Here is a 57,671-nt window from a genome sequence, read left to right as displayed (position 1 = left end):
CCTCGTCGCCGCCATGCTTGCGCCAGGAGCCGGCATGCAGCTCGTAGATCGAAATTGGCGCCGTCGGCGCGTGCCGGCCGGGTCTTTCGTCCATCCAGGTCTGGTCGTGCCAGGCAAACGGCGTCGAGTCGGCCACCACCGACGCCGTCAGGGGCGGCGGCTCGGTGGAGAGCGCGACCGGATCGGCCTTGAGCAGGCGCTCGCCATTGATGTCGATCAAGGCGTACTTGTAGCGCTCGCCGACCCCGATTCCGGGGATGAATATCTCCCACACCCCGGAGGGATAGCGGCAGCGCATGCCGTGACGGCGCGAGTCCCAGCCATTGAAGTCGCCGACCACCGCCACCCGCTGTGCGTTGGGCGCCCATACCGCGAAACGCACGCCCTCGACGTCCTCCACCGTCATCACGCGTGCCCCGAGGCATTCACCGAGGCGCCGATGGTTCCCCTCCCCGATCAGGTAGAGGTCGGTCTCCCCCAGCAACAGGGGAAAGGCGTAGGGGTCGGCAACGATCTGCTCACCCTCCGGCCAGCGGATATGCAGTCGGTAGGCGCACGGACTTGCCATCTCACCGACGAAAAATCCATCGATGGCACCGAGCACGCACTCCCCCAGTAAGCGGTCACTGTCGCGCGCCACCAGCGATACCGCCTGCGCGCCCGGCAGGTAGGCGCTGACTTCCAGCCTGCCGTCGGCGCGCACGTGGGGTCCCAGCACGGCGAACGGATTGGCGTGCGTCGCCTGCGCGAGCGACTCCAGATCCGCCACGCCCAGGCGGGAAGCCGTGACCCGGGGCATGCCGGTCGGCCAGGCATCCGAGCGATCCGCGCCGCTCTCCCCGGATTCACTGCGAGAACGAGTTCGCGTCATGAGCCACCTGCCAGCCGCCGGAAGTCGGGATATCGATCAATCATGTGACGCCTCCTCTTCGATCAGCTCGAACAGCGAGAGGCTGCGCGACCTGACCCGATAGCCGCTCTCCATGGGGCAGCGCACGTCTCCGGCTGCCGGATCGAAGGTTTCGACGCGCCTCAGCCACTCGCTCCCCCCCGGCACGTCCGGCAACACGAAGTCGACATCCCCATCGGAGGCGTTGAGAGCCAGGAACACCGTGACGTCCGAGCCGAAGCGGCAAATGCCGGTGGGCTGGGCATGACCGTTGAGCACCACGCCAATCGCCTTGGCCTCCTCGTCGTGCCAGTGCTCCACCTCCATCTCCTCCGCGGCCGGCGTGAGCCAGGTGACATCCTTGATGCCGAGGTTCTCGTTCAGCTCACCGGTCATGAAACGCCCGCGTTCGAGAATCGGATACTGTCGCCGCAGCCGAATCAGCTGGCGGGTAAAGGCCAGCAGGCCGCGCCCCTCGTCGGAGAGGTTCCAGTCGACCCAGCCGATGTCCCCGTCCTGGCAGTAGGCGTTGTTGTTACCGCCCTGCGTGCGAGCGAACTCGTCCCCCGCCAGCAGCATCGGCGTGCCCTGGGAAAGCATCAACGTCGCCAGCAGGTTGCGCATCTGGCGCATGCGCAGCGCACGGATCCCGGGATCTTCGGTGTCGCCCTCGACGCCGTGGTTCCAGGAGACGTTGTCGTCGTGCCCGTCCTGGTTGTCTTCGCCATTGGCCGCGTTGTGCTTGGCGTTGTAGCTCACCAGGTCGCGCAGCGTGAAGCCGTCGTGAGCGGTGATGAAATTGATCGACGAGAACGCCTTGCGGCCGCGATGGTTGAACAGGTCGGCCGAAGCGGTCAGACGATTGGCGAAGGCGGGCAGGCGGCCCTCGTCTCCCCGCCAGAACGCCCGCATGTCGTCGCGGAAGCGATCGTTCCACTCCGCCCAGCCGGGCGGAAACTTGCCGACCTGGTAACCGCCGGGGCCGCAGTCCCAGGGTTCGGCGATCAGCTTGCACTGCGACAGCAGCGGGTCCTGGCGACAGGAATCGAGGAAGCCGCCACCCTCGTCGAAGCCATCGGCCTCGCGCCCCAGGATCGTGGCCAGGTCGAAGCGGAAGCCATCGACACGCATCTCGTCGGCCCAGTAACGCAGCGAGTCCGTCACCATCTGCAGGACCCGGGGGTGGGAAAGGTTCAGTGTATTGCCGGTGCCGGTGTCATTGATGTAGAACCGCGGCTTGTCCGGCATCAGCCGATAATAGGAGGCGTTGTCGATGCCCTTGAACGACAGCGTCGGCCCCATCTCGTTGCCTTCCGCCGTGTGGTTGTAGACCACGTCGAGCAGCACCTCGATGCCGGCGGCGTGGTAGCGCGCCACCATCTGCTTGAATTCACTGACCGACTCGGTCGACATGTAGTTCGGGTGCGGCGCGAAGAACGCCAGAGTGTTGTAACCCCAGTAGTTGTGCAGCCCCTTCTCCTGCAGGTGCCGGTCGTCGGCGAAGGCGTGGATCGGCATCAGCTCTAGGGAGGAGATGCCCAGATCGACGAGGTAATCGATCACTTCCGGCACGGCGAGCCCCGAGAATGTGCCGCGCAGCGCTTCCGGTACCGACGGATGACGCATGGTGTAGCCGCGCACATGGGTCTCGTAGATGACGGTATCGCTCCACGGCACCCGAATTTCGGTGGAGCGCCCCCAGGTGAACGCCGGGTCGATGACGCGGCAACGGGGCATGAACGGTGCACTGTCCCGCTCGTCGAAGCTGAGATCGCCATCCTCGTGACCGATGGTGTAACCGTAGAGGGCGTCGTCCCAGATCAGCTTACCGACCAGTTGCTTGGCGTAGGGATCGATCAGCAGCTTGTGATGATTGAAGCGATGGCCAGCCTCCGGATCGTAGGGGCCATGCACTCGATAGCCATAGAGCTGGCCGGGACGGGCATCCGGCAGGTAACCGTGCCAGATCTCGTCGGTATACTCCGGCAGCACCACCCGCTCCAGCTCTTCCTGTCCACTTTCGTCGAAGAGGCAGAGTTCGACTCGGGTCGCGTTGGCGGAGAACAGCGAGAAGTTGACCCCGAGCCCATCCCACGTCGCCCCCAGAGGGTAGGGAAGCCCCTCCCGAATCCGCGACTGCAGCAATCCCGCTTCCTGAACGACGCATCCCATCGTTTCATCCCGTCCCCAACGCATATCGGTCATCGACTACCCTCCGGGCGAGCCAGGTCCATCCTGTCGCCCTGTGATGCCCAGTGTGGGCCGGTCACTCGCTCTTGCCGTCGTTCGTGCCGCGAGGTTTGCGCGGCTTGGTCGCCGGCTTCTTGTCGGCGCCCCCGGAAACCTTCGTCGTGCCGCGCTTGCGCGCCGGCGAAGTGCCCTCGCCGCTGCTCGCCGCCTTGCGCCGAGCCGGAGAGCCGGTTCGAGGCTGCGGGGAACTGACATCGACGCCCGTATCCTGCTCCTTGCGCGCTTCGGTCTCGGGATCGTCCAGCGGCAGGCGCGGCTCGTCGATACCGATTTCGTCGGGCTCCGCGGTCGGCTCCTCGCCCTCCAGCGGGGAGGGTTCGTCGGACACCGCGCGCCACTCCTGCTCCTCCTCGCGGGCGTTCTCGGCCTCGACGATGCGTTCGGCCATTTCCCAATGGCGCGCTTCCTGGCCGTCGGGTCGCCCTTCCGACTCCCATATGCGGTAAGCCAGCATTCGTATGCGTTGTTCACGACCGGTCATCATGATGCGCTCCTTCCTGTACTCGTGGCTTGACGGGGCATCCCTGCCCCACCGGTTTCGTTCGGCACCGACAAGGCCGGTGCTTCACGCTCAAGATAGCGGGTTCAAGGTGCCCACACCCAAACCCCGCAGGGAAAATCCGACAAATGTCGATGTAGCGGTAGCGTGCCGTCGGCCGCCACCGGCGTCGGCGTCAGCCAGCCCTGCCCGACGCCGTTCACTCCCAACGCCTCGAGGGGCAGTGCCGTGTCCGACCACTGGAGCCGCCCCTCGAAGGTATCGTCCATCAGCACCGCAGAGAGCCGGGTGACGACCACCAGCAACGTCACGCCCTGCGCTCTACGTGCAAAGGCAATGACGCGATCGGCATTCGGCCCACTCGCCTGCAGAGGCAGGTAGTCCCCGTCATCGAAAAGTCGCGGATGGTCACGCCGCAAATTCAACAAGCGCTGAATCACGACCTGCTTGACGGCACCGTCCCGCCAGTGGCGCCAGGCCGCCACCGGCGTTTCGAGGTGGTCCAGGGCCTCCCGGCGCGTCGCCATGTCGACCGGACGGCGATTGTCGGGATCGACCAGCGAGAGGTCCCAGAACTCGGTACCCTGGTAGAGATCCGGGATGCCCGGCGAGCAGAGCCTGAGTACCGCCTGCGCCAGGCCATTGACCGCTCCGGGCATGTCGAGCATCGCCGCGGCCGATGCCAGCTCGTGGGTCAGCGCATCGCCGGTCAAGGCGCGGCGTATGGCGTCCTCGCCCGCCTGTTCGTACGTCTCGTCGGGCGCCAGCCAGTGGCTCGCGAGCTTGGCCTCGCGCATCGCCTTGCGCTGCCAGGCGACGAGCCGATCGGCGTACTCGCGCAACGCCTCCCGATCGCGGGAAGCGGACTCTTCGTTCCGCGTTGGCCCTGGCGTCAACGCCAGTGGCCACGCCGCCAGCAGCACCTGGAGCATCATCAGTCGATCGCCGCCGCCGGGGGCCGAATGACTGTCGTGGAGACGCGAATCCCGGGCCCAGTCACGCATCTTCGGCGCCAGCACGTCGACCCGTTCGCTCAGGGCCGCCAGACGCGCCCGGACGTCCTCGCCACGTTTGTGATCGTGTGTCGCGGTCGTCAGCATGGCCTGGGGAAAGGTCTCCAGACGCTGCCGGTTAGCCTGGTGGAAGCGCTGGACCGGGTAGGCGAAATGGGCGCCCTCGCAACCGACGTCGTTGCGCGACAGCAGGACGGCCGAGCGATAGCCGGCGGTGTCCTCCACGGACTTCGCCGCGAGTGGCGATGTCAGCTGTTGAAAGCGCGTCATCGCACTCAAGCGCAGCCCGCGCTCAGGCTCCTCGAACGCCTCGGGCGCCTCGCCGCCGAACCAGTTATCCAGCAACGGCAGCCAGGGCGCATCGGCGGCGGACAGGCGCGATCGCGCGGCCTGCATGGCACGAGCGAACGCATCGGCATCCATCTCGGGACGACCGTGTCGATCGGCATAGCTGCGGTAGACCGGATACCCGATCGCCAGTGCGCCCACCACGCGCCGGATCGCGGGCAGGCTGAATTCGCGGGTGGCGGGGCTGGCACCGGCCAGGGCCCGCGTCGCCAGGACGCAACGCTCGAACTCGGCAGTCAGCGGCCCGTACAGCATCTCCTGGCGTGCGGCCTCGACCTCGGCGGTGAAATCCGCGCTGCGTTCGCTGATCTCCTGCCACAGCCGAGCCAACGGCTCTTGCCCTGCCGGGTCGTGCTGGATGCCCGAGACCAGATCGAGAAATTCATAGCCGGTGGTGCCATCCACGCCCCAGTCGGTGTGGAGGCGTTCGTCGTCGCCCAGGATCTTCTCGACGTAGATCGGCAGCCGCGGGCTCGCGACGGACGCCCGCTCCTGCCGCCCGCAGATCGCGTCGAGACGGCCGCGCAGTCGCAATGCGTATTCGCGCGGATCGGCCAGGCCATCGATATGGTCGATACGCAGCCCGTCGATCCAGCCGCGCTCCACCAGCGAGAGGAGGTAAGCGTGAGAGAGATCGAACACGCTCTCGTCCTCGACCCGCACCCCCGCCAGCTCGGTGATGTCGAAGAATCGACGCCAGTTGAGCGCATCGTTGGCGGTGCGCCAGTGGACGAGCCGATAGGCCTGACGCTCCAGCAGCGCGTGCAGGCGCGAGCGCCCAGCCGGACTCCTGGCATCATGGTCCGCGATCACCGCCGCGACCAGCGGGTCGTCCCCGGCCAGTTCCTCCCTCGGTGGGAGTGCGTCTTCCCGTCGAGCGTCGGATGACGGGGCCGCCAGCAGCGCCTCGGTCTGGTCGGGGTCGATCGGAAACCGATGCTCGTGATAGGCGACGAAAAAAGCGCTGTGGGCGTCGTCCCAGGCCAGTACCAGTTCGCCGTCTTCCAGTACCCGCACGTAGCGATCGCCCAGAAACGGCAGCAGGATCTTGCCATCGGCGCCGGGCTGCTCCCAGTCGATATCGAAGCAGCGGGCAAAGTCACTGGACCGGCCCTTCGCCAGCACGTCCTGCCACCAGAGATTCTCGGCGCCCACCGCCAGATGATTGGGCACGATGTCGGCCACGATGCCCATTTCCGCGGCGTGCAGTGTCTCGACCAGGCGCGCAAGGCCGGCTTCGCCGCCCAGCTCCGGATCGATACGGGTCGGGTCGACGCCATCGTAGCCGTGGGTCGACCCCCTCCTCGAGGCCAGAATGGGCGACAGATAGAAGTGGCTGACGCCGAGAGCGGCGTAGTAGTCGACCTGCCGCCTGGCGTCGTCGAACGTGAAACCGGCGTGCAGCTGCAACCTGACGGTGGCCCGAATGGGTCTCATGATCGGCGCCCCCGGCGGATGCGGTCGATCCGCGTCAGCCGTTGCCGCACCGTTCTTGCCTCGAGTGCCTGCGGCGCCGGGACCGGTAGGCGGCGCCGCCAGTTGGGATGCTCATCGACGGTGCCCGGCAGATTGGCTTGCTCTTCCAGTCCCATCAGGTCCTCCAGCGGAAACAGCGCCAACGGCGTCGGCGTCGATGCGACATGCCCCAGCGCCGCATCGATGAGGTCGTCGACATCCACGCGATCACCGGCGATACCATCGTCGGCGGCGACTTCCCCAAGGCCGCAGACGAGGGCCAGACGGCGACGATCCTCGCGCCGCTGCTCGCTGAGGTGCGCATGGGATTCGCTCCCCTCGAGCCACCCCAGCCGCTCTCGCCAGCGCAGATCATTCTCGCGCCACCAGCCAGCCACCGTGGGCAGATCGTGGGTGCTGGTGGTAGCCAGCGTGTGTTCGCGCCATGCGTCGGCCGGCAGGAAGGCGCCTCCCTCGCGCTCGAACCACATCACGCTCATGCCCAGTATCCCTTTCGCGGCCAGTCGCTCTCGAAAACCGGCCTCGACGGTTCCCAGATCCTCGCCGATGACGATGGCCCGGTGACGCCAGGACTCCAGCGCTACCAGACGCAGGAGATCGTCCAGCGGGTAGCGAAGATAGGCACCCCGTTGCGGCGACTCTCCCTCCGGCACCAGCCAGAGACGCGACAACCCCAGGATATGGTCGATTCGCAGCCCGCCGGCATGGGCAAGACCGGCCCGCAGCATGGCGAGAAACCCGCGATAGCCGGAATCGACCAGGCCCTCCGGCGAGAAGGCCGCCACGCCCCAGCCCTGCCCTTGGGCATTGAAGGCGTCCGGCGGCGAGCCAACCGTGAGACCTTGAAACAGTTCGTGAGGATCGCTCCAGGCCTGACTGCCGGCGGGATCGACGCCAACGGCCAGGTCGGCGATCAGCCCCACCGCCATGCCGGCCCGGCGAGCGTTGTGCTGCACGCGATCCAGTCCGGCGGCCATCAGCCACTGCAGGAAGACGGCGAAGGTGATCGCTTCCCGGTGCTGCTCGGCGAACGCCTCGACCGCATCGCTGCCGGGATCCCGCCATGCCTCGGACCACTGACGCCAGTCACTGCACTTGGCCTGGGCCTGGAGCACTTCGAAACGGCAGTGGCGTTCCAGGCTGTCGCCGCCATCACGCCGGAAGGCGACCAGTTGGGAGCGCCACGCCAGCGCACTCTCGTCACGCTGCACATGCAGGAACAGGCGCTCGAGCATCGACAGCTTGAGGCGAGCGCTGGCCGGCCAGTCGATCAGCGCCAGTGCCGACTGCTGCTCCATGGCCTCGCTGAAAGGCGCCCGGGCCCAGGCCAATGTCTCGTCGTCGAACAGGCATTCGGGCGAGGCATGCCAGACGTTGTAGAAGAGCCGGCTCGACGGGGAGTAGGGGCTGTAGCGCTCCGGGTGCGCGGCAAACAGCGCGTGCAGCGGGCTGATGGCGACCGCGTCGGCGCCAGCGCGAGCCACCGTGTCGCAGAGGTCGTCGAGAGCCACCAGGTCGCCGATGCCTCCATCGCCGTCACGCCGAAGCCCGTAGAGCTGTGCCGCCACCCCCCAATAGCTCGCCCGGGCATCCCGTCTCTCGCGGGCGATGTCATCCAGCGTGAAGCAGCGCGATGGCGCCACGGCCAAAATCCGGGTCACGCTCTCGTCGCCCGTTGGTGTCAGGAAACTCACGCTGTGGTAACCCGTTTCCCCCATCGGCGGCAGATGTCCCGCGGCATCGAGGCGGCCCTCCAGCAGCTCCCCGCTCTCGAACCTGACGGTGAAGGCACTACCGCCAGCCTCGGCGACAGGAACCGGGGCCGACTGCCCCTGATCGGCCAGCAGCATCGGCGGGAGTCGCCCGAACGAACCAGGTCGCTGGCGCGATCGCCAGCGGGCCAGGCTGGCGGCTACCTCCTCGTCGTCACCGGCCGGCCAGCCCAGCCGGGTCAGCATTGCCCGTTGGCGATCCGCGGGCAACGTCTGGCGTTGGTCGTTGCTGCCGACCCACTCCAGCAGCAAGCCGACCGCTGCCGCCAGTTGGTGCAACATGTCACCGGATTCGGAGCCGGGTGTCGGGGCGGCGCTCATGTCGTCGTCTCCGCGGTGCCATGCTCCACCGGCTGCAACCAGACGGCACTCGACAGTGCGGGCAACTGACCGCGACCGACGAGATCGACGCACGCTTCCCGGGAACAGGCCAGGGGTGCCTCGGCGCGGCCCAGCGCCACCGCTTGCGCGGAAAGGTTGATGGCGATGGTCATGGTCCGGTCGTCGCCCAGCCGCCACCGGCCCTGGACCGCCTTGTCGCCGAGTGTGCGAGTCTCGATCGCGTGGCAGGAACCCAGCCGGGGAACGACGTGGCGATGGCGCAACGCCAACCACTGCCGATACCTTTCGCGACAGCGGCGATGTTCGGGCGCGTCGGCCTCGGCGTCGTCGAGGCAGGAGGCCTCGAAAGTCTCGCGCGCGTTGGGATCGGGAATCCGCTCGCGCTGCGCCGGGTCCTCGAAGGCGCTGAACTCGGCAAATTCCCGGCGACGTCCTTCCCGAACCGCGTCCGCCAGCGCGTCGCGATGATCGGTGAAAAACAGAAACGGCCTCGTCGACCCCCACTCTTCACCCATGAACAACAGCGGAATGGCAGGCGACAGCAGCAACAGCAGCGTCGCCGCGTCGAGCGCCTCGGGCTGGGTCAGCAGAGGCAGCCGATCCCCCAGCGCCCGATTGCCGACCTGATCGTGGTTCTGCAGGAAATCGATGAACGTCGTGGGCGGCAGGTGCCTGCTGGGCTCTCCCCGAGCCTCGCCCTTGCGCGTGGACTGGCCCTGATAGATGAACCCCTCGGCCATCGCCGTCGACAACTTCTCCGTGGCGTTCTCGACGAAATCGGCGTAGTAGCCTTCGTGTTCGCCGGTCAGCAGCACATGCATCACGTTGTGCCAGTCGTCGGCCCACTGCGCATCGAACAGACCCGGCGCCAGCAGGCTGGCCTGATTGTTCTCGTTCTCCAGGATCAGATGGCAATGGCGAGCCGGACCGACCCGCTCGCGCAGGGTGCGCCCCAACTCGACCAGGAAATCCCGCTCGCCAATGGCGTGAACGGCGTCGAACCGGAGCCCGTCGAAGCGGTACTCGAGCAACCACATCAGCGCGTTGTCGATGAAGAAACGCCGCACCTGAGGACGGCGAAAGTCGATGGCGCCGCCCCAGGGCGTCTGCAGGTCGTCGCGAAAGAACGGCTTGGCGTAGTGAGGCAGGAAATTGCCGTCCGGCCCGAAGTGGTTGTAGACCACATCGAGAAAGATCATCAGCCCATGCCCGTGAACCTCGTCCACCAGCGCTTTCAGCGCTTCCGGCGAGCCGTAATAGGAAGCGACAGCATAGGGCTGGACGCCATCGTAGCCCCAATTGCGCTGACCGGGGCATTCGGCGACCGGCATCAGCTCGATGGCGGTGATCCCCAGTTCGGCCAGCGCCGGCAGTCGTTGGCGCAGGCCCTCGATGCCGCCGCAGGCGCCCAGGTGGACCTCGTAGATCACCGTCTCTTCCCATGGCCGGCCCGTCCAGTCGTCGTGGCGCCAGGCGTGGCGGCGGGGGTCGACCAGCAGCGATGCCCCCTCGACGCCACCGCGCAGCGCTCTCGAGGCGGGATCGGGCACCGGCATCCCCTCCTGGTCATCCCCGACGAAGACGCGATAGCGGTAGGCCGCTTGCGGGGGACACTCGAGTTCGAGTTCGAATCCGCCTTCGGCAATCGGTTCCATCGGCCGCGGTTCCAGCCCCTCGCACTCCAGCACCACGCGCCGGGCACTGGGCGCCCACAGCCGAAAGCGCGTACGACCGTCGGCCAGCGGCGTCGCCCCGTAGAACGGCGCCCAGGGCGTTCGCGCCCCGCCACACGACCCATCGGCTCCGGCGGACGGGCTCATGGCATCTCCTCGAACCAGGTCTCGTGGCGCAGATACAGCGCGGCCATGGGCGGTACCGTCACCGCAAGCGACTGGGCGTGACCGTGGCTGGGGATCGCTTCGGTCGTCGCGCCATGGCCATTGCCCACGTTGCTGCCGCCGTAGAAGACGCTGTCGCTGTTGAATATCTCCCGCCACCGCCCCGCCCCGGTAACGCCAAAGCGATAACGGTAGTGCACGCACGCCTGGAAGTTGCAGAGGCAGATCATGCTGGCGTGCCCGCTCTCGGTATGGCGGGCAAACACGATGACGCCGTTGTCGCTGTCGTCGTCGACCAGCCATTCGAACCCGAGTGAATCATCGGTACGAATCTGCATCGCCGGCTCGTTGACGTACAGCCGGTTGAGATCGGCCACGAGGCGCAGCATTCCGGCGTGCCGGCTCTCGAACAACAGCGGCCAATGCAGCGGCGACTCCCAGGGGCCGGCCAGCACCTGGCCCAGCTCGACGCCCATCGCCACCTGCTTGTCGCCGGGCAGCGCCCACATCAGCGCCAGACATGCCCTGAAGGCCGCGAAACGCTGCCACTCGTCGCCATGAACCCTTTGTCGCCACTCTCCCAGCGCCGACCGCTCGTCCGGCACCTGCTCCAGCAGCCCCCGGGAGCACTCACTCGGGGTCAACGCCTCGATCCAGTCGCGGTGTCGTCGGGAGCGACCGGCGGGACTCAGGGCCAGATAGTCGGCGCTGGCGACCTGCCATTGCGGTCGACGATGCAACGTCAGCGTCGCGCCGACGGTCTCGCCTCGGAACAACCGGCAGCCGCCACCGGCTTCGCGCCCGCCCTCGTCGACACCGTCGAGATGACAGCGCTGACACCACGCGAGGAATTCGGATTCTGGCATCGACAGGGACGACGCCGGCCACTGGACCACGACGCCCACGCCTGCAACATGACAGGTCTCGACGAACTGGCAAACCACCGCATAGGGCGCTGCGACCAGCCCGTCATCGACGACGATATGGGTAAATCCCAGATCGGCGACGTAGGGCACCAACTCCTGCGCAAGACGATTCCAGTTCATCGGCAGCGGAAAACGGGAGACGTACCAGTCGGCCGCGCAGAGCCGATAGAGCGACAGCGGCATGTCGCCGCCATGGCGACCGGCTCTCGCCCCCATCCAGTCACCGTCGTCCCAGGACCAGCTTTCCTCTTCCCCCCCGCCACCGGGCTCTCCAATACTTGGCAACGCGCCGAGATCGTTCACTCGGGCGGCTGACACCCCGTGCCCCGTTCGTGACGGCGAGTCCAGCCCCGCGACCGGGCCCGCGGCTTCCGCAGGGCGCTTCATCGTCTCGTCACTCCCTGGTCGAGATGCGCAACCGTCTCGGTCAGCAGATCGGCATAGAGCCGCCGGTAGGGGATCACGGCCTGCCGCCAGTGCAGTCGCCCCGCCATCGCCGCGCGTCGCATGGCATAGAACAGGTCGGTCGCCCGGAAAAGATCGAAGGCGCGCAGTACCGTGGCGCGATAGCTGTCCAGGCTCATGTCGTCGAATAGCAGGCCATTGATCCCGTCCTGGATCGTATCCGCCAGCCCCCCGGTTCGATGCGCGATCGGCAGCGAACCGAAGCGTTGGGCGTAGAGCTGGCTCAAGCCACAGGGCTCGAAACGAGACGGCATCAGCAGGAAATCGCTGCCCGCGTAGATCTGACGCGCCTCGCCCTCGTCGAACCCGATGTTGACGCCCACCTGGCCCGGGTAGAGCGCCGCCATCTCCACCAGCGCCTGCTCGATGGCGTACTCGCCGCGGCCGATCACCACCAGCTGCCCGCCGGCCCGCACGATCGAGTCCGCGACCTGGATGGTGAGGTCCAGCCCCTTCTGTGCCACCAGTCGCGAGACGACGGCGAACAGCGGGCCGCTGCTCGGCCCCAGTCCGAACATGCGCCGCACGCGCTGAATGTTGGCGCGCTTGCCGTGCCAGTCGTTGATGCCGAAATTCGGCGCCAGATGGGGATCGGTGCGAGGATCCCAGCGATCGTCGATGCCGTTGAGCAGGCCGCTGAGCCGGCCCTCCAGTGCCCGTTTCTTGAGCAGCCCCTCCAATCCGCATCCCAGGGCGGGCGTGGTGATCTCCTGGGCGTAGTTGCTGCTGACCGTGGTGACGTGGGAGGCGTAGGAGAGACCCGCTTTCATGAACGAGAGTTGGCCATGAAACTCGACGCCATCGATGTGAAAGGCGGACGCCGGGACTCCCAGTGCGGGCATTCGCTCGATCGGAAACACGCCCTGATAGGCAAGATTGTGAATGGTGTAGACGGAGGGAACGTAGCGCTTGCCGAGCCAGCGCACGTAGCCCGCCGCCAATCCCGTCGCCCAGTCGTTGAGATGGAGCAGCTCCACCTGCCAGTCGAGCAACGTCGCGTCGTTGACGATCTCGGCCGCCGCCATCGCCAGTCGCGCAAAGCGGATATCGTTGTCCGGCCAGCCCACGCCCAGTTCGTCTCCGTAGGCGTTGCCGTCCCGGTCGTAGAGCTCGGGACAGAGCACGACGTAGACGATCAGCCCGTCTTCGCAGAGGAGGCGTCCGATTTCGCAGGCTGGCAGATCGTGCGAGGCGGGAAGATTGGCCACGTGAACGATGGGGCGACCGGAAGTCAGCAACTGCCGATAGCCGGGCATCAGGACCCGCACGTCATAATTGGGTTTCAGCGCCCGGGGCAGTGCCGCGGAAACGTCGCCCAGACCACCGGCCTTGATGAAGTCGGCGATCTCGGTGGTGACGAACAGTACGCGTCGATGGCGAATCGGTGGAGCGGGAAGCGGACGAGACAGCGCCCCGGCCAGGGCCTTGGACGAGGATCGACCGGATGGCGGCGTGGACCAGCGGGGATCCTCCCCATACCTTGCAGCCGTCTGACTCTGCCTCCCACGAACTGCGGCCTGCGTCATGTTCAGCCTCCCTGAACATTGGGTCCACCAGTCAAGATTAACCAGCGTCGACACATCATCCTGCGCCTCGACAGCCTGCCGCAGCCATAACCGACGTTAATGAAGAGGACCGACGGTCGGTCGCTGGTGACGAAACGCCGGATATGATTCGCGGGCGTGATCGGGTCGGGAGCGTCGCTCGGTGGCGTCGCCCACCCCACTTACATATATGCCACCGGTCGGGTAGCGTCAAAGCCTGTTTGACTCGCCGCCCGGGCCGTCGAAACGGCGGCCATTAAAAAAGGCAACCCCCGTGGGAGGTTGCCTCTATAAGGCCGATTTCTCGGCTGCATCGACACTACCTGCTAGTGACTTTCGTCCGGCGTCGGCTGGCCATCGTTGCGCCGCTTGCCACTGCCGACTTTCGACTGCAACCAGTGGGTGACCTTCATGATCAGCACGTAGGTCGCCGGCACGAAGACCGTCGCCAACAGGGTGATGGAGATCATGCCACCCACCACCGGCGTTCCGATCTGGTTACGACTGGCCGCGCTGGCACCGGATGCCAGGGCCAGCGGCAAGGTACCGCCGATGAAAGCCAGCGAGGTCATCACGATGGGACGGAACCGCTGGCGAGCCGCCACCTTGGCCGCGTCGACCACCGACAACCCGGCATGCTTGCGCTGCTGCTCGGCGAATTCGACGATCAGGATGGCGTTCTTGGCGGCCAGGCCGACCACCACCAGCAGACCTACCTGCAGATAGACACTCGTGCTCAATCCGGCCAGGTAGACGGCCAGGATCGCGCCGATGAACGCAAACGGAACGGCGGAGACGACGGCCAGCGGCAAGGTCCAGCTCTCGTACTGCGCCGCCAGGATCAGGAACATCATGATCACGCCGAAGGAGAGCGCCAAGGTCGCCGCCGTGCCGACGTTGACCTGCTGATAGGCCTCGCCACTCCAGCCCATACCGTAATTGGAGCCCAACGTATTGGTGACGACTTCCTGCATCGCCTGCACCGCCTGCCCGGAGCTGTAGCCCGGCGCCGGACCGCCCGAGAACTGAGCGGCGGAGTAGGTGTTGTAACGCTGCAGTACCGTGGGCGCCTTGTCACGCGTGAGCGTGACCAGCTCGGAAAGCGGTATACGCTGTCCATCACCGCCACGCACGTAGACCTTGCTCAGGTCACTCGGATTGCGGCGGAAGTCGTCTTCCGACTGCAGGTACACCTGGAAGTTACGGCCAGAGTTGGTGAAGTAGTTGACGAACGAACTGCCGAAGGTGCTCGCCATGGTGGTATTCAGATCGGCGATATCGACGCCCAGGCTGCGCGCCTTCTCCGTATCGACGTCGGCCCGGTAGGAGGGCACGTTGACATCGAGTGACGTGAACACCCCCGCCAGCTCCGGGCGCTTGGCCGCCGCTTGCATGACTTTACCCGCGGCCTCCGCCAGCTGCTGCGACGTATCACCGCCGTAGGACTGCAGATAGCCGGTGAAGCCGCCGGTCGGCGACAATCCCTGGATCGGGGGCAGGTTGAACGCCACGGTCTGGCCACCCTGGATCTGGGCGCCGATCTGCATGATCTTCTGGGTCAACTGGTCGACGGTGATATCGCGATCTTCCCACGGCTTCATGGTGACGAAGACCGTACCCTTGGCGGTATTGGGCGAACTCGACAGGATATCGAAGCCGGGTATGCCGGTGACGAAGTTGATCCCGGGCACCTCGTCGCGCAGACGCTGGCTGAGTTCCTGCACGTAGGCATCGGTTCGCGCCACCGAGGAACCCGCGGGCAGGTTGACGGCAGCCAGGGCCACGCCCTGATCCTCGGAAGGCAGCAGCGCCGCCGGCAACTGGGCGAAGATCATCCAGGAGATGATGCCCGCGGCAGCCAGACCGACGATCACCAACCACAGCTGGTGGATGATGAAGTTGGTGATCGCCATGAAGAAGTCGGTGATCTTGTCGAAGACCTTGTTGAACCAGTCGAACGGCTTGCGGATGACGCGCACGAAGCCGGACTGCTTGAGACGATCCTGGTGCTTCAGGAAGATCGCGCTCATGGCCGGCGTGAACGACAGCGCCACGATGGCCGAGATCGCCACCGAGATCGCGATGGTGATCGCGAACTGCTGGTACATCTGCCCGGTCAGGCCGCTCATGAAACCGACCGGCACGAACACCGCGGCCATGATGAAGGCGGTGGCGATGACCGCGCCCGACACCTCCTTCATTGCCTCGAGCGCGGCGCTGAACGGTGTCGCTTCCTCGTCCTCTTCCATGATGCGTTCGACGTTCTCGATGACCACGATGGCGTCATCCACCACGATCCCGATCGCCAGTATCATGCCGAACAGCGACAGCAGGTTGATCGAGAAATCGAGCAGGTACATCCCGGCAAAGGTTCCCACCACCGAAATCGGCACCACCGACATCGCCACCAGGGTGGAACGCCAGCTCTGCAGGAACAGGAACACGATCACCGCCACCAGCAGCAGGGCCTCGATGAAGGTGTGCTCCACCGACTGCACGGAGGCATCGATGAACAGCGTGGTGTCGTAGGGTATGTCGAAGTCCAGTCCCGGCGGGAAACGCGTCTTTAGGTCCGCCATCGACTGCTTCACTTCGTTGGCCACGTCCAGCGCGTTGGCGCCCGGCTGCAGGTAGATGGCGATCGGCGCAATCGGCTTGTTGTTGACGTAGGCCTGAATGCCGTAGCTGTTCTTCCCCAGTTCGATACGGGCCACGTCGCTCAGGCGCAGCGACGAACCGTCCGGGTTGGTTCGCAGCACGATCTCGCGAAACTGGTCGACGCTCTCGTAACGTCCCTGGGTGGTAATGGTATAGGTGTAGGGCGTGGGATCGCTCTGCGGCTCGGCACCGAGCTTGCCGCCGGCAACGACCGCGTTCTGCGCCTGGATCGCGGACGAGACCTCGGCGGGCGTCAGATCGTACTGGGCCAGCTTGTCCGGGTTGAGCCAGACGCGCATCGCGAACTCCTGGCTACCCAGCACTTCGGCCTGCCCCACGCCAGGAAGGCGTGAGAGCTCATCGGTCACGTTGATGTTGGCGTAGTTGGTCAGATACAGGGAGTCGTAGGCGTCGGAGTCCGAGGTGATACCGACGAACAGCAGGATGCTCGACGACCGCTGCTCGACCGTGACCCCCTGGGACTGCACTTCGCTGGGCAGCTGCGACAGCGCCCGCTGGACCCGGTTGTTGACGTTGATCGTCGCCGTCTGTGGATCGGTGCCGATGTTGAAATAGACGCTCATGGACATCTGACCGCTATCCGAACTGCTCGAGGTCAGATAGATCATGTCCTCGGTGCCGTTGATCTCCTGGGCGATCACCGAGGCGACCGTGTCGGAGACCGTCTGAGCGCTGGCGCCGGGATAGGTCGCGGAGACGCTGATCGTCGGCGGCACGACGGGCGGATACTGCTCGATGGGCAGCGTCCGCATTGCCATCAACCCGATCAGCGTGATGATGACCGAGAGGACGGTAGCGAAGATCGGGCGTCTGATGAAAACGCTGGAAAAGTTCATCAATTGGCCCCGTTCTGTCCGTCTTTCGCCTCTTGCGCATCGCGATGGGCGCCCTCGACACCCTCACCACCCTGGGCGTCGGCCTCCTGGGAGGGATTTTCGCCGGCGTTGTTCTGCGGTTGCGGCACCTTGCCATTGAATGGCTGCGCGTCGATCTGGTCGCCGGCGGAGACGCTACCGATGCCCGACACAACGACACGGTCGCCCGGGTTCAACCCCTCGGTGATGATCTGCCAGTCTCCCGCGATCTCACCCAGCGACACGAAACGGGTCTCGGCCTTGCCCTCGCCGTTGACGACGAAGACCTGGGGTCCCTTGAGTCCCTCGGTGACGGCGATGGCCGGTACGGCATAGACGTCGTAGCGCATCACGTTGGGCAGCTTGACCCGCACGAACTGCCCCGGCAGGAAGAGCTGGTCGTCGTTCTGGAATACGGCTTCGGCCTGGACCGTGCTGGTGGATTCGTCGACCCTCGATCCGAGAAAGTCGAGCTTGCCCTGCAACTGGAGCGCCTCGCGACTGGCACTTTCGGTGCCCGGCGCGGTCAGAACGGCTACGTCGGCTCGTTCGGCATCGCCCTGCTGGCGCTGCTGGCGGAGCGAGAAAGCGTCATCGGCGGGCAATGAAAAGCGCACTTCGATCGGGTTCAGCGGCGTGATGGTCGCCAGTTCCTGAGGCGGCTGCACCAGGTTGCCGACGTTGATCTGGCTGAGACTGATCATGCCGCTGACCGGCGCGTTGACCTCCGTGTAGCTGAGGTCGATCTTGGCGCTGTCCAGCGCCGCCTTGGCCTGGGCCTCGGCGGCTTGCGCGGTGCGCAGATCCGCCTGGGCCTGATCGCGCTGCTGCTGACTGACGGAGTTCTGATTGTAGAGCCGCTGGTAGCGCTCGGCGTCGCGCTGGGCGCGATACACCTCCGCCTGCGCGCTCTGCACGTCGGCCTGGTTCTGCGCGACCGTCGCTTCGTAGGGTGCCTGCTCGATGGTGAAGAGCTTGTCGCCCTTCTCGACCATGCTTCCCTCGCGATAGTGGCGGGCTTCGAGAATCCCCTCCACGCGGCCCATCACCGTGACTTCGCGATTACTGCGAATCTGGGCGGGATACTCCTTGGAGAGCGAGACATCATGGGCCTCGACCTCCATCACTTCCGCCTTGGCGGGCGGTTTCTGCGGTTGCCCCCCACCTTGCTGAGCGCTTTGCTTATCGTCTCCGCCACAGGCGGCCAATGCCAACGACAGCAACAACGCCCCACCGAAACCGAGGGTGCCATTCATGAAATTAGGGCGCATGAGTCTCCGTCCTGGAAAAGGGGTGCCTGAAGAATGTAGCGAGCTTACAGGCATACATACATGAATGTAAACTTGCTGATAATTCGCTATGCTGCACGCTGACGACTTTAATCAGCACATAAGAAAAGCCATTCGCCCTGACTCACTCACGCTTGCGACGACATCACCATGCCCAAACGCACCAAGGCTGAGGCCGAAGCCACACGAGAGGCCCTGCTCGACGCCGCCGAAGTCATCTTTCTCGAACGCGGCGTGTCGAGAACCTCTCTCGAGCAGATCGCTCGCCAGGCGGGCATGACCCGCGGGGCCGTCTACTGGCATTTCAAGAACAAGTCCGACCTGTTCCACGCCATGCTGGATCGCGTCAAGATGCCGCTTCGCCAGTTACTGGATGATGTCGAGGACCCCGAGCGTCCGCGTGCACCGCTGGAGAGTCTCCAGTTGGCCGCCATGCATGCGCTGGAGCGGCTGCAGAGTCCGCGTTCCCGGCGGGTGCACACCATCCTGTTTCACTGCTGCGAGGCATCCAGCGACGTCGACATTCTCGAGTTGCACCAGCGGCTCGCCGACGACTGCTACGACACCATGCTGGAGCGCTTCGAGGAAGCGAATCGCACCGGCACGATGATAGCGAGCATCGAGCCGGAAATCGCCTGTCGTATGCTGATGTCGATGTTCGGCGGCCTGATGCACGACTGGCTGCGCGATCCGACACGCTACGATATCGGCGACATCGGCCCGCGCATGATCGACACCTTTTTCGAGCGCATCGCGCCGTGCACGCCCCACTGCTCCTCGCCGAGCCAGCCTCCCTCCTGAAGCAAGCCGCGCGCCCGGGCGGCCCCCGATCCGTCCGCCCGTCTTCGGCGCCGGAACACGACTTTCGTCGCAAAGACACTGCCGTCCCGACGCTCGACACTGGGCGGTCTTTGCGCCGAAGGATTTCATCATGCCCCACCCAGACTGGCTCGTGGCCGAGGACGACCGCTTCTCCTCGCTGGTCTTGCCCAACGCCCAGCTCGATCGACTCTGGCAAGCCGGCCGCTGGTGCGAAGGACCGGCCTATTTCGCCGCCGGGCGCTACCTAGTCTGGTCGGACATTCCCAACGATCGTATCCTGCGTTACGACGAAAACGACGGCCATGTCTCCGTCTTTCGTCAACCCGCTGCCTTCAGCAACGGCCAGACGCTGGATCGGGAAGGCCGCCTCGTCACCTGCGAACACGGCAGCCGCAGCGTCACTCGCACCGAGCACAACGGGCGTATCACCACCTTGGCGGATGCCTTCGAGGGGCTCCGGCTCAACTCGCCCAACGACGTCGCCGTCAAGTCCGACGGTTCGATCTGGTTCACCGACCCCAGCTACGGCATCGACAGCGATTACGAGGGCGGCAAGCGCCGCTCCGAGCTCGACTGCCACGTCTACTGCCTCACCCCCGACGGCGAACTGCGCCGTGTGGTCGACGATGTCGAAAACCCAACGGCCTCGCCTTCTCCCCCGACGAATCCTGGCTCTACGTGTCCGATACCGGTGCGACGCACCGAGCCGACGGACCACAACATATCCGGCGATTTCGTGTCGGACAGGATCATCGCCTGAGCGGCGGCGACGTGTTCGCGACGTCGGACTGCGGTCTCTTCGACGGTTTCCGCCTGGATATCGCGGGCAACCTCTGGACCAGCGCCGGCGACGGTGTCCACTGCTACGCTCCGGATGGCACGCGTCTCGGTCGCATCCTGATTCCGGAGACCGTGGCCAACGTCTGCTTCGGCGGCATCAGCCGCAATCGGCTCTACGTCTGCGCGACCACGTCGCTCTACGCGGTGACGCTCAATACCCGAGGTCATCACGTCATCGGCGAGGCCATTGCCCCTTCCGACATTCGCGCACCTGCACGCACCTGATCGGCGAGTGCCATCAGCCGGCCAGAATGCGATCCACCGCTCGCGCCACGCCGTGGCGATAGGTCCCGCCGAACAGATAGAGATGGTTGAGCAGCGGGTAGAGCTGGAACAGCGCTTCCCGCCGCTCCCAGTCCGGGGGTCGTGCGCCGTTCCAGTAGGCTTCGAAGAAGGCATCGCCCGGCCCGCCGAAGAGCGTAAGCATGGCCAAATCCACTTCCGGGTAGTGCCGGTAGACGGCGGGGTCGATGATGGCCGGCCCCTGTGGCGTGAACATCACGTTGCCGGACCAGAGGTCGCCATGCACCAGCGATGGCGGGGTAGCGGGCAGCCAGCGCTCCAGGGAGTCGGCGACACGCTCGATGCGCTCTGCCAGCGCGGCGTCGAGCAAGCCCTGTTCGCGACACAGCCTCGTCAACGGCAGCAGCCGGCGTTCGCGCTGGAAGACCCGGCCATCCCGTAGCGACGCATTGGGCTGGGGCGTCGACCCGCAAGCGTTGTCCCGCGGCCAGCCATGATCGGCCCCCGCCTCCCGCGAATCCCGATGCAGCTGTCGCAGCCCCTCGCCGAGCGCGGCACCATCGCGTGGGCCGCTGCCGTCCAGCGCCTGCATGACCAGCAGGTCACCGTCCTCTGCCAGCACGGCGGGCACGATGAGATCGCGACAGGCGTCGCCCAGCGCCCTGAGACCGTCGGCCTCGCCGGCGACACGCTGTGGCGAATCCTGTTTGACGATACAGGGCGTCGTACCATCGACCCGCCATAGCCCTGCACCGCTGTCGCCACCGGAAAGCGGCGTGATGGCACCGACATCAACGGGCGTTTCCAGGGCTGCGAGCCGCCGTCTCAGCGTCTGCGTCATCACCTATCTCCTCGTTTGCGTCGTCGCTGTCGTTGGCGGCCGCGCCCTCGTCCCGCGCGCTCTCCTTGCCGCGCCCACGGTTGAGCTCCTGCTGAAACAGAGACTTCAGCTCTGCCATGGCCGCCTTCTCGGTCGCCATCAAGCGCTCGTTGTCATTGCGGTGGGCGTAGGTGTCCTTGAGCAGCTGGTTGTCGAAGTCGCGGAAAGTCCGCACCGCATTGATGGCGTTCGAACTGGGATAGCCCAGCCCCTTGAGCACCTCGACGCTCATCTCCATGCTCGAGGCGAACGTCTCCCGCACCACACCGTCGACGCCGATCTCCATCAGTTGCCAGGCATGATGGCGGTTGCGCGCACGGGCATAGACGGAAAGATTCGGAAAATGGGTCTTGGCCAGCCGGGCGATGGTCAGCGCGGCGCTCTCGCTGTCGACGGCGATGACCAGCAGGCGGGCCTTGTCGATGCCCGCCGCACGCAGCAGGTCGAGACGCGTGGCATCGGCGTAGAAGATGCGGGAGCCGAAGCGGCGAATGAATTCGACCTGGGTGATGTTGGGATCCAGTGCGGTGAAGTTGATGCCCTGCATCTTCAGCATGCGCCCCACCATCTGCCCGAAGCGTCCGAGTCCGGCAATGATCACCGGCGGCGTGTCGTCGCCGAAGTCCGTGTCGTAAGGGCGGCTCTCCTTGAGCCGGTTGCCGAGCTTTTCGCCCAGCTGATACAGGAACGGCGTGGCGGCCATGCTGAGGGTAACCGCGGCGATGCAGAGGCTGGCGATGCGCTGGTCGATGACACCGGCGGCCACGGCGGCGGTCAGCAGCACGAAGTCGAACTCCCCGCCCTGGGAGATGATCGTCGCCAGCCTGGGAATTTCCGTGCGAGGCAATCGGGTCAGCCAGCCGATGACCGCCAGCACCACGGTCTTGGCCAGCGTCATGGCGATGGCGAGTCCCATGACCAGCCAGATGTTGCCCAGCACCAGCGCCAGATCGACCGACATGCCGACGGCGATGAAGAAAAGCCCCAGCAGCAGCCCCTTGAACGGCTCGATATTGGCTTCGAGCTCATGCCGGTAGGGAGTGTCGGCCAGCATGACGCCGCCCAGGAAGGCCCCCAACGCCATCGACAGCCCCGCCCACTGCATGGCCAGCGCCATGGCCAGCACCAGAAACAGCGCCGCGGCGGTGAAGATTTCATGCACGTCGCTCCGCGCGATCAGCGCCAGCACGCGGGGAAAGACCAGACGCCCGAAAGCGATGGCGGCGATCACCACGCCGACACTCCGCGCTATGACCCAGCCGTCGTCCGGCGCCGCGTCCGCGCGGCCGGCCAGGAACGGCAGCAGCGCCAGCAGAGGTATCACTGCCAGGTCCTGGAACAGCAGCATGGCGAAGGCGCTCTGGCCATGCGGCGTGGCCAGTTGGCGGCGCTCGTTGAGCACCTGCAGGGCGAAGGCGGTCGACGACAGCGCCAGCGTCAGGCCAAGGAAGATGGCGATGCTCGGCGGGAGATCGAGCAGCAGTCCGATCGGCATCAACAGGGCGGCGCAGCCGGCCATCTGCAGCGATCCCAAGCCCAGCAAGCGCTTGCGCATCGACCATAATCGCCTGGGTTCCAGCTCCAGGCCGATGATGAACAGCAGCATCACCACGCCGAACTCGGAGAAATGCAGCACGGACTCCGGCTCGGATACGAAGCCGCTCACCGAGGGGCCGGCCAGCAACCCGATGCAGAGATAGCCCAGAATCGACCCCAGTCCCAGGCGCTGGAACAGGGGCACCGCGATGATGGCCGCCCCCAGCAGAACGGCCGCCTCATTGAGAAAGTCCATCTACCTTGTATCCTCGTCGCGACGGGCACGCCGCCCAATTGGGTCAGAAGTCCGCAAGCAGAGTATCACTATCCGACGACGCGACAGGGCGCAGCCGGCACGACCCCCGACCTATGCCGGCGGATCCTTGAAAGGGAGACGCCGCCGGCTCTGCTCGAAATAGGCGTGGACGTAGGCCCGCTCCTCGCGACAGAAATCGGCGACCGCTTCGCGAAACCCCTCATGCTCGAGATAATGCAGCGATCGGCTGATGACCGGCGCGAATCCCCGGGTCAGCTTGTGCTCCCCTTGCGTTCCCGGGTCGAACCTTGCCAGGCCGCGCTCGAGACAGTGTTCGATCCCCTGGTAGTAGCAGGTCTCGAAGTGCAGGAAGTCCGCCTCCACCTCGCTGCCCCAGTATCGTCCATAGAGGGTGTCGTCTCCCTGGAGACAGAGCGCGGCGGCCACCGCCCGCCCCGCCACGCTGGCACGCACCAGCATCAGGCAGTCGGCCATGCCATCACGCAGCCGGGTGAAGAACTCGAGCGTCAGATAGGGGCGCTGCCCCCGCTCGAGATAGGTCATGCAGTAGCAGCGATAGAACTGCTCCAGCGCCTCGTCATCGATCCGGTTCCCCGTCAGACGCTCGAACACGAACCCCTGATCGGACAACTTGCGCCGTTCTCGCCGTATCTCCTTGCGCTTGCGCGAGCTCATTCGCGCCAGAAAGCCGTCGAAGTCGCCAAAGCCGTCATCCCGCCAGGCGAACTGCACCGCCTGGCGCTCCAGCAGGGGTGAGCCGAGCGCGGCCTGCCAATCATCCACCTCGTCGCCATCGGCGAACAGCAGGTGCCAGCTCTGCAGGCCGGTATCGCGAATGTGCGGCGCCAGCGCGGCGATGACGGTGCGCCGGTCGGCATCCTCGACCACGGCCAGTCGCGGCCCGGTCGCGGGGGTGAACGGAATCGCCGACAGCGACTTGGGGTAGTAGTCGCCGCCCGCGCGCTCCCAGGCATCCGCCCAGGACCAGTCGAACACATACTCCCCGCGCGAGTGATATTTGGCGTAGCGCGGAAGCGCCGCCACCGCTCGCTCCCCCTCGAAAACCATCAGGTGATCCGGCTCCCAGCCGGTATCGGTGTCGGCGCACCCACAGGCCTCCAGCGCCGCCAGAAACTCATGGCGAAGAAACGGATAGCGCGTGCCGACCACGGCATTCCAGAGCGACGCACCGACGGCAGCCAGGCTGCCGATATTCTCGACCCGCAATGCCATTCCCTTCCTCCCATTGATCATGCCACTACCGGCGCCCGTCGCTCATGTTGAAAACTTCGAGAGCCGCGGGCAAGCGTGCGATACTCTACCGACAGTTCCAGCTCGCGAGATGCACAGCAAGATGACACCCGCTTCCTCTCCTCCCGGCCAGCCGACACCACCACCAGCCCCCACCAATACCATGGCGCTGGCAGCGTTCGCTCTGAGCGTGCTGGGCACCTTCGTGCCACCCGCGGCGCTGGGCGGCGTCGTCTGCGGCCACCTGGCTCGACGCCAGATTCGCCACAAGCAGGAATCCGGCGATAGCTGGGCCCTGGCCGGCTTGATACTAGGCTATTTGCTGATCCTGTTGTCGCTGGCGGGGCTTTTGCTGTTTGGCGGCTTCGTCGTGACAATGTTCGGCATCATGGCTTTCCTGTAGCCGATTCCATTGAAGAAATGCTCGCCGGCAAACAACGGCCGCGGGTTCTGCTTACGCTGATGACGAGTTCTCATGCTGACTTCGCTTCTCGATAACGACTTCTACAAGATCACGATGCAGAACGCCGTGATCAAGCGCTTCCCCTATGCCCAGGCCCGTTACGCATTCATCAATCGGGGCGAGCACGCCTTTCCCGAGGGATTCGGCGACGCGCTGCGACGCGAGGTGGATGCGATGGCCAATCTGGTCTTGAGCGAGGCCGAAAAGCACTATCTCGAAGTCACCTGCCCCTATCTCGATCCGACCTACCTCGATTTCCTGGCCGGCTTCCGCTACAACCCGGCGGAAGTGACCATTCGACAGCAGGGCGCCGACCTCTCGGTGACGATCGAAGGATTGTGGTATCGCACCATCCTGTGGGAAGTCCCGCTGATGGCGCTGATCAGCGAGCTCTGGTATCGCTTGCGCGATGTCGAGCGGGACGCCGACGAGACGGTCGAGGCCCGCACCCGGGCCAAGATAGAGCAGTACCAGAAACTGGGGCTGAAAATCGCCGAATTCGGTACCCGGCGACGCTTTTCGTTCGACGTGCATGATCGCGTGGTCGGCGCGCTGCGCCATCACGGCGGCGAGGCTTTCAGCGGTAGCAGCAACGTGTTGCTGGCGATGCGTCATGGCGTCAAGCCCATCGGCACCCATGCCCACGAGTGGTTCATGTTCCACGGCGCCCGCTTCGGCTTCAAGATGGCCAACAGCCTGGCCCTGGAGCACTGGGTCGATGTCTACCGCGGCGATCTGGGCATCGCCCTGACCGACACCTTCACCAGCCCGGCCTTCTTCGAAAGTTTCGACAAGAAGTTCGCCAAACTCTTCGACGGCGTCAGACACGATAGCGCCGACCCGATCGACTTCGCGGCCTCGACCATCGCGCATTATGAAAAGCTGGGCATCGATCCGCGCAGCAAGACGATCATCTTCTCCGACGCCCTGACGCCGGAAAAGGTCGAACGGATCCAGGCCTTCTGTCAGGACCGTATCGGCATGGCGTTCGGTATCGGCACCAACTTCACCAACGACGTCGGCGTCGAGCCCATGAACATGGTCGTCAAGATGGTCGAGGCGAGACCCGAGGGCCAGCACTGGCTGCCGGTGATCAAGCTGTCCGACGTCCCCGACAAGCATACCGGCGATCCCGAGATGATCGCCCTGGCCAAGCGGGTTCTCGCCCTCAGTCGCCCGGCCTGAGCTGGAAGCCGATGCCCTGGGACTCCGGGCGTGGCCCGGTCACTGATTCAACGCCTGGTCCAGCGTCAACAGGGCGGCCTGCCAGGAAGCGGCATCCGCGGCCGCGTCATAACCCAACGGCAGGTCGTACTCCTCCGCCAGTGCGTCGGCATCCGGGTTGGTGAACGCGTGCTTGGCGCCGGGATACTGGACCACGCGGACGCTGGCGCCATCCTTGGTCAGGGCATCGGCCATGCTGTCGAGCGCTTCGGGGTCCACCAGGGAGTCCTCCTGGCCGTTGTAGATGCGCACCAGGCCGTCGAACGGCTGGGGATTGGTGACGACCTGAGTCGGGCTGCCATGGAAGCTGATCACGGCATCCAGCGGCATGCCGGCCAACGCCATGTTCATCACCACGCCACCGCCGAAGCAGTAGCCGATTGCCGCCATGCGGTCCTCCCGCACCGCGGGGTGCTGGCGCAGCGCCGCCATCGCCGCCTCCAGCCGCGCCCTGGCGGAGGGCCAGTCCTGCATCACCTGGCTGGAGAACGCCTTGGCGTCCTTGGGGTGCTGGGCGACCTTGCCGTCGCCATACATGTCGACCGCCAGGGCAACGAACCCGAGCGCCGCCAGCTGGTCGGCCTTGTGCTTGACGTAGTCGTTCAATCCCCACCATTCATGCACCAGCAGGACGCCGGGCCGGGGCTCATCGTCGCTGGCGTTGTAGGCAAGATAGCCTTGGTAGGTCTGTCCGCCGGTGGCGTACTCGAAAGTCTCTCCCTGGACATGAGGGCCTTCGACCTCATCGGCCCAGGCCGACACGCAGATCAGGCTGAGCAGCGAGGCCAGCAGTAGTCGTCCCATCGTCTTTCTCCTTCTATGACTGGCTTGGCACCTGGCGCGGCCGGCGCTTCTCATGGCGCCTGCTGGACGCGATCCCGACCGCGCTGCTTGGCATCGCGCATGCCCGCCTCGGCGCGCGCCAGCATGGCTTCCGCGGACTCGCCATCGCGTCGCTCGGCGACACCAAGACTAACCGAGAACGACAGCCAATGGCCATGGAACTCCACCCGGGTCGAGGCGAAACGGCTCCGCAACCTCTCCGCGATGGTGGCCGTCTCCTGCAGCGACTTGCCGCTCAACAGCAGCGCAAAGGCGTCCTCCCCGAGTCGGCCAAAGCTGAATCGTTCTCTCAGCATCGCCCGGCACATCTCGCCGATACAGCTGAGGACGAGGTCGCCCCCGTCTCGCCCCCAGTCCCGATTGATATCGCCGAAGCGATCGACATCGAACACGATCAGCGTGAACCGGGCCCCGGCTTCTCCATTGGAGAGCGCGTGTCGCAACAGCCCCATGAACGGCTCCCGATTGAGCGCAGAGGTGAGCTCGTCGGTTGCGGTGTAGGCATCCCACTGCAGGGACTGCTGTCGCCGCTGGGTGATATCCCTGGCAACGGCAACCCAACCCGGCATGGCCGAAGGCTCCGATGCCGGCGTCAATGGCACCGGATAGGGCGAAAAGTGAATCTCGAACCAGCGGTAGGCGCCATCTCTATGCCTCAGACGCAACTCCACGAGAGAGGAGCTCGCGTTGGCGGCTCCCTCGACCAGCAGTCGCCGTATCCGAGAGCCATCCTCGGGCGCCATCAGCGCAAACAACGACGACGAGAGTAGCGACTCGCTGCCAACGCCCAGCGCCCCTTGGGTGTCACCGGCGGCATAGTGGCAGCAGAGATCCTCGTCGAGCGCCATGAGCACGTCGCCGCAGTAATCGAGGAGCGACTGCGGCGGTGGGCCATCGTGCTCCGCCAAGGCAACGACTCGTGGTTGCAACAGGCCGACGAGGGTGGCGACCGCGCCGCTCGCGTCACGCTGAATGTTGACGCTATCGTCGATCGTGCAGCGGGAGCCATCCGGCCTCTCGATGACGTATGACAGCCGTATCGCGGCTTTCCCCTGCGTCAGGGCCTGCTGAAGCTGATCCAGAACCGACAGCCGCTCGGGCTCCGGAATTTGCGCCAGCCACAGTTCGGGCCGGGCACGGTGATCCTCCACCGGTCGGTGACTCAAAGTGCAGATGGAGTCGCCGACGAAGCGCAGCTCTCCCAGCCACCAGGACGGATCGGTGACATAAGCCGTGCCCGGCAGCGCCTGTAGCCAATCTTGCGCCTCCGCGCCCAAGCTTTCGTCCTCATGCACGAAGGCATCCGGTGGATCCATGCACTCCGGCCTCATGTAGCCGCAGAGATGTGTCCAGGCGGCTGGGTGGTATAGGGGATAGCGCTAGCGGGAGCCAACGCGACGTCGAGCGGAAACGTGGGAAGCTGACCTGCTCTCGTCGGATGACGCCGTCCCCTCATCCAGGACTTCGTCCTCACGCTCACTCGCCTGTCCCGACTGACGGAGGTGGCAGGCGCTCGCGAGCCGACTCAGCTCATCGCGGGTCAATTCGACGCGCTGTATTCCCGACTGCTCCTGCCAGATCACGAAAATCACCGGCACGGGACGCGACTGGTCGACGCCAACCACTCGTCCGCGGCGCGGCTCTCCGGGCTCCTGTATCGTCTCGCCAATCAGGCGATGTGCATTGATGATGGTGTCCTGCATGACGCCGCCGACCTCGGTGCTGGGTGAAAAGATGAACATCGTCAGACCTACACTAGAAGCGAAGGGCGGGTAAGTCCAAGACCATCAACATGATAGGCAGCATACAGCTTTCTATCGACGCTGGATCGAACGACTTGAGTGCAAAATAGGGGGTACTTCACGCCTAAGCGGCCGGCCGGTGCTCTGAACGAGGTCCTGACAAAGGACGAGGGGTGGCAGAATCTCTGCCACCCCTCGTCGTTGTCATGCGAAAAGCCGGGCTGCTACCGCCTGGAGATCACCCAGGCCAGCTCGTCCAGCAGCCCGGCATTGGCGATTGCCGCCCCTGGGCTCAGCTCACGGCCTGCATGGCCAGTGCCGTGTCCAGCATGCGGTTGGAGAAACCCCACTCGTTGTCGTACCAGGCCATGACCTTGACCAGGCGCCCGTTGACGCGAGTGTGGTTGGCATCGAAGGTGGACGAGTTGGGATCGTGATTGAAGTCGATCGATACCAGCGGCTGCGAGTTCACCGCCAGCACCGGCGAGCTGGCCGCCGCCCTGGTGACGATCTCGTTGATCTCTTCCTTGGTGGTATCCCGTCCCGCGGTGAAGGTCAGGTCGACCAGCGACACATTGATCACCGGTACGCGAACCGCGAGACCGTCGAGCTTGCCGTTCAGCTCCGGCAGGACCAGTCCGACGGCGGCCGCCGCGCCGGTCTTGGTCGGGATCATCGACTGGGTGGCGCTACGGGCGCGGTACGGATCCTTGTGATAGACGTCGGACAGATTCTGATCGTTGGTGTAGGCGTGGACCGTGGTCATCAGGCCATTCTCGATACCCACGCTGTCCTGCAGCGCCTGCGCCACCGGTGCCAGGCAGTTGGTGGTACACGAGGCGTTGGAGACCACCCGGTGCTCGGCCTTCAGCGTTCCCTCGTTGACGCCAAACACGATCGTCGCATCGGCATCGCCACTGGGCGCGGAGATCAGCACCCGCCCCGCGCCCGCCTCGATGTGCTTGGCGGCGGCGTCGCGACTGGTGAACAGCCCGGTGCACTCCATCACCAGATCGACGTCCAGCGACTTCCACGGAAGCTGGGACGGATCGCGCTCGGAGAGGATACGAATGCTATCCCCGTCTACGCTCAGGGTATCGCTGTCGTGGGAGACCTCGAATCCGAAGCGCCCGTGGACGCTGTCGTGGCGCAGCAGATGGGCGTTGAGCGCAGGATCGCCGAGATCATTGATGGCGACGACCTCGATCCGATCCCGATAGCCGTTCTCGTACATGGCACGAAGTACGTTCCGGCCAATGCGGCCGAATCCGTTGATGGCGACACGCAATGTCATGGTGCTCTCCTTTTGATGGCGTGACTGAGACGCTGAAGCTGGCGTAATCGAGACGTTGAATCGGCCGGGCAGCGAGCCTGCGCTCCATCCCGGCACTGCATCGGATCGAACGCAAAGATTAGATCGCAGCAGAACTGGTGAATAGCCTAGTACGTAGTCTAGAACATCGTCACATGAAAAAATATTACCCCAAAAGGCTAATACCAAAGGCTCATTCGCGAACATACGGGGTATTTTTTGGTAAGTTTACCAAATAAACCTGACAGCTCGATGAGGCACCCCATGACGCTCGACCCTACCCTGGACCGTGTAACGAGGCGCATCGAAGAGCGCTCCGCCGACCGACGCCGACTCTATGAAGAGCGGATGCAGCAACAGCATCGCCGTGGCGTCCACCGCGCGGAACTCTCCTGCGGCAATCTGGCTCACGGCTTCGCCGCCTGCAACGCTGGCGACAAGAACAGCCTGAAGCTGATGAACAGCGCCAATATCGGCATCGTCTCTTCCTACAACGACATGCTGTCGGCGCATCAGCCCCTCGAGCACTTCCCCGAACTGATCAAGGAAGCCGCCCGCGGCATGGGTAGCACGGCGCAGTTCGCCGGCGGCGTGCCGGCCATGTGCGACGGCGTCACCCAGGGTCAGCCCGGCATGGAGCTGTCGCTGTTTTCCCGCGATGTCATCGCCATGTCGACGGCGGTGGCGATGTCGCACAACATGTTCGATGGCGCACTCTATCTCGGTGTGTGTGACAAGATCGTGCCGGGACTGTTCATCGGTGCCGCGCGTTTTGGCCACCTGCCTGCGGTGTTCGTGCCGGCCGGCCCGATGCCGAGCGGGCTGCCCAATGCCGAGAAGTCGCGCATCCGCCAGCTCTACGCCGAGGGCAAGGTGGGCCGCGACGCGCTGCTGGAGGCGGAGTCCGACTCCTACCATAGCGCCGGCACCTGCACCTTCTATGGCACCGCCAACTCCAACCAGCTGATGCTCGAGATGATGGGGTTGCACATGCCGGGCACCTCGTTCGTCAACCCCGGCACACCGCTGCGCGACGCCATCACCCTTTTCAGCACCGAGCAGGTGATCCGCAACAGCGATCAGGGCGGCGACTACCACCCGTTCTACAAGCAGATCGACGCCCACGCCATCGTCAATGCCATGGTCGGGCTGCTCACCTCGGGCGGGTCGACCAACCATACCCTGCACCTGGTGGCGATGGCCGCCTCCGTGGGTCTGACCATCACCTGGGACGACTTTGCCGAGCTGTCGACGGTCGTGCCGGGGCTGACCCGGATCTACCCCAACGGCCAGGCCGACGTAAACCACTTCCACGCCGCTGGCGGCGTCAGCTTCCTGGTGCGGCAGCTGCTCTCGGCGGGCCTGATGCATGCCGACGTGCGCACGGCCTTCGGCACCGACATGACCGCTTATACCCAGGAGCCGTTCCTGGAGGGGGACCGACTGGTCTGGCGCGAGGGCACGCAGCAGAGTCTCGACGAAGAGGTGCTGCGGCCGATCAGCCGGCCGTTTTCCGCCACCGGGGGGCTGGCGGTGCTCGACGGCAACCTGGGGCGCGGCGTGATCAAGGTCTCCGCGGTCAAGCCCGAGTTTCGCCGGGTCGAGGCACCGGTGCGCATCTTCGACGACCAGAGTCAGGTCAAGGCGGCGTTCGAAAGCGGCGAGCTGGATCGCGACGTCATCGTCGTGGTGCGCTTCCAGGGCCCCCGCGCCAACGGCATGCCGGAGCTGCACCAATTGACCCCTTTCCTGGGCGTGCTGCAGGATCGCGGGCACAAGGTCGCACTGGTCACCGATGGGCGAATGTCAGGTGCCTCTGGTAAGGTACCGGCGGCCATCCACATCACCCCGGAGGCGGTCGACTCGGGCCCCATCGCCTATCTGCGCGACGGCGACCGGGTGCTGCTCGACCCAGACAACGGCGTGCTGGAGGCACTGGTCGATGCCGAAACCTGGGCGCAACGCGAACCGGCGTCCTGCGACCTGGATCACTATCATCAGGGAATGGGCCGCGAACTGTTCGCCGGCTTCCGCCAGTTGGTCGGCGGTGCCGAGGAAGGCGCGGCAACCTTTGGCGGCTTCGATGCCGCCGACTTGCCCGGAGGGCACACATGACGACTCCCGCCCTGATCGGCGACATTGGCGGAACCAACGCGCGCTTTGCGCTGGTCATGCCCGGCAGCGTCGAGCTTCAATCGATCGAGACGCTGCCCTGCGCGCGCTACGCCGGACTGGTGGAAGCGATTCAGGCCTATCTCGAACAGGTCGGTGCCGAAGCGCCCCGAGAGGCGTGCCTGGCCTTCGCCTGCCCGGTTCACGAAGACTGGGTCAAGATGACCAATAACGACTGGGCCTTCTCCAAGAAGGCGGTCGCCCACGAACTGGGGTTGTCGAACTTCAAGGTCATCAACGATTTCACCGCCCAGGCGCTGGGCATTCCCCACATCGACGAGAAGGATCTGGTCAAGATCGGTGAAGGCGAGGCCGAGGCCCGCCGCCCCCGTCTGGTCATCGGTCCGGGGACCGGGCTCGGCGTGGCCGGGCTGATCCCCAGCCAACGCCACTGGATCCCGCTCACCACGGAAGGAGGCCACGCCACTTTCGCCCCGACCGACCAGCGCGAGCGACAGTTGCTCGACTATTTCACTGCCCGCTATGGGCGCGTCTCGATCGAGCGCCTGCTCTGCGGCCAAGGCCTGCTCGATCTCTACCTCGCCCACGCCGCCCTGCTCAATGTCACCGCCAGCTACAACACCCCGGCGGAAGTGACCGGCGCAGCGAGGGCCGGCGATCGCGTCGCCCGCGAGGCGCTGCTGCGCTTCATCAGGATCCTCGGCGCCTGCGCCGGCGATGCCGCGCTCACCCTCGGCGCCCTGGGCGGCGTCTACCTCTGTGGCGGCATCACGCCGCGCCTGATCGAATGGCTGCCGCGCAGCGACTTCCGGCGCGCCTTTGCCGACAAGGGACGCCTGAGCGCCTACAATGCCGGCATTCCCACCTGGGTAGTGACGGCGCCCTGGACCGGACTGCTGGGGGCGGCGGAAGCCCTGCACAACGAGGAGGTGACATGATTCCCGATACGCTGCGGCAGTTGGTCGACGCGACCGACGGCCAGCGGGAAGCCGACTGGCAAGGTCGGCGCCTACTGCTGATCAATGCCGACTGGGGCGAACTGGCGATCTCGCTGCAAGGCGCCCAGGTGCTCCACTTCTTACCTTTCGCCCCCGAAGCCGCAGGCGCCCCACCGGCGCCCGGCGCGGAGGATGGCTGGCTGTGGGTCACGCCGACGCCGCAACCGATGCCCGGCGCCATCCGCGGCGGGATTCCGCTGTGCTGGCCGTGGTTCGCCGACGAATCGCCCGATGGCAAGGGTCCCATGCATGGCCCGGCCCGCACGGCGGCGTGGCGGGTCGATGCCATCGACGACAGCGTCTCCGGTAGCGGCGTCGAGATCCATCTCTCCCCGGAGCAGCGCCTGCACGACCAGCTGGTTCCCAATGCCGTGGTTCATGCCAACGGCCAGCGCCTGAGCGTCGAGCTGATGACGCGCCACGTCGGCACCACCCCGGTCAAGCTGACGGGCGCGCTGCACACGTACTTCGCCGTCGCCGACACCCACCGGTGTCGTGTCGAGGGGCTGGCCGGCGCACGCTATCTGGACAAGCTCGAACACTTCGCCGAGCATCATCAGCAGGGTGAACTCGGTATTCGCGGTTCGCTCGATCGCATCTACCAGTCGAACCGCCCGGTGATCCTCGATGATGGGCAGCGCCGCCTCGCGATCTCCAAGCAGGGCAGCGACTCCACCGTGATCTGGCATCCCGGCGACGACCTGCCCGGCGACACCCCGGCCACCGCCGGGATGCGCTTTCTGTGCGTCGAGGCCGCCTGCACGCGGGTCGACCCGGTCTGGCTGGTGCCGGACGGCCAGCACCTGCTCTCCACCACGATCGCGCGGGAGGCGACATCGGCGTGAGTGATGATCTGGTTTTCGACTCGCCCTTCATCCTGGGCATGATGCGTCTCCACGAGCGGCCCGAATTCGACGATGTCGAGAAGTTCGCCGACTGGCTGGAAGCCCGGGTGGACCAGGGCCTGCACTGGTTCGATCATGCCGACAGCTACGGCAATCACCTGGGCGAGCAGCGTTTCGGCGAGGCGCTCGCCCGCCGACCGTCGCTCAAGTCCAGGGTGAGGGTGGTGACCAAGGGCAATATCATCCTGCCGCATCGCGACACCTCGCCCTTCGGGGTCAAGCATTACGATACCTCCGAACGCCATCTCACCCAGGTCATCGACGACTCGCTCTCGCGTCTCGGTGTCGACCGGCTCGACCACTTCCTGCTCCATCGCCCGGATCCGCTGATGGACACGGAAGCGACGGCCCGAGTCCTGGACGATGCCATCGCGGCGGGCAAGGTCGGCGCCGTGGGCGTCTCCAACTTCCTGCCGGAGCAGTGGCGTCGACTGCAGGCCGCCATGCACAACCGGCTCGGCGTCCACCAGCTCGAGCTCTCGCTGGCCCATCCGGACGCCCTGTTCGACGGCTTCTACGACGCCATCCTGGCCGACGGCCTGGCGCCGATGGCCTGGTCCCCGCTGGGTGGCGGCTCGGTCTTCGAGGATGTGCTCGGTACCGCGCTCTCGCGTCTCGCGGAACAGCTCAACTCGACCACGGCGGGACTGGCGCTGGCCTGGTTGCGGCGGCTGCCCGGCAAACCGGTACCGGTGACCGGAACGTTGAATGAAAGGCGTATCGACAATTTGCTGCTGAGCGGTAATCTCGAACTCGATCGCCCGACGTGGTTCGCGCTGCTCGAGGAAGCACGCAGTCACCGAGTGCCGTGATGACGTTCGATGCGAAGCGACGGCAGCGCATCTTCGATTCCCGTTCGACAAGAGAGTCGGTAACCCATGATTCCCATCATCGCCTTCGGCGAAGCCCTCGTTGACATGTTGTCCAGCCGCCTGGGCGACGACAGCGGCCCCGAGACCTTCACGCCCTATGCCGGCGGCGCGCCGGCCAACGCCGCCGTGGCCTGTGCTCGTCAGGGCATCCCCAGCCTTTTCCTCGGCATGATCGGCGACGATCGCTTCGGCGACTTCCTGGTCGAAGAGCTGACCCGCTATGGCGTCGATACCCAGCACGTGGTGCGAACCCGTGAAGCCCGCACCGCCCTGGCATTCGTTTCCCGCGATCGCCAGGGAGAGCGCCAGTTCGACTTCTACCGCCCACCCGCCGCGGACCTGCTCTATCGCCGGGAACACCTGCCACCCGGGATCTTCACCGAACCGGCCCTGGTCCACCTGTGCAGCAACAGTCTGACCGATGCGGCCATCGCCCGCACTACCCTCGACCTTGCCAGCATCGCCCGCCGCGGCGGCTGCCTGATCAGCGTCGATGTCAATCTTCGCGCCATGCTATGGCCCCAGGGCAATGTCGATATCGCGCTGGTCGAGCAGCTGCTCGAGCGGGCCCATCTCATCAAGCTCTCCACCGAAGAGCTGGATGCGCTTCGCGGCGATCGCAGTGCCGAGGAGTGGATCAGCGCCAGGCTGGCCAAGGGCGCCCGACTGATCGTGATCACCGACGGCCCGGGGCCAGTGACCGCCCATCTGGCGGACCGTCAGATTCAGTCGGTGCCTCCGGCGGTCCAGGCAGTGGACACCACCGCCGCCGGCGATGCTTTCATCGGCGGCCTGCTGGCGTCCCTGTCCCGAGCCGAGGTGGTCTGCGCGACGCTGGGCGACTGGCTGGCCGACGACGCCAAGCTGAACGATGCGCTGGTCTTCGCCTGTCGCTGCGGCGCCTTCGCGGCGACGCGACCCGGCGCATTCGTCTCGCTGCCGGGCACCTCAGACCTCGACGATCTCCCGAGCTGAACCCTCCACCAGGGCGTGAAAGGCGCTGGCGGTGGATGAGAGCTGCTGGTCGGCGCGGGTGACAACGCCGACCGGCCGCTCGATCACCGGCTCGGATAGCGCCAGACAGCGGACGCCCAGCGCCTCCATCTGGACGCGACACAGCGCCGGCACCGCGCTCACGCCCAACCCCTTGCCGACCAGTTGGCCCACCGTGGCCAACTGATGGCTCTCCAACTCCACCGGCAGCGTCATGCCGTGTCGCGACAGTTGCCGCTCCAGCATCGCCCGCACCTGCGATGGCCGCTGCAGGGTAATGAAGGGATAAGCCAGCAGCGCCGACCAGGTCGTCGATGCCTGCGCGGCGAGCGCCGACGTCGGCGGCACCGCCGCCACGAAGCGATCGCGGTGGATCGGGGTGAATCTCAGCGCCGGCTGCCGCGGCGGCTCGAAGGCGATCCCGAACTCCACGCGCTGGGCCAGCACCATCTCCACCACCTGTTCGTTGATCACGTCGTGGATGGTGACGCTGATGCGCGGATAGCGCCGACGAAAGGCCGCGATCAGTGGCGGCAGGCAATTGGAGGCAAAGGATGGCATGGCGGCGATCGCCAGATGCCCCTGCTGCAGATGGAAACGCCGCCTCATGGCGTCCTCGGCGTCGTCCCACTCGGCCAGCAACCGCCGCGCCAACGGCAGCAGCGCCTCGCCTTCGGGGGTCAGTCGCACCTGGCGCGTGGTGCGCGAGAACAGCGCTCCACCGAGCTGCGACTCCAGCGATTTCACCGCCAGACTCAGCGCCGACTGGGTCACGTGCAGCCGCTCGCAGGCCTGGGCGAAACTCAGTGTCTGCGCCACGGCAAGAAAGGCACGGAGCTGCTTGATGGTCATCAAAACGCCTCATTGATGAGAAAAACTCGACAATTATCGGCGAAAATAAATTTAATAACAGCGCGACGAGCGGTCATAGTCTATCCAGGACACAACAACAGAGGCTCGCCATGACCCAGCACGCCAGTACTGAGAAGACCCCCGCCGGGATGCGCGGCGGCAAATGCTTCGAGAGCGCCCAGGCCGCCCTCGACGGCCTGATCGAGGATGGCATGACCATCGCCGTCGGTGGTTTCGGCCTGTGCGGCATCCCCGAATCGCTGATCGTTGCCCTGCGCGACACCGGCAAGAAGGACCTGACGGTGGCCAGCAACAACGCTGGCGTGGACGGTTTCGGCCTCGGCTTGCTGCTGGAGTCGCGCCAGATCCGCAAGATGCTCTCCTCCTACGTGGGCGAGAACAAGGAGTTCGAGCGCCAGTATCTCTCCGGCGAGCTCGAGCTGGAGTTCTGCCCCCAGGGTACCCTGGCCGAGCGCCTGCGCGCGGGCGGCGCCGGCATCGCTGCCTTCTTCACCAAGACCGGCTACGGCACCAGGATCGCCGAAGGCAAGGAAGTGCGCGAATTCGACGGCGAGCATTACGTCATGGAGCGCGGCCTGCCGGTCGATGTGGCGCTGGTCAAGGCCCAGGTTGCCGACAAGGCGGGCAATCTGCGCTTCAACAAGACCGCGCGCAACTTCAATCCGCTGGCCGCCATGGCCGGCAGGATCTGTGTCGCCGAGGTCGAGGAGATCGTCGAGACCGGCGCCATCGACCCTGACGACGTCCACCTGCCGGGCATCTTCGTGCACCGCATCGTGCATAACCCGACACCGGAAAAACGCATCGAGAAACGCACGCTCAGGGAGGGAAACTGAGATGCCCTGGAACAAGGAACAAATGGCGCAACGCGCCGCCGGCGAGCTGCGGGACGGCTTCTACGTCAACCTGGGAATTGGCCAGCCCACGCTGGTAGCGAACTATATTCCCGACGGCATGGAAGTGTGGCTGCAATCGGAGAACGGGCTGCTCGGCATCGGCCCCTTCCCCACCGAGGAAACCGTCGACCCCGACCTGATCAACGCCGGCAAGCAGACGGTCACCGCCCTGCCCGGCTCGAGCTACTTCGACAACGCGGAGTCGTTCGCGATGATCCGCGGCGGCAAGATCAACCTGGCGATTCTGGGCGCGATGCAGGTCTCCGAGCGGGGGGACCTCGCCAACTGGATGATCCCCGGCAAGATGGTCAAGGGCATGGGTGGCGCCATGGACCTGGTGGCCGGGGTGCAGCGCGTGGTGGTGCTGATGAGCCATACTGCCAAGGGCGAGCACAAGATCCTGACCGAATGCACGCTACCGTTGACCGGTGTGGGTGTCGTCGACCGGATCATCACCGATCTGGGTGTGATGGATATCACCGACAAAGGCCTCGCATTGGCCGAACTCGCGCCGGACGTCACCCTCGAGGAGATTCGCGAAGCCACCGGCTGCGAGCTGATCGACCAGCGGGAGACGGCCCATGTCTGATCCAACGACAGCCGCGATGCGCGATGTGGTCATCGTCGCGGCCACGCGCACACCGATCGGCACGTTCCAGGGCGGGCTTGCCAGCGTCCCCGCGGTGACCCTGGGAGCGACCGTCATTCGTCGCGTCCTCGAGGGCATCGACCCCGCCGGCGTCGACGAAGTGATCATGGGCCACGTACTGCGCGCCGGCCTGGGCCAGAACACCGCGCGCCAGGCTTCCATCGAAGCCGGCCTGCCGGACAACGTGCCGGCGATGACGGTCGACAAGGTCTGCGGCTCCGGCCTCAAGGCCGTGCACCTGGCCGTCCAGGCGATCCGCTGCGGCGATGCCGAGACCATCGTGGCCGGCGGCATGGAGAGCATGAGCCTGGCGCCCTACGTGCTGCCCAAGGCGCGTACCGGGCTGCGCATGGGCCACGCCGAGCTGCTCGACAGCATGATCCATGACGGCCTGTGGGACGCCTTCAACGACTACCATATGGGCATCACGGCGGAGAACGTGGCCGAGCGATGGAACATCTCCCGCCAGGATCAGGACGCCTACGCCGCGGAGTCCCAGCGACGTGCCTCGGCAGCGCGGGAAGCCGGTCGTTTCGATGCCGAGATCACCCCGGTGAGCGTGCCGCAGCGACGCGGCGATCCCGTCGTCATCGAACGAGACGAGCAGCCGCGTGATGGCGTCACCGCCGAGTCGTTGGGCAAGCTCAAGCCGGCCTTCTCCAAGACCGGCAGCGTCACCGCCGGCAACGCGTCGTCGCTCAACGATGGCGCCGCCGCCCTGCTGATCATGAGTGCCGAACGGGCCGCGAAGCTCGGACTCCCGGTCCTCGCCACCATCCGCGCCTACGCCAACGCCGCCGTCGACCCGGCGACCATGGGTATCGGCCCGGTGCCCGCCACCCGGCGCTGCCTGCGTCGAGCCGGCTGGACGATCGACGATCTGGATCTGATCGAGGCCAACGAGGCCTTCGCCGCCCAGACACTCGCCGTGGCCAGGGATCTGGGGTGGAGCAAGGACAAGGTCAACGTCAATGGCGGCGCCATCGCGCTGGGCCACCCCATCGGTGCTTCCGGCGCCCGCATTCTGGTGACGCTACTGCACGAGATGCAGCGCCGCGATGCCAAACGCGGCCTGGCCACGCTCTGTATCGGCGGCGGCCAGGGCGTGGCGACGGCCATCGAACGAAGCTGAGTGCCCATTCGACGAGCGGCAGGATACTCATGGGGCGCCTTGCCGCTCGCGACGACCTCTCTCAGCGCGCCGTCCACCCCAGGTCGATGGCCCAGTCCGCACCGGTGACGGCGGAGGCCTGATCGGAGGCGAGGTAGGCCACGACGCTGGCGACTTCCCCCGGCTCGATGAGGCGTTTGATGGCGGCCCCACTCAGCATGATCTTCTCGATGACTTCCGATTCATCCATCCGATTGAGCGTCGCCTGGTCTGCGATCTGGCGCTCCACCAGCGGCGTGCGCACGTAGGCCGGGCAGATCGCATTGGCGGTGATGCCATGTTCGCCGCCTTCCAGCGCGGCAGTTCGTGTCAAACCGATGAGCCCATGCTTGGCGCTGACGTAGGCCGATTTCCCCGGAGACGCCACGTTGGCATGAATGGAGGCGATATTGATGATCCGACCCCACCCCTTCTCGCGCATATGCGGCCAGCAGGCCTGGGTCAGCAGGAACGGCGCGGTCAACATCAGGTCGATGATCTTGCGCCACTTATCCGGCGGGAACTGCTCGATATCGGCGACATGCTGAATCCCGGCGTTGTTGACCAGGATATCGACGCTGCCGAGGCGTTCCACCGCCGCCCCGATCACCCGGGCGCACTGCTCACCATCGGTGAGATCCGCCTCGAGGAAGGTGGCACCCACGGCCTCCGCCACGGCCTCGCCTGCCGGGTTGGCGTCGACTGCCATCACGCGGATGCCCTGACCCGCGAGATTCTCCACTACCGCACGGCCGATACCGCTGGTCGTGCCGGTGACTACCGCCACTCGAGGACGTTCACTCATGCCATCGCTCCTGTCTTGGACGAGGGATTCCCTGATGCCACAGTGTGGAGCAGCCTGGGGACAAGGGGTATCCCTCGAAAGCAGTGAGCCATTCGAGCGCGTGGGGTCGCCTGGCTGTCGAGGTGCTCCCGGACCGACGACAGTCGCCCCAGGTGCTGGCCATCAGCGCCGACCCGCCCCGTGCCTCAGCGCGGATAGCGCTGCGTCGCCTCCTGGGTCAGGCGGGTGATGCCGGCCCAGTCCTCCTGGTCGATGAGCGATTTCGGCGCCATCCAGGAGCCGCCGATGCACATCACGTTGGGCAGCGCGAGGTAGTCGGCGGCATTGTCCACCGTCACCCCGCCGGTGGGGCAGAACAGCGCCTCGGGCAACGGACCGCCAAAGGATTTGAGCGCCTTGGCACCACCGTTGGCTTCCGCCGGGAAGAACTTGAAGCGGCGATAGCCGTACTCCCAGCCGGTGACGACCTCGGAAACCGTGGCCACACCGGGCAACAGCGGCACGCTGCTGGCAGTGCCGTGCTCGAACAGCGCCGGCGTCGTGCCGGGCGTGACGACGAAATCGACACCGAGCTCCTCGCAGATTCGATATTGATCGACGCTCAGCACCGTGCCGGCACCCACCGTCACGTCGGGAAGCTGCTCCCGAATGCGCTTGATGGCATCGACCGCGCAGTCGGTGCGCAAGGTGATCTCGAGCACGTCGAGCCCACCGTCGACCAGCGCCTTGGCCAGTGGCACGGCATGCTCGAGCCGTTCGATGACCAGCACCGGGATGATCGCCGTGGAACGACAAATCGCATCCACACGATCGATGTGGGATTGCGGCAAGCGTGGATCGGATGACATATCGGAATGGCTCCTTTGATGGGTACCCGGCCGTCGGGGCAGGCGGGGATGGCGCGTCAGGGCGCCCAGTAGAGGGTAAGCGGACAGGTCAGGAAGGCACGGATCGGCAGTTCGCGGACGTCATCCCCGCTGAGCGCCTGGGCCAGCACCGCTTTCTTGGCGTCGCCGACCAGATGCAGCGCGTGACGGCGGGCATCGTGAAGCCGGGCCGCGCTCAGGGTGATGCGAGGCTGGGGGACGCTGGGCGCCCGCACGGCCACGACGCTGTCGTCCGTGCTCAACGCCAGCGAGAGCTCGCCGCTGTCCGGAAACAGCGATGCGGTGTGACCGTCGTTGCCCATGCCGAGCACGACCAGACTGGCCGGCCAAGGCAGCGTCGCCAGACGGGCGGCGACCGTGGCCGCGCCCTGCTCCGGCGTGGGGTCGGAGGTGGTCAGCGGGTGAAAGGTCGCCGCGGCGGCCGGCCCTGTCAGCAGCGTTTCCCGGACCAGGCGCGCATTGCTGTCGGCGTGCTCCTCGGGCACCCAGCGCTCGTCGGCGAGGGTGACATCGACCCGCGACCACGCCACCGGCTGCTCGGCCAGCCGCCGGAAGAACGGCAGCGGGGTCGAACCGCCGGAGACGACCAGCAGCGCGCGTGGCTGGCTGGCCAGGTCCTCGTTCAAGGCATGGGCGGCGGCGACGGCCAAATGCGCGCCGATCTGCTCGCGGGCGTTCTCAGTAGTCTTCATACCAGGAGCGACCATCCTGCGTGATCATCGCGATGGAGGCCACGGGCCCCCAGGAGCCGGCCGGATAGCGACGCGGCGGAATGTCCCGTTTCTCCCAGCCGGCGATCAGCTGATCGACCCACTTCCAGGCGTACTCCACCTCGTCGCGACGGACGAACAGGTACTGTTGCCCCTTCATCACCTCGAGCAGCAGACGCTCGTAGGCATCCGGAATCCGCTCCTTGGGAAAGGCGTGGTTGAAGTCCAGGTGCAGCGGACCGGGACGCAGCCGCATGCCCTTGTCGAGCCCGCCGTCCTTGGTCAACACCTGCAGCGCGATGCCCTCCTCCGGCTGGAGACGGATCACCAGCTTGTTGGCGGCGAGGTTGCGCTGGTCCGGATCGAAGATGTAGTGCGGCTGCTGACGGAAATGGATCACGATCTGCGACAGTTTTTCCGGCATGCGCTTGCCGGTACGCAGGTAGAACGGCACGCCGGCCCAGCGCCAGTTGGCGACTTCGAGCCGCATGGCGACGAAGGTTTCGGTGGTGCTGGAGGTATTGGCGTCCTCCTCCTCGAGATACCCCGGGACGCTCTCGCCTTCCATGGTGCCGGCGACATACTGCCCGCGGACCACGTGCCGGTTGAGATCCTCGCCCTCCAGCGGCTTGAGCGCCTTGAGCACCTTGACCTTCTCGTCGCGAATGGCATCCGCATCGAGATTGGCCGGCGGATCCATGGCCAGCATGGTCAATAGTTGCAGGAGATGGTTCTGAACCATGTCGCGCAGCTGGCCGGCCTTGTCGAAATAGCCCCAGCGCCCCTCGATCCCCACCTGCTCGGCCACGGTGATCTCGACGTGGGAGATCTGGCTCTGGTTCCACTGGTTGCCGAACATCGGGTTGGCGAAACGCAGCGCGATCAGGTTCTGGACCGTCTCCTTGCCCAGGTAGTGATCCATGCGGTAGATACGCGATTCAGGGAAGACCGCACCGATGGCGTCGTTGATCTCGTGGGAGGAGTCGAGGTCGTAGCCGATCGGCTTTTCGACCACGACCCGGGAGTCGCCGTCCAGGCTGCCGCTCTCCTGGAGATTGGCGCAGATCGCCCCGTAGATGCTGGCGGGCACCGCCAGATAGATGGTCAGCGGGCACTGGGAGTCCGGGCTCTCGGCGTGCCAGTCCCGAATCTTCTCGTAACCGTCGACGGTGTCGAAATCGAGCTGGGTGTAATCGAGCCGCGCCAGGAACCGGTCCAGGCAGGTCTGCTCGAGCTCCTTGGCCTTGACCCGCTTCTTGAGCATCCCCAGCACCGTGCTGCGGAAACTGTCGGCGTCGTGCTCACGTCGTGCCAGCCCCAGAATCCGGGTGTCGGCCCCCAGAAGACCATCGCGATCCAGGTGATAGAGCGCCGGATAAAGCTTGCGCAGTGCCAGGTCGCCGAGCGCACCGAACAGAGCCAAATCCACGTTGGGCGTTGCCTCTCGAGTCATTGCCTCCCTCCACCAGAGTCGTTAATTTACGAATAAAATACGCCATGCGAATGGCTTTTGACATGCAACTTCGTAACTAAATTACCTCTACCGAAACCATTGTATCGTGCCTCGCCGCCAGCGGGCGCATGCGGCCTCGACTGTCGCAGCTTGGCGCTGGTGTCGCCAGAGGCTAGGATGCAGGGCCTGTGTGACGAATCAATCATCATTCCGCCGCTAGGAGATGCCCCGCAATCATGGCAATGCACGATCTCATCGCCCGCATTCGTTCGCGGGTCGACGACCTGAATCGCTCGGAACGCAAGGTCGCCGACGTCATCCTCCAGGACCCCAATGCGGCGATTGGCATGAGCATAGCCACTCTGGCACAGGCTGCCACGGTGAGCGAACCCACGGTCAACCGCTTCTGTCGCAATTTCGAGACCAAGGGCTACCCGGACTTCAAGATCCAGTTGGCCCAGAGCCTGGCGGGCGGAACCCCTTACGTCAGCCGCAGCGTCGAGAGTGACGACGACGCCGCCGCCTATACCGACAAGATCATCGGCGCGACCATCGCTGCGCTGGACGAGATCCGTCGCGGCATCGACCCCAGGCGCATCGAACGCGTCGTCGACCATCTTTCCCAGGCGCGGCAGATCCACTTCTTCGCGCTGGGCGCATCGGCACCGGCGGCATTCGACGCCCAGAACAAGTTCTTTCGCTTCAACCTGCCGGTCGGCGCCTACAACGACGTACTGATGCAGCGGATGATCGCCGCGGCGTCCCATACCGGGGACGTCATCGTCGTCATCTCCTACACGGGCCGGACCCGCGACCTGGTCGAAGTGGCTCAGGTGGCTCGAGACGCCGGCGCGCTGGTCATCGGCATCACGCGCGATGGATCGCCGCTGGCCAACGTCTGCACCGACATCCTCCCGGTCGATCTACCAGAGGACACCGAAGTCTACATGCCGATGAGCTCGCGCATGATCCACATGGCGCTGATCGACGTCCTGGCGACGGGCGTGACGCTGCGCCGGGGCGAGTCCTTCCTGCCGCACCTAAGGACCATCAAGGAGAGCCTGCGACCGACCAAGTTCCCGCCGAAGGAAGCATGAGGCCGGCCGCTGTTCCGACCTCGACGTATCGGTCATTTCCTACGACCACGCCAGTTTAATCCCGGTGCCGCAATGCGGTTATCATGAGCGTCTTTTCTCTCACCCGAGGTCGCCGCTCATGCGCTTGATGTTCGCCCTGATCCTGACAATGGTCTGCTCGGCCGCCAATGCCGCCGATACCTTCCGCTTCACCGCGATTCCGGACGAGGACCAGTCACGCTTGGTCGAGCGCTTCTCCAAGGTCGCCGACTACCTGTCGGACAAGCTCGGGGTCGATGTCGAGTACGTTCCCGTCACCTCCTACGGCGCCGCGGTCACCGCCTTCCGCAACGACCAGGTGCAACTGGCGTGGTTCGGTGGATTGTCGGGCGTACAGGCCCGCCAGCTGGTACCGGGCTCGAAAGCCATCGCCCAGGGCGCGGAAGACGCCGAGTTCCGCAGCTATTTCATCGCCAACACCGCGACGGGTATCGAGCCGAACCAGGACGAGCTTCCCGAGTCGGTCGCCGAACACTCGTTCACCTTCGGCGCCAAGACGTCGACCTCGGGCCGGTTGATGCCGGAGCACTTCATCCGCCAGCGCTTCGACGAAGCCCCCGACGAGCTCTTCTCCCGCGTCGGTTTCTCCGGCGACCACACCCGCACCATTGCGCTGGTCGAATCCGGCACCTACGACATCGGCGCCGTGAACTTCACCGTGTGGGACGCCGCCGTCGAGGATGGCCGCGTCGATACCGACAAGGTCGAAGTCATCTGGGAATCGCCGACCTACCCGGACTACCAGTGGACCCTGCGCGGCGATGCCGACGAGCGTTACGGCGAGGGATTCACCCACAAGGTGCAGCAGGCGCTGCTCGACATGACCGACCCTGCCTTGCTGGAAAGCTTTCCGCGCTCGGGCTTCATCCCGGCCAGCAACGACGACTATGGCCCGATCGAAGCGGTGGGCAAATCCATCGGTCTGCTGCGCTGACACCGATGCCGCTACTGGAGTTGGACAGGGTCGATCTGGGCCACGGGACGCAAGTCGTGCTGCCCGGCCTTTCGTTGACCTTCGAAGCTGGCGAGCGCGTGGCCCTGCTGGGCCAGAGCGGTGCCGGCAAGTCCACGCTGCTCGCCGAGATTCGGCGCCGGCTGGACAGCGAGGCCGCCTGGTGTCCGCAGGGGCACGGCCTGGTGCCGCTACTCTCGGTCTATCACAACGTCTATATGGGACGACTGGAGCGGCACGGGGCGCTGGCCAACCTGATCAATCTCCTGAAGCCCCGGCACGAAGCCTGGCAGGAGATCGGCCTCCTGGTCCGTGAACTGGGCCTGGAGGGCCTGCTCCGCCGCCCGGTGGAGCAGCTCTCCGGGGGCCAGCGCCAGCGCGTGGCGATCGCCAGAGCCCTGTACCAGCAGCGCAGCATCTTCCTCGGCGACGAACCGCTGGCCAGCGTCGACCCCCATCAGGCGCTGCGGCTGCTGGCGCGCATCCAGGCGCGCCACACCTCCAGCATCATTGCGCTGCATCAGCACCGGCTGGCGCTGGACCACTTCGATCGGGTCATTGGTCTGCGTGACGGTCAGGTGGTGCTGGACGCGCCCGCCCGCGAGCTGACACTGGCGAGCCTCGACGCCCTCTATCCGGATGCCGGCCCATCGAACCACGAGGCCGGAGTCGCCGCATCGACATGAGTGCCGCCCCTGGTTTGCTGCGGGGACGCAGCCCTGGCCTGACGCTGGCGCGCCGTTCGCTGGCGCTGATACTGCTCTGCCTGCTGCTGCTTCCCTTCGCCGATTTGCGCATCATCACGGTCGATCCGTGGGGCGAGCTGTGGCGGATGGCCCTGGGTTTCGCCTGGCCCGATTTCATGGCGCTGGAGAGCCCGTTGCGCGCCATCGTCCTCACCGTCAGTGTCGCGCTGTGGGGCACGTTCATCGGCGCGATACTCGGCTTTCCGCTGGCGCTGCTGTTTCATCACTCGAGACTGGTGCGCGGTTTCTGTGCATTCGTCCGCGCCATTCACGAGCTGTTCTGGGCACTGCTGTTTCTCCAGGTTTTCGGCCTGTCCGCGGTCACCGCCCTTGCCGCGCTGGCCATTCCTTATGCCGGCATCTTCGCCAAGGTCTACGCGGAGATTCTGGAGCTCACGCCTAGGGCGCCGAACGACGCGCTGCCCAGCGGGGTCGATCGGCTGTCACGCTTCCTCTATGCCGAACTGCCGCTGGTCTGGGAGCGCCTCGCCAGCTACACCCGCTATCGATTCGAGTGCGCCATGCGCGCCAGCGTGCTGCTCGGGTTCGTGGGCCTGCCGACACTCGGGTTCTATCTGGAGAGCGCCTTTCGCGAGGGACGCTTCGGCGAAGCCGGTGCGCTGCTCTGGATCTTCTACGCGCTGGTCGCCACCTTGCAGTGGTGGGGACATCGTCGCCTGCTGTTACCGCTGCTGGTGGGCGCCTTGTTCTTCCTCGGCCCGTGGCCGGATGTCGATGGCGAGCTGCTGTGGCGCTTCGTCAGCCACGACCTGTGGCCGGCCCCGCTGCTGGAGGGAAACCTCCCCGGCCTGGGCGCCTGGCTGGCCGGGCTGCCGGATCTGCTGCCGGCGATCGGCAACACGCTACTGCTGGCGCTCATGGGCACTGTCGGCAGCCTGCTACTGGCGCTACTGCTATGGCCGCTGGCCAGCCGTCACTTCGGCCGCCCCTGGCTGGGTTTCGGCGGACGGATGCTGCTGGTCGTCGTGCGTTCGACGCCGGAACTGATGCTCGCCTTCATCTTCCTGCTGATGCTCGGGCCGTCGATGTTGCCGGCGTGGCTGGCACTCGCCCTGCACAACGGTGCCCTGATCGCGTTCCTGGTCGCGCGTCACGCCGACGGTCTGACGCTGGGCATGCCTAATCTCCCGGCGTCCGGGCGCTACGCCTACGAACTGCTGCCCCGCCTCTATCCCAATTTGCTGGCCCTGATCTGCTACCGCGCGGAGGTCATCATGCGAGAGACCGCGCTGCTCGGCATGCTGGGTGTCGCTACCCTGGGGTTCTACATCGACTCCAGCTTTCAGTACCTGATGTTCGATCAGGCCTTTTTCCTGCTGCTGGTCACCGCCGCGCTCAACATCGCCATCGACGCCATCTCCCGCCGCTTCCGGCCTCGCGAGGTGCCGCTCGACGATCCGTGTAGCCGGTAGTCGATGCGGGACCAGGACGAGATGAATTTGAGCGGCTTTTGAGAATCCGGGCGATAAAAAGCCATCCATACGGGCTCGCTCTCCCGTCAACCATCTATTCGAACAGCACTTTTGAAAGGTGGCCGGTTCGGCATGAAAATCCCGGCCATTGGGAGTGGCCGGGGCTCGTGTCATGTCGGGAGCTGGCACCGGCTATCCATTGCTGTCAAATGCCACTCTCATTCCAAACCTGCTTGGCCAAATCGTCGATTTGCTCGTTGCCACCATGGCGTTTCAGATAGCCGTTGAAAACATCGGCCTCATCATCGAAGTTGCCGATGCGGTCCTTGAGCTGCTTTTTAGTGAATTCACTCAGATCCTCGTAGCTATCGAAATCCCCATTGACGAGGTTGTATTCAAGCAAGCCCTTATAGCGGTCAGCAAGATCACCCTCCATATAAAGGGTCTTCCGGTCATCCACATCGACACCATCAACGATAGTCTTGACGATACCATTGAGATTATGATCGAAATCCTCTTCACCCTGAATAAAGTCATCTCTGGGCACCAAGTGATTATCTGACCGCCACGCATCGTAAGACAGCTCCTTCAGTTGCTCTTCACCATCGTGTCGCTTGAGATAACCCGCAAATACATCTGCCTCATCACCAAAATTACCAAGGCGGTCCATAAGTTGCTCTTTGGTATCATTGTGCAGCTCTTGCCAATTGTCATAGTCACCATTGGTGAGATTATAATCCAGCAGCTGCTTGTACCGTTCTGCAAGGTCACCTTCCATGTAAAGTGTGGTTCGATCTTCAACATCGACCCCCTCGCGAATCGTCTCGACCAAGCTATTCAATTTGTCATCGAACTCATCATCATCCTTGATCAATGCGAGACCGACACTGACACCATCAACTTCATCCAGCAGCTCATCCATTGAAAGATCGTCAAGGCCACCCCCTCTGACTTCATCGATATAACTCTTGGCATCAAACCCCTCGTGGATATCAATGGGCGCCCCCTTGTGTTCCTCGTCATAGGTGACTCGACCGCCGCCTGGCTTGGTTTGAAGTTCCTGCTGGACCACGGCGCCGCCAATGCCGATGGTGGGCTTGTCGCCGATCCCGAGAAAGGAGTGCATTATCTCGTGCGCCATTAAGGAGACGTTGCCGAGATTATCTTTGGATTCATAATCCTCCGTTCTAACGCCTTCGTAGGCATCATGGGCGTTCAGTGTCGTGGAATAGTCGTCGAATGGAGAGCTAACGGTACCGCCACCCTGGCCAATGGTGGAGAAGTTGAATTTCTTTTCTCCATTGGTGTCTTCCAGCGTAGAACGCATGGTTTCTTTCATGAAACCGCTATTATCGTACATGTAGATTACGTCTTTACGAATCTTATCGCCATGCTCTCCTGAAAAAGAGAAAATTCCGAGGCGCTCCATATCATCGACGAACTCTTCCCCTGACATATCGTCATCCGCCATGACTTCATCAAAACCGGGGCCCTCACCGGGGGGTTGCACATCCCAGTTCGAATCCTCGTTGAACACCTCTTTCAACGAAGATTTGACGTCTGCATCACTGGGGATGTCGATTTGAAGCACATCGCCGTTGACAATCGAGGCGCGACTGTCGTCGCCATTGAGACGAAAGTTGACGCGAACGCCATTCTCTATGGCTTCGTCAAAGGCTTCTGCAAATTCAGGGTCAGATTCCAGCAACTCTTCCAGCGCGTTCCGAACGACATTTTGGTCTTCGGCCTTGTCAGACTCTTCGTCATCAGCGTTGCGCCGCGTGTCGCGCTCCAATGAGACCTTGTCATCAAAGATCAAGCCATCCACGACGGGGGTATCGGAACCCATTCCTCCTCCACCCAGGATATCCCCGATCTCATCAATGGGTATTTTTTGCTCGTCTTTATCATCCCCACGATTGGTCGGACTGGAAGTTTTTTCATCGCCACGACTCTGGCCCGTCTTTCCCAGAGCGTCCTCTAAAGCGCGACCAAACTCCTCAACTCTATCGACACCTAGAAAAACGTTTCTTGATGCCAAACTACTCTCTATACCAGTGGGCTGAGTCATTTTGTTTTCCTTAAGTTTTTTCAACCTCGACTTAAAATAAAATACCACGCTCATCCAAGATGATCTGTAAAAACCAAGATCCCGACACTTGCATTGAACGCAATTAGCCTGAAAGATTACCTAGCCAAATATCATGGCACGATGCCGCTTATGGCATTTTTTGTTATTTTTGAAAACGGCATGGTAAGGAAACGCACGCTTGCGCAACAAACGTCAACAGGTGACAGCCCCTCCTGTCGACGGGAGGTCAAGCGATGTGCCAAGAAGGCCGTCTGCTGGAACGTCGACTCGGTCGTCTCGGCGCCGAATCGGCGCCCCGCCCCGCGGCTGCCGCCATGTCGCGCCTCGGAACGGGTGACAGGAGAGGGAGTGGCATTCCCGATAGCGACCAGGTTACCGGTGCGCGTTTTTTTACCTCCCGCACACATCACGATTTAACCTGCATCAAGTCTTTCATCGGGGAGCGACGGTAGTCTTGTCGAGCCCGAAGGATCGTCCTCCCTAGGGTGCGCCGGACTCCGGTTCGGCGCTTTGATGCCTCCGGACGGTGGACATCGTCGATGCCCCTCCAGAATCCATAAAGCTTGCACCGCGTAAGCGCCGTTTTCCGTTATGATGCGTAAAATTGTTGCAATACGGATCGTTGAAGCGACGCCATGACGGATCTTTACCTACAGGATTGGCGAGCCTGGACACCTCACCGCGAGGCTGCCGGGGAATCTCGACTCGATACACAAGACAAACCTGCCGGCAAGGCCGTTCCCGCGATGCTGCGACGTCGCCTCAACCTGCTCGGGCGCGCCGTCTGCGACATGCTGGCAACGCTCGATCCCGAAGCCGACCGTATCGTATTGCACGCCTCGCGCCACGGCGATGGTGAACGCACGCTGGAAATGCTCTACGGCCTCAATGAGGGCGAACCGCTCTCCCCGGCCCGGTTCGGTCTGTCGGTTCACAACGCCACGGCCGGCGTCTACTCCATCGCCAGTGGCAATCGGCGCAGCCAGCAGGCGATTGCCGCCAGCGGTGGCGAATGGGCCGCACTGATCGCGGAAGCCAGCGGCTATCTCGCCGATGGGCAGCCGAGTCTCCTGCTGGTCTTCGGCGATCAGCCCGTTCCCCAGCGGTTCGCCGCGTACGCGCCCGCGTCACTATCCGCCGCCGTCGCCCTTCGGGTCGGCAGCCAGCCGACCGAAGGTGCCCGGCGCCTGGTCGAGACGATGACTCCGGCAGGCGGCACGACCTTGCAACCCCTGGATGTCATCGACTGGCTGATGGGCAGTCATCAGCGGATCGCGTGCCCCATCAGCCAACGCGGTTGGCAACTCGAGTCTCTTCGGTCATGATCCGCCCCCCGCAACGACCAGTTTCAGCGACGGAACGACCGCCGCACCCGGCCGGTAAGCTACCGGCTGCGCGCCCGACATCACGATCGAGCGCCAGTAAACGATAACGAACGAGTCACAAGGACGATCAAGACCGATGACCACGACAGCGCTGGAACACGAACTCAAGCAGATGATCATCGAGACCCTGGAGCTCGAGGATGTGACGCCGGACGACATCGATCCCGAAGAGCCGCTGTTCGTCGAAGGACTGGGACTGGACTCCATCGACGCGCTGGAACTGGGCCTCGCGCTACAGAAGCGCTACGGCATCACGCTGGAGTCCGAGGCGGAATCCTCCCGTCAGCATTTCGCCAACCTGAAGAGTCTGGCGGCTCTGGTCGAATCGCGTCGCCAGAAATGACAGCGGCGGTGCCCTCGTGATTTCGTCGATTCCCACCCACGGCCGCAACCGGCTGCTCTGGCTGGCAGTAGCCATCATCGGCCTGGTCTGGCCCCTGGTGGTTCACTTCCTGTTGCCGCACTACGGTGCCTGGCCGTTGCTGATGGTGATGGCCGCCGCTGCCTGGTGGCGACTGCCGTCGGCGCAACGGCGCTGGGGATGGAGTCTGGTGCCGCTGGTCCTCCTGCTGACGGCGACCGGCAGTGCGGAGCTCGGCCTGCGGCTATGGCCGGTCGTGGTCAACCTCGCTCTGCTGCTGGTCTTTTCCCATGGCCTGCGTCATCCGCCGACGCTGATCGAACGGTTCGCTCGCAGGCAGGAGCCCGATCTGCCGCCTCACGCCGTGCGCTACACCCGGCGGGTGACCCAGGCCTGGTGCATCTTCTTCGCCCTCAACGGTGCCATTGCCCTGTTCACTGCGATTTTCGCCGACCCCGATGTCTGGGCCTGGTACAACGGCGGCATCGTCTACGGCCTGATGCTAGCCATGTTCCTGGGGGAATGGTGCTTGCGCCAGCGGGTCAGACGGCGAGCGGAAGCGGCCATGAGACAGCAAGGCGAGGCGCGCCATGACGTTTCGTAGACTCGGCGATCGGCCGTGGCGTGACCGCCCCCAGGCGGATGCCATCGCCTGGATCCCCCCGAAGGGAGCTACGCCGTCTCGCTGGCTGACCGTGGGCGAGTGGCAGGGGCGTATCGGCGCCTGGCAGCAACGACTGCTCGAGACGCCCAACGAGAGTGACGGCTGGCGACTGTTCGAGCCGGACCCGGTAGAGTTCAGCGCGGCGCTGGTCGCGATCTGGGAGCGCGGCGATCGCGTCGTGCTACCTGCGGACAATCAGCCGAAGACGCTGACGGCCCTGCACGGCACCGGCGTGGCGCTCGGGCCGGCCGAGCCGATGCTCGGGAGCGACCGGTCGAAAAGCTCCCCAGGCCGCGCCCCCCAGTGGGACTCGCGGCCGCTACCCGCCGTTGCCGTCTCGCTTTACACCTCAGGCTCCAGCGGCGAGCCCCAGCGACTGGACAAACGTTTCGATCAGCTGGATGCCGAGCTCGCCACCCAGGCCTCGCTCTGGCCTCTGGCGGGCCGACTGGTCGTCAGCCAGGTCAGTCACCAGCATATCTACGGCCTGCTGTTCTCGATCCTGCGCCCACTGTGCGAGTACAGCCCCTTCGCGACCCAGCCCTGTCGCTACCCGGAAACCCTCTACACCTGGTTGCAGTACTGCCAGGCGACCGGCAAGCGGATGATTCTCGTCAGCGCGCCACCGGCGCTGTCTCGCCTGCCGGAAGCGCTCGACTGGAAGCCGGCAAGCGCGGCGCTCGAGACGATCTACAGCTCGGGAGCGCCGCTCTCCCGGAGCGCCAGCGACCTGGTCCACGAGCGGCTCGGCACGCCCGTCCACGAGGTGTACGGCAGCTCCGAGACCGGCGGCATCGCCTGGCGCGTCCAGCAGCGTGAATCCGCCTGGACCGCCCTGCCCGGGGTCGAGGTCAGCCACGGCGACGACAATCGCCTGTGGCTGCGCTCGCGCCACCTGGAAATCCCGGATCAGTGGCAACGCCAGGCAGACCTGATCGCGCTGACGGACCGGGGCTTCGAACTGCTGGGCCGTGCCGACCGAATCGTCAAGATCGGCGGCAAACGGATCTCGCTGACGGCGATGGACCGCGCACTGAGCGGGCTCCCCGGCGTCGAGCGGGCGCAGACCCTGACGCTGCAACGCCGTGACCTGCGCCTCGCCGCCATCGTCCAGCTGTCGCCGAGCGAGGTGCCCCACGATCACCGCCAGCATCGCGACACGGTAAAGCGGCTGCGCCGGGCACTCGCCGCCCATTTCGAGACGCCGGTGCTACCCCGCTACTGGCGCTTCGTCGCCCCCTGGCCGACCAATGCCCAGGGCAAGCTGGGCGCGGAGATCCGACAGCGCCTGTTCCTCGACCTGGAGGATCGACGCGCGCCACGCTGGCTGGGCGAACGCGTCCACGACAGCGGCTGGCGGGTCACGCTGGAGGTACCCGAACACTGCGCCTATGTCGACGGACACTTCGACGGTCAGCCGGTGCTCCCCGGCATCGCCCTGGTGCACTGGGCGATGCAGCAGGCGCGCCGGCTGTTCGCGCTGACCAGCGATTTCGACGGACTCGAGCGGCTGCGATTTCCCCAGCCGCTGCTGCCCGGCGATCGCTTCGAAATGTCCCTCGAGCACCGTCGGGGCGACGGGGCCGAGAGCCTGCGCCTCGAGTGCGACAGCCGGCGCGGGAAACATGTCAGCGGCCGCATCGCCCTGGTCGATCGGCAAAAGCGGGAGAGTTAGAGGATGTCGAGAGAGAGCAGCGCCCGCATCGCGGTCCTGGTGCCGGTCTACAACCACGCCGAGGCGGTCGGCCAGACCCTGGCGCGGCTACGCCTGCTGCAGTTGCCGGTCATCCTGGTCGATGACGGTAGCGACGCGCACTGTGCAGGGGTGCTGGATGCCCTGGCAGACGTCGAGTCGGTGGATCTGGTCAGGCTGCCCGTCAACCGGGGCAAGGGCGCGGCGGTGCGGGCGGGCCTGGCACGAGCCGCCGAGCGCGGGCTGACCCACGTGTTGCAGGTGGATGCGGATGGCCAGCACGAAGCGGCCGACCTGCCGCCCTTCGTCGAGGGGCTCCGCGCCGGCGACGAGGTCCTGCGGCTCGGCTACCCGCGATTCGACGCCAGCGTGCCCCGGCACCGCTTCTACTCCCGCTATATCACCCATTCGCTGGTCTGGCTGGCGACGCTGTCGTTCGATCTTCGCGACACCATGTGCGGGGTCAAGCTCTACCCCGTCGCCGCCGTCAACCGGCTGGTTGCCGAACACCCCTGCGGCGATCGCATGGAGTTCGACAGCGAGCTTCCGGTACGCTGGCACTGGCAGGGCGAACGCGTCGTCAACCTGCCCGTCCGGGTCCGCTACCCTATCGACGGCGTCTCCCACTTCCAGCTATGGCGGGACAACGTACTGCTCGCCCGCATGCATCTGCGTCTGGTGCTCGGCATGTTCAGACGCCTCCCCGATCTCTTGAGCCGCCGCCAGGAACGACTCTCATGACACCGATCAGCAGCAATCCCAATCACTGGTCGAGAATTCGCGAGACCGGCACTGCCGGCGGGGTTCGCGCCATGGTCTGGATCCGGCGCAAGCTGGGACGGCTACCGTTCCAGTTCATGCTGCTGCTGGTGATCGTCTACTACTATATTGCCCACGGTCTGCATCGGCGCGCCTCCCATACCTACCTTACCCGACTGTGGCGGCACCGTTACGGCCATGCGCCCAAGCGTCTGACCTGGCTGAGCCTGCGCCACTTCCGCAGTTTCGGGCAGAGCCTGATGGACAAGATCGACGCCTGGAGCGGCATCCCACCGGCGCTCAGCTTCGAGGGCGATACGCGGGAGCGGTTTCGCCAGGCGGTCGAGAGCGGGCACGGCGGGATCATGCTGGTCTCCCATGTCGGCAACATGGAGATCTGCACCGCCATGAGCGACATGCAGGAGGACTTCCGCGCGACGCTGCTGATGCACACACGCAATGCGCAGCAGTTCGACGAGGTCCTGGCGCGCTCGACCCACCGCGCGAACCCGCCCGAGATCGTCGAGGTCAGCGAGATCACGCCGTCGACGGCGATGAAGCTGGGGCGCCGGATCGCGGAAGGCGGTTTCGTGGTGATCGCCGCCGATCGTGTGCCGATCAGCGATAGCGGACGCGCCCGCACGCTTCCCTTCCTGGGCCACCCGGCGCGTTTTCCGGAAGGCCCGTTCTGGCTGGCGAGCCTGCTGCGCTGCCCGATCTACACCATCGGCTGCTTTCGCGAACCCACCAGCTATCGCATCGACTTCGACCACTTCGACGATACCAGCGACTTGAGCCGGCGGGATCGGGAGGCATGGATGGATGGCGCCATGCGGCGCTACGTCGACTGGCTGACGCTGCAGTGCGAGAAGACCCCGCTGCAGTGGTTCAACTTCTTCCCCTTCTGGCTCGACTGCGAGGACGCCCACGCCGCGGACCCCGGCCATGAGGACGAGCGCCCCGTCACCTGACCGGGCGATTCCCGACACGCGATACCCCGAGGACCCGACCATGCCGTTTCGTCGATGGTGGATCACACTGCTGCTACTGGTGCCGTTGAGCGCCCAGGCCTTCGATCTGGACGACCTGCAACGCCAGCTCGCCGCCACGCCCTCGCTGGCGGGCAGCTTCGAGCAGCAGCGCGAACTGGCGGACCTCGACAGCTCGCTTTCCAGCCAGGGCACGTTTCTGTTCGAGCGCGGCAAGCGCGTCGTCTGGCAACTCGAGCAACCGGTCGAGGAGCGGATCGAGCTGACCCCGCAGGCGATAACCGATGGCAGCGGCGAGAACGCGCCGCCCGGTGGCGAGCAGGTCGCCCAGTTGTTCCTGCAGTTGCTGGAAGGCGACTGGCAGGCGCTGGAGTCCCGCTTCACCCTGGCGCTATCCGGTGACCGGGATGACTGGCAGGTCGCCCTGACCCCGAAGGAAGCCGCCCTGCGCGAGCGCATCGCCGAGATCCATCTGCGGGGGTCTGACACCATCGATCATCTCGACATGCGCACGCCCGACGGCGACCGGTTGAAGGTCCGGCTATTCGACCAGCATCCGCTGAACGACTCATGACGGACAGGGGCTACCGTCGGCTCGGCTGGCTCTGGCTCGCGGCGCTGGCACTCTGTGCCCTCTGGCTGGGCTGGATGCTGCGCCAGGGCCTGCCCGCCGATACCGACCTCACCGCGCTGCTGCCCGCCGACCGGCAGGCGCCGCTGGTCGAGAAAGCGGACCGTGAACTGGGGCGCGGTTTCGAGAATCGCTTCCTGCTGCTGCTCGGCGATGACGAACGGGTACCGACGACGCAAGCGCTGGGCCGGTCGCTGCAACGGCTGGTCGACGAGGGCCAACTGGCCGGGGTCGACTGGCGCGAGCTCGATCTGGCCGACGCCGACCCGCACGGCTGGATGGGACAGTGGCGCTATCGTCTGCTGACGCCGCAGTGGCAGCAGGCCATCGACACCGATGGCGGCAGTACGCTGGTCGAGCCGGCGCTGCGCCGGCTGTTCTCGCCGACGGCGCGCCCGGAGCCCGTCGCCGACCCCTTCGGGCTGCTCGACGCCTGGCTGTCACGCCTGCCACGCAGCCCGATCGGCGCCGCCGACGGCCTGTTGACGCTGGATGCCGAGGGGCGGCAATGGAGCGTGCTGATCGGCGAGTTGAAGGGTTCCCCCTACGACCTGCCGATGCAGAATGCCCTGCACAGCGCGCTCGAACGGTTTCAACAGCAGCATCCCGATGCCGAACTGCTGCGTTCCGGCCTGGTGTTCCACGCCGCCGCCGGCGCCCGTCAGGCGAAGCGGGAGATGTCCACCATCGGCGCCGCCTCTCTACTCGGGGTACTGCTGGTCATCGGTTTCGTGTTTCGCTCGCCCCGGGTGCTGCTGCAACTGATGGTGCCCCTGCTGGCCGGTTCGCTGTTCGCGCTGACGCTGACACTGGGGATCTTCGGACGCCTGCACCTGCTGACCCTGGCCTTCGGCGCCAGCCTGATCGGCATCGCCGTCGACTATGTGCTCCACCTGCAGTGCGACCGCGTCATCGATGGCAGGCAATTCCGGCTTCGCCGACTGATGCCGAGCCTGACGCTGGGCCTGATCTCGAGCGTCATCGCCTATGTGGCCCAGGCACTGACACCGATGCCGGGATTGCGCCAGATGGCGGCGTTCGCCGCCTTCGGGCTGATCGGCGCCTGGCTCACCGTGGTGCTGTGGCTTCCCCGCTTCACCCTTCACGCCTCCCCGTTCACGGCGCGTCTGGCGACGCGCTGGTGGCGACTGTGTCAGCCTCGCTGGCGACTGTCGCCATGGCTCGCCCTGGCCGGCGCGCTGGTTCTGGCGACCTTCTGCGGCCTGCGCCTGACCAGCGACGACAGCCTGGAACTGCTCAATCCCTCGCCGGCGGCGCTGATGCAGGACGAGCAGCGCGTACAACAGCTGCTCGACCGCGATACCGGCAGCCGCTATTTCCTGGTTCGGGCCGCGGATACCCAGTCGCTGTTGACCCGGCTCGATATGCTGGACGGCTCACTCGACCGTGCCATCGCCGACGGTCTCCAGGTCGAGTATCAATCGCTGGCCGGATCGGTGCCGACGATGGCCGAGCAGCAGGCCAACCTGGCCCGGGTACGCAAGCTCTACGGCGCACCGCTGGACGCGCTGGTGGAGCGAGCGGGCTTGCCGGCGACCGTCGCCGACGAGGCGCGGGCACGCTTGCAGCAGGCGCCGCCATTGACCCTGGCCGAATGGCTCGAGACGCCTCTGGGCTCGCTCCAGCAGCGGCTGTGGCTGGGCAAGACGGACGACGGCGGGGTGGCCGCCACCGTGGTGATATCCGGCGCTCGCGATGCCCGCACCGATGCGACCCTGTCGACCCTAGCCGACTCGCTACCGAAGGTGGAGTACAGCGACCGCGTCAGCCGCATCGGCGGGCTGCTCGGCGGGTACGTCACCGCCGATGCGAAGGACTCCGACGTCTACGCCCTCTACCTCGTCCAGGCCGGGATCTCCCTGCCCGAT

Annotated in this window: 46 protein-coding genes and 1 pseudogene (1 of these 47 running past the window's edge); 24 read left to right on the top strand and 23 right to left on the bottom strand. The window is 65.2% G+C overall.

Annotated elements, in window-relative coordinates; all coding sequences use genetic code 11:
• The 10 genes from glgB to Q0602_RS18775 form a co-directional block, all read right to left on the bottom strand.
• A protein-coding gene (glgB, locus tag Q0602_RS18820) for a 1,4-alpha-glucan branching protein GlgB (protein ID WP_367276995.1) crosses the window boundary here: on the bottom strand, positions 1-871 show its start. It extends 1,409 nt beyond the left edge of the window; only the first 871 of its 2,280 coding nucleotides appear in the window; its start codon is at positions 869-871; its stop codon lies off the left edge, out of view.
• 36 nt (positions 872-907) lie between these two features.
• Positions 908-3,094: a glycogen debranching protein GlgX gene (gene glgX, locus Q0602_RS18815; protein ID WP_298846621.1), complete on the bottom strand. Its 2,187-nt coding sequence runs from the start codon at positions 3,092-3,094 to the stop codon at positions 908-910.
• Between the two features lie 61 nt (positions 3,095-3,155).
• Positions 3,156-3,623, bottom strand: coding sequence for a DUF2934 domain-containing protein (locus Q0602_RS18810; protein WP_295039070.1), 468 nt, complete (start codon positions 3,621-3,623; stop codon positions 3,156-3,158).
• 101 nt (positions 3,624-3,724) lie between these two features.
• Positions 3,725-6,436: a malto-oligosyltrehalose synthase gene (gene treY, locus Q0602_RS18805; RefSeq protein WP_298846618.1), complete on the bottom strand. Its 2,712-nt coding sequence runs from the start codon at positions 6,434-6,436 to the stop codon at positions 3,725-3,727.
• A complete protein-coding gene (malQ, locus tag Q0602_RS18800) occupies positions 6,433-8,568 on the bottom strand; it encodes a 4-alpha-glucanotransferase (protein ID WP_298846616.1) in 2,136 nt (711 codons plus the stop codon). The genes treY and malQ overlap by 4 nt, the downstream gene beginning before the upstream one ends.
• Positions 8,565-10,409, bottom strand: coding sequence for a malto-oligosyltrehalose trehalohydrolase (treZ, locus tag Q0602_RS18795; RefSeq protein ID WP_298846614.1), 1,845 nt, complete (start codon positions 10,407-10,409; stop codon positions 8,565-8,567). Before treZ ends, malQ begins: the two co-directional genes overlap by 4 nt.
• Positions 10,406-11,740, bottom strand: a complete 1,335-nt coding sequence (locus Q0602_RS18790) for an alpha amylase C-terminal domain-containing protein (RefSeq protein WP_298846611.1) — start codon at positions 11,738-11,740, stop codon at positions 10,406-10,408. Before Q0602_RS18790 ends, treZ begins: the two co-directional genes overlap by 4 nt.
• On the bottom strand, positions 11,737-13,344 hold the full coding sequence (gene glgA, locus Q0602_RS18785; RefSeq protein WP_298846608.1) for a glycogen synthase GlgA: 1,608 nt from the start codon (positions 13,342-13,344) through the stop codon (positions 11,737-11,739). Before glgA ends, Q0602_RS18790 begins: the two co-directional genes overlap by 4 nt.
• Before the next feature lie 344 nt (positions 13,345-13,688).
• A complete protein-coding gene (locus Q0602_RS18780) occupies positions 13,689-16,877 on the bottom strand; it encodes an efflux RND transporter permease subunit (RefSeq protein ID WP_295036999.1) in 3,189 nt (1,062 codons plus the stop codon).
• Positions 16,877-18,166 carry an efflux RND transporter periplasmic adaptor subunit gene (locus tag Q0602_RS18775; RefSeq protein ID WP_295037001.1) on the bottom strand — a complete coding sequence of 430 codons (1,290 nt, stop codon included), beginning with the start codon at positions 18,164-18,166 and terminating at the stop codon, positions 16,877-16,879. The genes Q0602_RS18780 and Q0602_RS18775 overlap by 1 nt, the downstream gene beginning before the upstream one ends.
• Positions 18,167-18,334: 168 nt before the next feature.
• Here Q0602_RS18775 and Q0602_RS18770 point away from each other — a divergent pair, with 168 nt between their 5' ends.
• Both Q0602_RS18770 and Q0602_RS18765 read left to right on the top strand, forming a co-directional pair.
• Positions 18,335-18,985 (top strand): TetR family transcriptional regulator, encoded by a 651-nt coding sequence (locus tag Q0602_RS18770; RefSeq protein ID WP_298846606.1) that lies wholly within the window; start codon positions 18,335-18,337, stop codon positions 18,983-18,985.
• 130 nt (positions 18,986-19,115) lie between these two features.
• Positions 19,116-20,071, top strand: a pseudogene (locus tag Q0602_RS18765) (SMP-30/gluconolactonase/LRE family protein).
• A 13-nt stretch (positions 20,072-20,084) separates the two neighbouring features.
• On the opposite strand, the gene Q0602_RS18755 reads toward Q0602_RS18765, so the two are convergent.
• The 3 genes from Q0602_RS18755 to Q0602_RS18745 form a co-directional block, all read right to left on the bottom strand.
• The gene (locus Q0602_RS18755; RefSeq protein WP_298846598.1) at positions 20,085-20,930 is read right to left on the bottom strand and encodes a fructosamine kinase family protein; all 846 of its coding nucleotides are present in this window, start codon (positions 20,928-20,930) and stop codon (positions 20,085-20,087) included.
• Positions 20,881-22,761 carry a monovalent cation:proton antiporter-2 (CPA2) family protein gene (locus Q0602_RS18750; RefSeq protein WP_298846595.1) on the bottom strand — a complete coding sequence of 627 codons (1,881 nt, stop codon included), beginning with the start codon at positions 22,759-22,761 and terminating at the stop codon, positions 20,881-20,883. Before Q0602_RS18750 ends, Q0602_RS18755 begins: the two co-directional genes overlap by 50 nt.
• Before the next feature lie 111 nt (positions 22,762-22,872).
• Entirely contained in the window at positions 22,873-24,015 is a 1,143-nt protein-coding gene (locus Q0602_RS18745) for a GNAT family N-acetyltransferase (protein ID WP_298846590.1), read from the bottom strand.
• Between the two features lie 121 nt (positions 24,016-24,136).
• Between Q0602_RS18745 and Q0602_RS18740 the strand changes: the two genes are divergently transcribed.
• Both Q0602_RS18740 and pncB read left to right on the top strand, forming a co-directional pair.
• Positions 24,137-24,436, top strand: coding sequence for a DUF4190 domain-containing protein (locus Q0602_RS18740; RefSeq protein ID WP_295037010.1), 300 nt, complete (start codon positions 24,137-24,139; stop codon positions 24,434-24,436).
• A 72-nt stretch (positions 24,437-24,508) separates the two neighbouring features.
• Positions 24,509-25,681, top strand: coding sequence for a nicotinate phosphoribosyltransferase (pncB, locus tag Q0602_RS18735; RefSeq protein WP_295037011.1), 1,173 nt, complete (start codon positions 24,509-24,511; stop codon positions 25,679-25,681).
• A gap of 39 nt (positions 25,682-25,720) precedes the next feature.
• Here pncB and Q0602_RS18730 read toward each other — a convergent pair whose 3' ends face one another.
• The 4 genes from Q0602_RS18730 to gap form a co-directional block, all read right to left on the bottom strand.
• Entirely contained in the window at positions 25,721-26,524 is an 804-nt protein-coding gene (locus Q0602_RS18730; RefSeq protein WP_295037012.1) for a dienelactone hydrolase family protein, read from the bottom strand.
• A gap of 50 nt (positions 26,525-26,574) precedes the next feature.
• A complete protein-coding gene (locus tag Q0602_RS18725) occupies positions 26,575-27,879 on the bottom strand; it encodes a sensor domain-containing diguanylate cyclase (RefSeq protein ID WP_298846585.1) in 1,305 nt (434 codons plus the stop codon).
• 63 nt (positions 27,880-27,942) lie between these two features.
• A complete protein-coding gene (locus Q0602_RS18720) occupies positions 27,943-28,305 on the bottom strand; it encodes a hypothetical protein (RefSeq protein ID WP_295037014.1) in 363 nt (120 codons plus the stop codon).
• Positions 28,306-28,597: 292 nt separating this feature from the next.
• Positions 28,598-29,599 (bottom strand): type I glyceraldehyde-3-phosphate dehydrogenase, encoded by a 1,002-nt coding sequence (gap, locus tag Q0602_RS18715; RefSeq protein WP_298846581.1) that lies wholly within the window; start codon positions 29,597-29,599, stop codon positions 28,598-28,600.
• A gap of 282 nt (positions 29,600-29,881) precedes the next feature.
• Between gap and edd the strand changes: the two genes are divergently transcribed.
• From edd to Q0602_RS18690, 5 genes are all read left to right on the top strand, one after another.
• Positions 29,882-31,732, top strand: a complete 1,851-nt coding sequence (gene edd / locus Q0602_RS18710) for a phosphogluconate dehydratase (RefSeq protein WP_298846578.1) — start codon at positions 29,882-29,884, stop codon at positions 31,730-31,732.
• The gene (gene glk, locus Q0602_RS18705; protein WP_298846576.1) at positions 31,729-32,688 is read left to right on the top strand and encodes a glucokinase; all 960 of its coding nucleotides are present in this window, start codon (positions 31,729-31,731) and stop codon (positions 32,686-32,688) included. The genes edd and glk overlap by 4 nt, the downstream gene beginning before the upstream one ends.
• Positions 32,685-33,593 carry a D-hexose-6-phosphate mutarotase gene (locus tag Q0602_RS18700; protein WP_298846573.1) on the top strand — a complete coding sequence of 303 codons (909 nt, stop codon included), beginning with the start codon at positions 32,685-32,687 and terminating at the stop codon, positions 33,591-33,593. Before glk ends, Q0602_RS18700 begins: the two co-directional genes overlap by 4 nt.
• Complete coding sequence (locus Q0602_RS18695; RefSeq protein ID WP_295041271.1) at positions 33,590-34,465, top strand: aldo/keto reductase; 876 nt, start codon at positions 33,590-33,592, stop codon at positions 34,463-34,465. Before Q0602_RS18700 ends, Q0602_RS18695 begins: the two co-directional genes overlap by 4 nt.
• Positions 34,466-34,531: 66 nt before the next feature.
• A complete protein-coding gene (locus Q0602_RS18690) occupies positions 34,532-35,500 on the top strand; it encodes a carbohydrate kinase (protein ID WP_298846569.1) in 969 nt (322 codons plus the stop codon).
• Here the strand turns inward: Q0602_RS18690 and Q0602_RS18685 are convergent.
• Positions 35,474-36,370: a LysR family transcriptional regulator gene (locus Q0602_RS18685; protein WP_298846566.1), complete on the bottom strand. Its 897-nt coding sequence runs from the start codon at positions 36,368-36,370 to the stop codon at positions 35,474-35,476. The two genes, Q0602_RS18690 and Q0602_RS18685, sit on opposite strands and share 27 nt — an antisense overlap.
• A gap of 149 nt (positions 36,371-36,519) precedes the next feature.
• On the opposite strand from Q0602_RS18685, the gene Q0602_RS18680 reads away from it, so the two are divergent.
• Genes Q0602_RS18680 through Q0602_RS18670 form a run of 3 tightly spaced genes read left to right on the top strand, consistent with a single transcriptional unit; the run spans position 36,520 to position 39,068 of the window.
• Complete coding sequence (locus Q0602_RS18680) at positions 36,520-37,227, top strand: CoA transferase subunit A (protein ID WP_295041362.1); 708 nt, start codon at positions 36,520-36,522, stop codon at positions 37,225-37,227.
• A 1-nt stretch (position 37,228) separates the two neighbouring features.
• Complete coding sequence (locus tag Q0602_RS18675; protein ID WP_295041360.1) at positions 37,229-37,876, top strand: CoA transferase subunit B; 648 nt, start codon at positions 37,229-37,231, stop codon at positions 37,874-37,876.
• Positions 37,877-37,892: 16 nt separating this feature from the next.
• Positions 37,893-39,068 (top strand): acetyl-CoA C-acetyltransferase, encoded by a 1,176-nt coding sequence (locus Q0602_RS18670; RefSeq protein ID WP_298846714.1) that lies wholly within the window; start codon positions 37,893-37,895, stop codon positions 39,066-39,068.
• A gap of 61 nt (positions 39,069-39,129) precedes the next feature.
• On the opposite strand, the gene Q0602_RS18665 is transcribed toward Q0602_RS18670, so the two are convergent.
• From Q0602_RS18665 to zwf, 4 genes are all read right to left on the bottom strand, one after another.
• Positions 39,130-39,891, bottom strand: a complete 762-nt coding sequence (locus tag Q0602_RS18665; RefSeq protein WP_295037311.1) for a 3-hydroxybutyrate dehydrogenase — start codon at positions 39,889-39,891, stop codon at positions 39,130-39,132.
• 185 nt (positions 39,892-40,076) lie between these two features.
• Positions 40,077-40,739, bottom strand: a complete 663-nt coding sequence (locus tag Q0602_RS18660; RefSeq protein WP_298846559.1) for a bifunctional 4-hydroxy-2-oxoglutarate aldolase/2-dehydro-3-deoxy-phosphogluconate aldolase — start codon at positions 40,737-40,739, stop codon at positions 40,077-40,079.
• A 56-nt stretch (positions 40,740-40,795) separates the two neighbouring features.
• On the bottom strand, positions 40,796-41,470 hold the full coding sequence (gene pgl / locus Q0602_RS18655) for a 6-phosphogluconolactonase (protein WP_298846556.1): 675 nt from the start codon (positions 41,468-41,470) through the stop codon (positions 40,796-40,798).
• Complete coding sequence (gene zwf, locus Q0602_RS18650; protein ID WP_298846552.1) at positions 41,457-42,941, bottom strand: glucose-6-phosphate dehydrogenase; 1,485 nt, start codon at positions 42,939-42,941, stop codon at positions 41,457-41,459. The genes pgl and zwf overlap by 14 nt, the downstream gene beginning before the upstream one ends.
• A 236-nt stretch (positions 42,942-43,177) precedes the next feature.
• Between zwf and hexR the strand changes: the two genes are divergently transcribed.
• The 4 genes from hexR to Q0602_RS18630 all read left to right on the top strand — a co-directional run bounded on the left by hexR (position 43,178) and on the right by Q0602_RS18630 (position 47,208).
• Positions 43,178-44,038: a transcriptional regulator HexR gene (hexR, locus tag Q0602_RS18645; protein ID WP_149436602.1), complete on the top strand. Its 861-nt coding sequence runs from the start codon at positions 43,178-43,180 to the stop codon at positions 44,036-44,038.
• Between the two features lie 118 nt (positions 44,039-44,156).
• The gene (locus tag Q0602_RS18640) at positions 44,157-45,011 is read left to right on the top strand and encodes a putative selenate ABC transporter substrate-binding protein (RefSeq protein ID WP_298846547.1); all 855 of its coding nucleotides are present in this window, start codon (positions 44,157-44,159) and stop codon (positions 45,009-45,011) included.
• A 5-nt stretch (positions 45,012-45,016) separates the two neighbouring features.
• The gene (locus Q0602_RS18635; RefSeq protein WP_298846544.1) at positions 45,017-45,715 is read left to right on the top strand and encodes an ATP-binding cassette domain-containing protein; all 699 of its coding nucleotides are present in this window, start codon (positions 45,017-45,019) and stop codon (positions 45,713-45,715) included.
• On the top strand, positions 45,712-47,208 hold the full coding sequence (locus tag Q0602_RS18630; protein ID WP_149436599.1) for an ABC transporter permease: 1,497 nt from the start codon (positions 45,712-45,714) through the stop codon (positions 47,206-47,208). The genes Q0602_RS18635 and Q0602_RS18630 overlap by 4 nt, the downstream gene beginning before the upstream one ends.
• A 205-nt stretch (positions 47,209-47,413) precedes the next feature.
• Here the strand turns inward: Q0602_RS18630 and Q0602_RS18625 are convergent, their stop codons facing one another.
• The gene (locus Q0602_RS18625) at positions 47,414-49,279 is read right to left on the bottom strand and encodes a hypothetical protein (protein ID WP_298846540.1); all 1,866 of its coding nucleotides are present in this window, start codon (positions 49,277-49,279) and stop codon (positions 47,414-47,416) included.
• A gap of 656 nt (positions 49,280-49,935) precedes the next feature.
• Between Q0602_RS18625 and Q0602_RS18620 the strand changes: the two genes are divergently transcribed.
• The 8 genes from Q0602_RS18620 to Q0602_RS18585 all read left to right on the top strand — a co-directional run.
• A complete protein-coding gene (locus tag Q0602_RS18620) occupies positions 49,936-50,625 on the top strand; it encodes a beta-ketoacyl synthase chain length factor (protein ID WP_298846537.1) in 690 nt (229 codons plus the stop codon).
• Between the two features lie 136 nt (positions 50,626-50,761).
• Positions 50,762-51,028: a phosphopantetheine-binding protein gene (locus Q0602_RS18615; protein WP_149436596.1), complete on the top strand. Its 267-nt coding sequence runs from the start codon at positions 50,762-50,764 to the stop codon at positions 51,026-51,028.
• A gap of 16 nt (positions 51,029-51,044) precedes the next feature.
• Positions 51,045-51,650 (top strand): hypothetical protein, encoded by a 606-nt coding sequence (locus tag Q0602_RS18610; protein ID WP_298846533.1) that lies wholly within the window; start codon positions 51,045-51,047, stop codon positions 51,648-51,650.
• Positions 51,637-53,385, top strand: coding sequence for an AMP-binding protein (locus Q0602_RS18605; RefSeq protein ID WP_298846530.1), 1,749 nt, complete (start codon positions 51,637-51,639; stop codon positions 53,383-53,385). The genes Q0602_RS18610 and Q0602_RS18605 overlap by 14 nt, the downstream gene beginning before the upstream one ends.
• A 3-nt stretch (positions 53,386-53,388) precedes the next feature.
• On the top strand, positions 53,389-54,144 hold the full coding sequence (locus tag Q0602_RS18600; protein WP_298846527.1) for a glycosyltransferase family 2 protein: 756 nt from the start codon (positions 53,389-53,391) through the stop codon (positions 54,142-54,144).
• Positions 54,141-55,133, top strand: a complete 993-nt coding sequence (locus Q0602_RS18595) for a glycosyl transferase (RefSeq protein ID WP_298846523.1) — start codon at positions 54,141-54,143, stop codon at positions 55,131-55,133. Before Q0602_RS18600 ends, Q0602_RS18595 begins: the two co-directional genes overlap by 4 nt.
• Before the next feature lie 40 nt (positions 55,134-55,173).
• Positions 55,174-55,725 carry an outer membrane lipoprotein carrier protein LolA gene (locus Q0602_RS18590; protein ID WP_187776058.1) on the top strand — a complete coding sequence of 184 codons (552 nt, stop codon included), beginning with the start codon at positions 55,174-55,176 and terminating at the stop codon, positions 55,723-55,725.
• Positions 55,722-57,671, top strand: a 1,950-nt coding sequence (locus Q0602_RS18585) for a hypothetical protein (RefSeq protein WP_298846521.1), incomplete at its 3' end; no start/stop codon positions are given. The genes Q0602_RS18590 and Q0602_RS18585, both read left to right, overlap by 4 nt.

Source organism: uncultured Salinicola sp., from assembly GCF_937921195.1.
Lineage (GTDB): Bacteria > Pseudomonadota > Gammaproteobacteria > Pseudomonadales > Halomonadaceae > Salinicola.
The sequence above is the reverse complement of the archived record's forward strand: the minus strand, read 5'-3'. Positions and strand labels throughout refer to the sequence as shown.

Coding starts and splice junctions, on each gene's coding strand:
- glgX (WP_298846621.1), bottom strand. CDS start 3,094: ATGACCGATATGCGTTGGGGACGGGATGAAACGATGGGATGCGTCGTT.
- Q0602_RS18810 (WP_295039070.1), bottom strand. CDS start 3,623: ATGATGACCGGTCGTGAACAACGCATACGAATGCTGGCTTACCGCATA.
- treY (WP_298846618.1), bottom strand. CDS start 6,436: ATGAGACCCATTCGGGCCACCGTCAGGTTGCAGCTGCACGCCGGTTTC.
- malQ (WP_298846616.1), bottom strand. CDS start 8,568: ATGAGCGCCGCCCCGACACCCGGCTCCGAATCCGGTGACATGTTGCAC.
- treZ (WP_298846614.1), bottom strand. CDS start 10,409: ATGAGCCCGTCCGCCGGAGCCGATGGGTCGTGTGGCGGGGCGCGAACG.
- Q0602_RS18790 (WP_298846611.1), bottom strand. CDS start 11,740: ATGAAGCGCCCTGCGGAAGCCGCGGGCCCGGTCGCGGGGCTGGACTCG.
- glgA (WP_298846608.1), bottom strand. CDS start 13,344: ATGACGCAGGCCGCAGTTCGTGGGAGGCAGAGTCAGACGGCTGCAAGG.
- Q0602_RS18780 (WP_295036999.1), bottom strand. CDS start 16,877: ATGAACTTTTCCAGCGTTTTCATCAGACGCCCGATCTTCGCTACCGTC.
- Q0602_RS18775 (WP_295037001.1), bottom strand. CDS start 18,166: ATGCGCCCTAATTTCATGAATGGCACCCTCGGTTTCGGTGGGGCGTTG.
- Q0602_RS18770 (WP_298846606.1), top strand. CDS start 18,335: ATGCCCAAACGCACCAAGGCTGAGGCCGAAGCCACACGAGAGGCCCTG.
- Q0602_RS18755 (WP_298846598.1), bottom strand. CDS start 20,930: ATGACGCAGACGCTGAGACGGCGGCTCGCAGCCCTGGAAACGCCCGTT.
- Q0602_RS18750 (WP_298846595.1), bottom strand. CDS start 22,761: ATGGACTTTCTCAATGAGGCGGCCGTTCTGCTGGGGGCGGCCATCATC.
- Q0602_RS18745 (WP_298846590.1), bottom strand. CDS start 24,015: ATGGCATTGCGGGTCGAGAATATCGGCAGCCTGGCTGCCGTCGGTGCG.
- Q0602_RS18740 (WP_295037010.1), top strand. CDS start 24,137: ATGACACCCGCTTCCTCTCCTCCCGGCCAGCCGACACCACCACCAGCC.
- pncB (WP_295037011.1), top strand. CDS start 24,509: ATGCTGACTTCGCTTCTCGATAACGACTTCTACAAGATCACGATGCAG.
- Q0602_RS18730 (WP_295037012.1), bottom strand. CDS start 26,524: ATGGGACGACTACTGCTGGCCTCGCTGCTCAGCCTGATCTGCGTGTCG.
- Q0602_RS18725 (WP_298846585.1), bottom strand. CDS start 27,879: ATGGATCCACCGGATGCCTTCGTGCATGAGGACGAAAGCTTGGGCGCG.
- Q0602_RS18720 (WP_295037014.1), bottom strand. CDS start 28,305: ATGTTCATCTTTTCACCCAGCACCGAGGTCGGCGGCGTCATGCAGGAC.
- gap (WP_298846581.1), bottom strand. CDS start 29,599: ATGACATTGCGTGTCGCCATCAACGGATTCGGCCGCATTGGCCGGAAC.
- edd (WP_298846578.1), top strand. CDS start 29,882: ATGACGCTCGACCCTACCCTGGACCGTGTAACGAGGCGCATCGAAGAG.
- glk (WP_298846576.1), top strand. CDS start 31,729: ATGACGACTCCCGCCCTGATCGGCGACATTGGCGGAACCAACGCGCGC.
- Q0602_RS18700 (WP_298846573.1), top strand. CDS start 32,685: ATGATTCCCGATACGCTGCGGCAGTTGGTCGACGCGACCGACGGCCAG.
- Q0602_RS18690 (WP_298846569.1), top strand. CDS start 34,532: ATGATTCCCATCATCGCCTTCGGCGAAGCCCTCGTTGACATGTTGTCC.
- Q0602_RS18685 (WP_298846566.1), bottom strand. CDS start 36,370: ATGACCATCAAGCAGCTCCGTGCCTTTCTTGCCGTGGCGCAGACACTG.
- Q0602_RS18680 (WP_295041362.1), top strand. CDS start 36,520: ATGCGCGGCGGCAAATGCTTCGAGAGCGCCCAGGCCGCCCTCGACGGC.
- Q0602_RS18675 (WP_295041360.1), top strand. CDS start 37,229: ATGCCCTGGAACAAGGAACAAATGGCGCAACGCGCCGCCGGCGAGCTG.
- Q0602_RS18670 (WP_298846714.1), top strand. CDS start 37,893: ATGCGCGATGTGGTCATCGTCGCGGCCACGCGCACACCGATCGGCACG.
- Q0602_RS18665 (WP_295037311.1), bottom strand. CDS start 39,891: ATGAGTGAACGTCCTCGAGTGGCGGTAGTCACCGGCACGACCAGCGGT.
- Q0602_RS18660 (WP_298846559.1), bottom strand. CDS start 40,739: ATGTCATCCGATCCACGCTTGCCGCAATCCCACATCGATCGTGTGGAT.
- pgl (WP_298846556.1), bottom strand. CDS start 41,470: ATGAAGACTACTGAGAACGCCCGCGAGCAGATCGGCGCGCATTTGGCC.
- zwf (WP_298846552.1), bottom strand. CDS start 42,941: ATGACTCGAGAGGCAACGCCCAACGTGGATTTGGCTCTGTTCGGTGCG.
- hexR (WP_149436602.1), top strand. CDS start 43,178: ATGGCAATGCACGATCTCATCGCCCGCATTCGTTCGCGGGTCGACGAC.
- Q0602_RS18640 (WP_298846547.1), top strand. CDS start 44,157: ATGCGCTTGATGTTCGCCCTGATCCTGACAATGGTCTGCTCGGCCGCC.
- Q0602_RS18635 (WP_298846544.1), top strand. CDS start 45,017: ATGCCGCTACTGGAGTTGGACAGGGTCGATCTGGGCCACGGGACGCAA.
- Q0602_RS18630 (WP_149436599.1), top strand. CDS start 45,712: ATGAGTGCCGCCCCTGGTTTGCTGCGGGGACGCAGCCCTGGCCTGACG.
- Q0602_RS18625 (WP_298846540.1), bottom strand. CDS start 49,279: ATGACTCAGCCCACTGGTATAGAGAGTAGTTTGGCATCAAGAAACGTT.
- Q0602_RS18620 (WP_298846537.1), top strand. CDS start 49,936: ATGACGGATCTTTACCTACAGGATTGGCGAGCCTGGACACCTCACCGC.
- Q0602_RS18615 (WP_149436596.1), top strand. CDS start 50,762: ATGACCACGACAGCGCTGGAACACGAACTCAAGCAGATGATCATCGAG.
- Q0602_RS18605 (WP_298846530.1), top strand. CDS start 51,637: ATGACGTTTCGTAGACTCGGCGATCGGCCGTGGCGTGACCGCCCCCAG.
- Q0602_RS18600 (WP_298846527.1), top strand. CDS start 53,389: ATGTCGAGAGAGAGCAGCGCCCGCATCGCGGTCCTGGTGCCGGTCTAC.
- Q0602_RS18595 (WP_298846523.1), top strand. CDS start 54,141: ATGACACCGATCAGCAGCAATCCCAATCACTGGTCGAGAATTCGCGAG.
- Q0602_RS18590 (WP_187776058.1), top strand. CDS start 55,174: ATGCCGTTTCGTCGATGGTGGATCACACTGCTGCTACTGGTGCCGTTG.